This is a genomic window from Halomonas sp. KG2 (assembly GCA_030440445.1).
Lineage (GTDB): Bacteria > Pseudomonadota > Gammaproteobacteria > Pseudomonadales > Halomonadaceae > Vreelandella.
The window spans coordinates 629,968-687,638 of sequence record CP098528.1 but is presented as its reverse complement, the minus strand read 5'-3'; the positions used below and the strand labels follow the sequence as shown (position 1 = coordinate 687,638).

General features: G+C 53.8%; 54 protein-coding genes (2 of these 54 only partly in view). 35 read left to right on the top strand and 19 right to left on the bottom strand.

What is annotated here, in order from left to right:
• The 3 genes in view from NDQ72_03320 to NDQ72_03310 are tightly spaced (at most 39 nt apart) and all read left to right on the top strand, a layout consistent with a single transcriptional unit that may run on beyond the window.
• A protein-coding gene (locus NDQ72_03320) for a TrkH family potassium uptake protein (GenBank protein WKD28987.1) crosses the window boundary here: on the top strand, positions 1 to 286 show its 3' end. Its footprint begins 1,163 nt before the window's first position; 286 of the gene's 1,449 nt are visible here — the last part of the coding sequence; its start codon lies off the left edge, out of view; the stop codon is at positions 284 to 286.
• Between the two features lie 39 nt (positions 287 to 325).
• Complete coding sequence (locus NDQ72_03315; protein WKD28986.1) at positions 326 to 1,579, top strand: TraB/GumN family protein; 1,254 nt, start codon at positions 326 to 328, stop codon at positions 1,577 to 1,579.
• Positions 1,576 to 2,481 (top strand): DMT family transporter, encoded by a 906-nt coding sequence (locus NDQ72_03310; GenBank protein ID WKD28985.1) that lies wholly within the window; start codon positions 1,576 to 1,578, stop codon positions 2,479 to 2,481. The genes NDQ72_03315 and NDQ72_03310 overlap by 4 nt, the downstream gene beginning before the upstream one ends.
• On the opposite strand, the gene NDQ72_03305 is transcribed toward NDQ72_03310, so the two are convergent.
• Positions 2,478 to 3,239 (bottom strand): DTW domain-containing protein, encoded by a 762-nt coding sequence (locus NDQ72_03305; protein ID WKD28984.1) that lies wholly within the window; start codon positions 3,237 to 3,239, stop codon positions 2,478 to 2,480. The two genes, NDQ72_03310 and NDQ72_03305, sit on opposite strands and share 4 nt — an antisense overlap.
• A gap of 210 nt (positions 3,240 to 3,449) precedes the next feature.
• Between NDQ72_03305 and bioB the strand changes: the two genes are divergently transcribed.
• Genes bioB through bioA form a run of 6 tightly spaced genes read left to right on the top strand, consistent with a single transcriptional unit; the run spans position 3,450 to position 9,152 of the window.
• The gene (gene bioB, locus NDQ72_03300; GenBank protein WKD28983.1) at positions 3,450 to 4,526 is read left to right on the top strand and encodes a biotin synthase BioB; all 1,077 of its coding nucleotides are present in this window, start codon (positions 3,450 to 3,452) and stop codon (positions 4,524 to 4,526) included.
• A complete protein-coding gene (gene bioF / locus NDQ72_03295) occupies positions 4,513 to 5,667 on the top strand; it encodes an 8-amino-7-oxononanoate synthase (GenBank protein WKD28982.1) in 1,155 nt (384 codons plus the stop codon). The genes bioB and bioF overlap by 14 nt, the downstream gene beginning before the upstream one ends.
• Positions 5,655 to 6,392, top strand: a complete 738-nt coding sequence (locus NDQ72_03290) for an alpha/beta fold hydrolase (protein ID WKD28981.1) — start codon at positions 5,655 to 5,657, stop codon at positions 6,390 to 6,392. The genes bioF and NDQ72_03290 overlap by 13 nt, the downstream gene beginning before the upstream one ends.
• The gene (bioC, locus tag NDQ72_03285) at positions 6,383 to 7,162 is read left to right on the top strand and encodes a malonyl-ACP O-methyltransferase BioC (GenBank protein WKD28980.1); all 780 of its coding nucleotides are present in this window, start codon (positions 6,383 to 6,385) and stop codon (positions 7,160 to 7,162) included. The genes NDQ72_03290 and bioC overlap by 10 nt, the downstream gene beginning before the upstream one ends.
• A complete protein-coding gene (bioD, locus tag NDQ72_03280) occupies positions 7,159 to 7,884 on the top strand; it encodes a dethiobiotin synthase (GenBank protein WKD28979.1) in 726 nt (241 codons plus the stop codon). The genes bioC and bioD overlap by 4 nt, the downstream gene beginning before the upstream one ends.
• Positions 7,881 to 9,152, top strand: a complete 1,272-nt coding sequence (gene bioA, locus NDQ72_03275) for an adenosylmethionine--8-amino-7-oxononanoate transaminase (protein WKD28978.1) — start codon at positions 7,881 to 7,883, stop codon at positions 9,150 to 9,152. Before bioD ends, bioA begins: the two co-directional genes overlap by 4 nt.
• A 29-nt stretch (positions 9,153 to 9,181) precedes the next feature.
• On the opposite strand, the gene NDQ72_03270 is transcribed toward bioA, so the two are convergent.
• From NDQ72_03270 to NDQ72_03250, 5 genes are all read right to left on the bottom strand, one after another.
• Positions 9,182 to 9,895: an NAD-dependent deacylase gene (locus NDQ72_03270; protein ID WKD28977.1), complete on the bottom strand. Its 714-nt coding sequence runs from the start codon at positions 9,893 to 9,895 to the stop codon at positions 9,182 to 9,184.
• A 33-nt stretch (positions 9,896 to 9,928) separates the two neighbouring features.
• Positions 9,929 to 11,695 (bottom strand): bifunctional isocitrate dehydrogenase kinase/phosphatase, encoded by a 1,767-nt coding sequence (gene aceK / locus NDQ72_03265; GenBank protein WKD28976.1) that lies wholly within the window; start codon positions 11,693 to 11,695, stop codon positions 9,929 to 9,931.
• A 186-nt stretch (positions 11,696 to 11,881) separates the two neighbouring features.
• Positions 11,882 to 13,315 carry an ethanolamine permease gene (eat, locus tag NDQ72_03260; GenBank protein ID WKD28975.1) on the bottom strand — a complete coding sequence of 478 codons (1,434 nt, stop codon included), beginning with the start codon at positions 13,313 to 13,315 and terminating at the stop codon, positions 11,882 to 11,884.
• Positions 13,316 to 13,485: 170 nt separating this feature from the next.
• Positions 13,486 to 14,328: an ethanolamine ammonia-lyase subunit EutC gene (gene eutC, locus NDQ72_03255; protein ID WKD28974.1), complete on the bottom strand. Its 843-nt coding sequence runs from the start codon at positions 14,326 to 14,328 to the stop codon at positions 13,486 to 13,488.
• Positions 14,321 to 15,736, bottom strand: coding sequence for an ethanolamine ammonia-lyase subunit EutB (locus NDQ72_03250; protein WKD28973.1), 1,416 nt, complete (start codon positions 15,734 to 15,736; stop codon positions 14,321 to 14,323). Before NDQ72_03250 ends, eutC begins: the two co-directional genes overlap by 8 nt.
• Before the next feature lie 254 nt (positions 15,737 to 15,990).
• Between NDQ72_03250 and NDQ72_03245 the strand changes: the two genes are divergently transcribed.
• From NDQ72_03245 to zigA, 4 genes are all read left to right on the top strand, one after another.
• Positions 15,991 to 16,935, top strand: coding sequence for a helix-turn-helix domain-containing protein (locus NDQ72_03245; GenBank protein WKD28972.1), 945 nt, complete (start codon positions 15,991 to 15,993; stop codon positions 16,933 to 16,935).
• A gap of 53 nt (positions 16,936 to 16,988) precedes the next feature.
• Positions 16,989 to 17,603, top strand: coding sequence for a class I SAM-dependent methyltransferase (locus NDQ72_03240; GenBank protein WKD28971.1), 615 nt, complete (start codon positions 16,989 to 16,991; stop codon positions 17,601 to 17,603).
• A gap of 121 nt (positions 17,604 to 17,724) precedes the next feature.
• On the top strand, positions 17,725 to 18,000 hold the full coding sequence (locus NDQ72_03235; GenBank protein WKD28970.1) for a TIGR03643 family protein: 276 nt from the start codon (positions 17,725 to 17,727) through the stop codon (positions 17,998 to 18,000).
• A 126-nt stretch (positions 18,001 to 18,126) separates the two neighbouring features.
• Positions 18,127 to 19,353: a zinc metallochaperone GTPase ZigA gene (zigA, locus tag NDQ72_03230; GenBank protein WKD28969.1), complete on the top strand. Its 1,227-nt coding sequence runs from the start codon at positions 18,127 to 18,129 to the stop codon at positions 19,351 to 19,353.
• 4 nt (positions 19,354 to 19,357) lie between these two features.
• Here zigA and NDQ72_03225 read toward each other — a convergent pair whose 3' ends face one another.
• The 8 genes from NDQ72_03225 to NDQ72_03190 all read right to left on the bottom strand — a co-directional run bounded on the left by NDQ72_03225 (position 19,358) and on the right by NDQ72_03190 (position 28,428).
• Positions 19,358 to 21,367 carry a RecQ family ATP-dependent DNA helicase gene (locus NDQ72_03225; protein WKD28968.1) on the bottom strand — a complete coding sequence of 670 codons (2,010 nt, stop codon included), beginning with the start codon at positions 21,365 to 21,367 and terminating at the stop codon, positions 19,358 to 19,360.
• 79 nt (positions 21,368 to 21,446) lie between these two features.
• Complete coding sequence (gene sulP / locus NDQ72_03220; protein ID WKD28967.1) at positions 21,447 to 23,186, bottom strand: sulfate permease; 1,740 nt, start codon at positions 23,184 to 23,186, stop codon at positions 21,447 to 21,449.
• Positions 23,187 to 23,239: 53 nt separating this feature from the next.
• Positions 23,240 to 23,668 carry a TIGR01244 family sulfur transferase gene (locus NDQ72_03215; protein ID WKD28966.1) on the bottom strand — a complete coding sequence of 143 codons (429 nt, stop codon included), beginning with the start codon at positions 23,666 to 23,668 and terminating at the stop codon, positions 23,240 to 23,242.
• Positions 23,669 to 23,885: 217 nt separating this feature from the next.
• Positions 23,886 to 24,107: a DUF1653 domain-containing protein gene (locus NDQ72_03210; protein WKD28965.1), complete on the bottom strand. Its 222-nt coding sequence runs from the start codon at positions 24,105 to 24,107 to the stop codon at positions 23,886 to 23,888.
• Positions 24,104 to 24,928 (bottom strand): tRNA cyclic N6-threonylcarbamoyladenosine(37) synthase TcdA, encoded by an 825-nt coding sequence (gene tcdA, locus NDQ72_03205; GenBank protein WKD28964.1) that lies wholly within the window; start codon positions 24,926 to 24,928, stop codon positions 24,104 to 24,106. Before tcdA ends, NDQ72_03210 begins: the two co-directional genes overlap by 4 nt.
• A gap of 55 nt (positions 24,929 to 24,983) precedes the next feature.
• The gene (locus NDQ72_03200) at positions 24,984 to 25,754 is read right to left on the bottom strand and encodes a pseudouridine synthase (GenBank protein WKD28963.1); all 771 of its coding nucleotides are present in this window, start codon (positions 25,752 to 25,754) and stop codon (positions 24,984 to 24,986) included.
• A gap of 168 nt (positions 25,755 to 25,922) precedes the next feature.
• Positions 25,923 to 27,245, bottom strand: coding sequence for a surface lipoprotein assembly modifier (locus NDQ72_03195; GenBank protein WKD28962.1), 1,323 nt, complete (start codon positions 27,243 to 27,245; stop codon positions 25,923 to 25,925).
• A 94-nt stretch (positions 27,246 to 27,339) separates the two neighbouring features.
• A complete protein-coding gene (locus tag NDQ72_03190; GenBank protein ID WKD28961.1) occupies positions 27,340 to 28,428 on the bottom strand; it encodes a transferrin-binding protein-like solute binding protein in 1,089 nt (362 codons plus the stop codon).
• A gap of 354 nt (positions 28,429 to 28,782) precedes the next feature.
• Between NDQ72_03190 and NDQ72_03185 the strand changes: the two genes are divergently transcribed.
• The 8 genes from NDQ72_03185 to NDQ72_03150 all read left to right on the top strand — a co-directional run bounded on the left by NDQ72_03185 (position 28,783) and on the right by NDQ72_03150 (position 38,421).
• A complete protein-coding gene (locus NDQ72_03185; protein ID WKD28960.1) occupies positions 28,783 to 29,904 on the top strand; it encodes a helix-turn-helix transcriptional regulator in 1,122 nt (373 codons plus the stop codon).
• A complete protein-coding gene (locus NDQ72_03180; GenBank protein ID WKD28959.1) occupies positions 29,897 to 30,760 on the top strand; it encodes an alpha/beta hydrolase in 864 nt (287 codons plus the stop codon). Before NDQ72_03185 ends, NDQ72_03180 begins: the two co-directional genes overlap by 8 nt.
• A 168-nt stretch (positions 30,761 to 30,928) precedes the next feature.
• Positions 30,929 to 31,462, top strand: coding sequence for a superoxide dismutase [Cu-Zn] SodC (gene sodC / locus NDQ72_03175; GenBank protein ID WKD28958.1), 534 nt, complete (start codon positions 30,929 to 30,931; stop codon positions 31,460 to 31,462).
• Positions 31,463 to 31,676: 214 nt separating this feature from the next.
• Entirely contained in the window at positions 31,677 to 33,158 is a 1,482-nt protein-coding gene (locus tag NDQ72_03170; protein ID WKD28957.1) for a carbon starvation protein A, read from the top strand.
• A gap of 224 nt (positions 33,159 to 33,382) precedes the next feature.
• Positions 33,383 to 34,204 carry an ABC transporter ATP-binding protein gene (locus NDQ72_03165; GenBank protein ID WKD28956.1) on the top strand — a complete coding sequence of 274 codons (822 nt, stop codon included), beginning with the start codon at positions 33,383 to 33,385 and terminating at the stop codon, positions 34,202 to 34,204.
• The gene (locus NDQ72_03160) at positions 34,205 to 35,059 is read left to right on the top strand and encodes a dipeptide/oligopeptide/nickel ABC transporter ATP-binding protein (protein WKD28955.1); all 855 of its coding nucleotides are present in this window, start codon (positions 34,205 to 34,207) and stop codon (positions 35,057 to 35,059) included.
• Between the two features lie 67 nt (positions 35,060 to 35,126).
• Positions 35,127 to 36,644 (top strand): ABC transporter substrate-binding protein, encoded by a 1,518-nt coding sequence (locus NDQ72_03155; protein WKD28954.1) that lies wholly within the window; start codon positions 35,127 to 35,129, stop codon positions 36,642 to 36,644.
• Positions 36,645 to 36,657: 13 nt separating this feature from the next.
• Positions 36,658 to 38,421, top strand: coding sequence for an ABC transporter permease subunit (locus NDQ72_03150; protein WKD28953.1), 1,764 nt, complete (start codon positions 36,658 to 36,660; stop codon positions 38,419 to 38,421).
• A gap of 121 nt (positions 38,422 to 38,542) precedes the next feature.
• Here NDQ72_03150 and bfr read toward each other — a convergent pair whose 3' ends face one another.
• From bfr to lptF, 5 genes are all read right to left on the bottom strand, one after another.
• Positions 38,543 to 39,028, bottom strand: coding sequence for a bacterioferritin (gene bfr, locus NDQ72_03145; protein ID WKD28952.1), 486 nt, complete (start codon positions 39,026 to 39,028; stop codon positions 38,543 to 38,545).
• A 154-nt stretch (positions 39,029 to 39,182) separates the two neighbouring features.
• Positions 39,183 to 39,389 (bottom strand): (2Fe-2S)-binding protein, encoded by a 207-nt coding sequence (locus tag NDQ72_03140; protein WKD28951.1) that lies wholly within the window; start codon positions 39,387 to 39,389, stop codon positions 39,183 to 39,185.
• A 158-nt stretch (positions 39,390 to 39,547) separates the two neighbouring features.
• Positions 39,548 to 40,045, bottom strand: a complete 498-nt coding sequence (locus tag NDQ72_03135; GenBank protein WKD28950.1) for an RDD family protein — start codon at positions 40,043 to 40,045, stop codon at positions 39,548 to 39,550.
• Positions 40,046 to 40,070: 25 nt separating this feature from the next.
• Positions 40,071 to 41,135: an LPS export ABC transporter permease LptG gene (lptG, locus tag NDQ72_03130; GenBank protein ID WKD28949.1), complete on the bottom strand. Its 1,065-nt coding sequence runs from the start codon at positions 41,133 to 41,135 to the stop codon at positions 40,071 to 40,073.
• A gap of 15 nt (positions 41,136 to 41,150) precedes the next feature.
• Positions 41,151 to 42,230 carry an LPS export ABC transporter permease LptF gene (gene lptF, locus NDQ72_03125; protein WKD28948.1) on the bottom strand — a complete coding sequence of 360 codons (1,080 nt, stop codon included), beginning with the start codon at positions 42,228 to 42,230 and terminating at the stop codon, positions 41,151 to 41,153.
• A 163-nt stretch (positions 42,231 to 42,393) separates the two neighbouring features.
• On the opposite strand from lptF, the gene NDQ72_03120 reads away from it, so the two are divergent.
• The 14 genes from NDQ72_03120 to NDQ72_03055 form a co-directional block, all read left to right on the top strand.
• On the top strand, positions 42,394 to 43,914 hold the full coding sequence (locus NDQ72_03120) for a leucyl aminopeptidase (GenBank protein WKD28947.1): 1,521 nt from the start codon (positions 42,394 to 42,396) through the stop codon (positions 43,912 to 43,914).
• A gap of 152 nt (positions 43,915 to 44,066) precedes the next feature.
• A complete protein-coding gene (locus NDQ72_03115) occupies positions 44,067 to 45,188 on the top strand; it encodes a branched-chain amino acid aminotransferase (protein ID WKD28946.1) in 1,122 nt (373 codons plus the stop codon).
• 95 nt (positions 45,189 to 45,283) lie between these two features.
• Positions 45,284 to 45,715: a DNA polymerase III subunit chi gene (locus tag NDQ72_03110; GenBank protein ID WKD28945.1), complete on the top strand. Its 432-nt coding sequence runs from the start codon at positions 45,284 to 45,286 to the stop codon at positions 45,713 to 45,715.
• 63 nt (positions 45,716 to 45,778) lie between these two features.
• Positions 45,779 to 47,869 (top strand): type I restriction-modification system subunit M, encoded by a 2,091-nt coding sequence (locus tag NDQ72_03105; GenBank protein WKD28944.1) that lies wholly within the window; start codon positions 45,779 to 45,781, stop codon positions 47,867 to 47,869.
• A gap of 373 nt (positions 47,870 to 48,242) precedes the next feature.
• Positions 48,243 to 49,568: a restriction endonuclease subunit S gene (locus tag NDQ72_03100; GenBank protein WKD28943.1), complete on the top strand. Its 1,326-nt coding sequence runs from the start codon at positions 48,243 to 48,245 to the stop codon at positions 49,566 to 49,568.
• Positions 49,565 to 50,272, top strand: coding sequence for a DUF3800 domain-containing protein (locus NDQ72_03095; GenBank protein WKD28942.1), 708 nt, complete (start codon positions 49,565 to 49,567; stop codon positions 50,270 to 50,272). The genes NDQ72_03100 and NDQ72_03095 overlap by 4 nt, the downstream gene beginning before the upstream one ends.
• Positions 50,269 to 50,763, top strand: coding sequence for a hypothetical protein (locus NDQ72_03090; protein ID WKD28941.1), 495 nt, complete (start codon positions 50,269 to 50,271; stop codon positions 50,761 to 50,763). The genes NDQ72_03095 and NDQ72_03090 overlap by 4 nt, the downstream gene beginning before the upstream one ends.
• Positions 50,764 to 50,970: 207 nt before the next feature.
• Positions 50,971 to 51,282, top strand: coding sequence for a hypothetical protein (locus NDQ72_03085; GenBank protein ID WKD28940.1), 312 nt, complete (start codon positions 50,971 to 50,973; stop codon positions 51,280 to 51,282).
• A 3-nt stretch (positions 51,283 to 51,285) separates the two neighbouring features.
• On the top strand, positions 51,286 to 54,402 hold the full coding sequence (locus tag NDQ72_03080; protein WKD28939.1) for a type I restriction endonuclease subunit R: 3,117 nt from the start codon (positions 51,286 to 51,288) through the stop codon (positions 54,400 to 54,402).
• Positions 54,399 to 55,109: a M48 family metallopeptidase gene (locus NDQ72_03075; protein WKD28938.1), complete on the top strand. Its 711-nt coding sequence runs from the start codon at positions 54,399 to 54,401 to the stop codon at positions 55,107 to 55,109. The genes NDQ72_03080 and NDQ72_03075 overlap by 4 nt, the downstream gene beginning before the upstream one ends.
• A 10-nt stretch (positions 55,110 to 55,119) precedes the next feature.
• On the top strand, positions 55,120 to 55,503 hold the full coding sequence (locus tag NDQ72_03070) for a hypothetical protein (protein ID WKD28937.1): 384 nt from the start codon (positions 55,120 to 55,122) through the stop codon (positions 55,501 to 55,503).
• 83 nt (positions 55,504 to 55,586) lie between these two features.
• Complete coding sequence (locus NDQ72_03065; protein ID WKD28936.1) at positions 55,587 to 56,753, top strand: MFS transporter; 1,167 nt, start codon at positions 55,587 to 55,589, stop codon at positions 56,751 to 56,753.
• Between the two features lie 58 nt (positions 56,754 to 56,811).
• Positions 56,812 to 57,591 (top strand): SapC family protein, encoded by a 780-nt coding sequence (locus NDQ72_03060; GenBank protein ID WKD28935.1) that lies wholly within the window; start codon positions 56,812 to 56,814, stop codon positions 57,589 to 57,591.
• Between the two features lie 36 nt (positions 57,592 to 57,627).
• Positions 57,628 to 57,671 carry the beginning of a TolC family protein gene (locus tag NDQ72_03055; GenBank protein ID WKD28934.1) on the top strand. 1,411 nt of this gene lie beyond the right edge of the window, so the window shows 44 of its 1,455 coding nt (coding positions 1-44); it begins with the start codon at positions 57,628 to 57,630; the stop codon falls past the right edge of the window.

Genomic DNA, 57,671 nt, shown 5'->3' with positions numbered 1-57,671 from the left:
TCCCGACAGCATCGCCCAGGCGGTATGGGGCTTTTTCTCAGCCTACGTCATGCTATTTTTCTTGATGCTGGTGGGCGTTATGGCCACCGGTGTTGACCAAGTTACCGCTTGGTCAACTGTTGGCTCTGCACTAAATAATTTAGGCCCAGCATTGGGCGAAGCTAGCAGCCATTACGGCGACTTGCCCAGTCTAGCCAAGTGGATTTTGGTGCTAGCGATGCTGCTGGGCCGCTTGGAAATTTTCACGGTACTTGTGCTATTTACACCCGCCTTCTGGCGTCGTTAAACACGTATCAATGCTTTCTATTCAAATTGAGACACATTAATGATCCATGACGATACAACACCGCTGGCGCAAGAACCCAACGCGCAGCCTAAGACCAGCGGCCCGTTAAAAACCGTCACCGTTGGCGGCACCCGTTACACCCTGCTCGGCACCGCTCACGTCTCTGCCGAAAGTGCCGATGACGTTCGCCAATTAATCAACAGTGGCACTTTCGATGCCGTTGCCATTGAGCTATGCGACGCACGTCATCACAGCATGGATAACCCCGACGCCATGGGGGAACAGGATCTTTTTCAGGTATTTAAACAGGGCAAGGCAGGCATGGTAGCGGCAAGCCTGGCGCTTGGTGCGTTTCAGCAACGGATTGCTGAGCAGTCAGGTATTCAGCCTGGCGCTGAAATGCGTGCAGCAGTAGAAGAGTGCCGTACCCGCAAACTGCCTTTAATGTTGGTCGATCGTGACGTTGGCATTACATTAAAACGCATTTATCGCAATGTCCCCTGGTGGCAACGCTTCTCGCTATTTTCGGGACTCATTGGCAGCGTCATGTCGCGCCAGGATGTTTCCAAAGAGGACATCGAAAAGCTCAAAGAAGGCGATATGCTGGAAGCTACTTTCAGCGAATTTGCTGCCGAATCAGAAGCGCTCTATACCCCGCTTATTCGCGAACGCGACCGCTATATGGCACTGCGCTTAGCTGAAGAAGCGCCGCCTGGGCGCTACCAAAACGTGTTAGTGGTGCTGGGTGCTGGGCATTTAAAAGGCACCGGTGAACACCTGGAAGCACCGCTTCCCGAAAACCCTACCACAGAGCGTGAATCGCTGGAGGCAACGCCACCACCGTCTAAACTCTGGAAAGCAGCCCCTTGGTTGATTACCGCGCTGGTTATCACCGGTTTTGTGATCGGCTTTTCGCGCAATACTGAGCTTGGCTGGCAGTTGGTCATTGAGTGGTTTTTAATCAATGGCATTTTATCCGGCGGCGCAACGATAGCGGCACTTGCGCACCCTGTGACGGTGATTGCCACCTTCTTTGCCGCCCCACTGACCTCGCTTAACCCCACCATTGGTGCAGGCTTTGTCGCTGCGGGGGTCGAACTCTATATGCGCAAACCGAAGGTGCGCGACTTTTCGACACTACGCCATGATGTCACCGAGCTCAAAGGTTGGTGGAAAAATCGCGTCTCACGCACGCTGCTGGTGTTTATTTTGGCAACATTAGGCTCTGCGGTGGGTACCTGGGTAGCAGGCTTTAGGATTGCCGGTGCACTGTTCGGTAGCGGCACTGCGTGAGCACGATCAAGCAAGCGCCATGGCAAGCCGATGCATTGCTATTGCTGGTAACGGTGGTAGCCGCTGGCGGATGGATTTTTTCTAAAGAAGCGTTAGCGGGCATGCCGCCGTTACTGTTTATTGGTACGCGCTTTTTGCTGGCAGGGCTGATACTCCTACCCTTCGCCTGGCCTGCTCTAAGGCGCTTACCCGCGCGTAGGATAAGGCGCGGCGTACTGGTAGGCTTTTTGTTCAGCGCCGCGATAGCTTTCTGGATTATGGGGTTAAATTACTCTGACCACCTGGGTGAAAGCGCGTTTATCAACAGCTTGGGGATTTTGCTGGTACCCGTTGTAGCACGGTTGCTGTTTGGCGACCGTCCGCCACGCTCTACCTGGATTGCCCTGCCGGTAGCGCTACTGGGCTTTGCCCTCCTGTCGCTAAACGCAGGGTTCAAAGTAGAAGCGAGTCAACTGCTGATGGTCTGCGCGGCGCTCTGCTTCGCGCTATTGATCAACGTCAACACCCGCGTGGTGCGCAACGTGCCCGCGCTACCGCTCACCACACTACAGTTGCTCTCGGTGGGCAGCGTGCTGACCTGCTTATCCTTGGCCGTCGAGGATCAACCGCTCGCGCTTAGCCCCTCAATTCTGGGCTGGTTTATAGCCAGCGTGCTGCTAGCAAGCTCGCTGCGCTTCTTCCTGCAAATCAAAGCCCAGGGCATGACCACGCCTAGCCACGCGGCGGTTATCTTAATGCTTGAAGCGGTGTGGACTGCCCTATTCGCCGCCTGGTGGTTTGGCGAAACAATGACCCTGCTACAGCTGCTTGGCTGTAGCCTGATTTTTACCGCCCTATTGATTAACCGCTGGTACTGGGTACGTAAAGTGATGCTTCGCTGGCTACCAGGTGCTCAGCGCTAACCCTTTCGATCTAGTAACCGCTGCATGGCGGCGGTTGGTTCAGCAATTTTGCGATAGTAGCGGCTCTCGGCATAGCTATCGTTAAATACATCAAAGTAATCGTCGAGCACATCAGCGGCATTTTCATCACCACTTTGGCGCAGCAGCTCAATGGCAACCTCGGCCGTACACAGGTGCGCTTTTGAGGCGGGTTTGCGTAGCCGATAGCGTGTTTCCCGCTCAGTGCGCAGCGGCAGTACCGGCAGTGCATCCAGATAAGGGCTCTTGCGGAACATTCGCCGCGCTTGGCGCCAAGTGCCATCTAAAATCACAAAGACCGGAATACGCGCCTGCTGCTTCACAGCGTGCACCGCATTAATGTCCACCACACGGTCCGCGTAGTCGGGCTGGTCATCCGGGAAGATCACAAAAGGCGCGTAGCGTGGATCTTCAAGCAGCGCGGCTAACTCTTCGTCCGGCGCGGTGCGGTACCAGGTAAACACTCGAGTTTGTGTCAGCACATCACCAATTAACCGTCCCGTATTGGTCGGCTTGTAGTGTTCTATAGAGTGGGTCAACAGCCACACCTTGGCGGTGCTATCGGCCTTCACTTGGTAAGGGCATAGGCAGTTGAGTTCAGGAAGGTTGCACCCTTCACAGCGTGTGACAAAACTGCCCCGTGCTTTAAATTCACGCCGAGGTGGACGCGGATGCCCCGTAGCAGGGTCGTAGTCAGTCAATGAAGCAGACTCAGGGGGCTGTGACGTAGCGTCAGACATCCGCGCTCCAATTTATAAAGGGCGATTAATAAAGGGCGATTAACAAAAGACGGTTAACAAAGGGCGCCGAGTATAAAGCAGCCCGGCTACCATGACGAACCCCAGCTCTCTAAACTCATTCGTAGTAAACCAACACAACTCTAATAGTTGACACCAAAAGCGTAACGCCGCTAGAGTCTCGTCAACTTTCAAAAGAAAAAAGGTTTACCCGTGACCGCCACCGCTTTCAATGCCGCCGCCCCGCGCCACGACTGGACGCTGGAAGAGATTAATGCGCTGTTCGCGCTGCCCTTTAACGACCTGCTATTTAAAGCTCAGCAAGTTCACCGCGCCCACTTTGATGCTAACGCGGTGCAGGTCTCGACCCTGCTGTCGATTAAAACGGGAGCTTGCCCAGAAGACTGCAAATATTGCCCGCAGTCCGGTCACTACAATACCCAGCTCGAAAAAGAGAAGCTGCTGGAAATCGAAAAAGTCGTTGCTCAGGCCAAGGCTGCCAAAGAAGCCGGCGCTAGCCGTTTCTGTATGGGCGCGGCATGGCGCAGCCCGCGAGACAAAGATTTACTGCTGGTCGAAGAGATGGTTCGCCAAGTAAAAGCGCTGGGGCTGGAAACCTGTATGACGCTAGGCATGGTCGACGGTGATCAAGCCAGCCGTTTGGCGGCTGCCGGGTTGGATTACTACAACCATAACCTGGATACCTCCCCCGACTTTTACCCTGAAATCATCACCACCCGGACCTTCAGCGACCGCCTAGACACCCTGGCCACCGTGCGTGAAGCGGGCATGAAAGTATGCTCCGGCGGCATTCTAGGCATGGGCGAAGGCGCGCAAGACCGCAGCGCGCTGTTACAGCAGTTGGCCAAGTTATCACCGCACCCAGAGTCCGTGCCCATCAATATGCTGGTTAAGGTACCGGGCACACCGCTCGAGAACATCGAAGATCTAGACCCGCTTGAGTTTATCCGCGCCATCGCGGTGGCGCGGATTATGATGCCGCAAAGCCATGTGCGGCTTTCCGCTGGCCGCGAGCAGATGAGCGAGTCGACGCAAGCACTGGCCTTTTTGGCGGGGGCCAACTCGATCTTCTACGGCGACAAACTACTCACCACTGGCAATCCACAGGCAGACCGCGACCGCGCGCTATTTGCCAAATTAGGCCTGCACCCAGAACGCCGTGATACCTGCGAAGATGAAGTCACTCATACCGAGCGACTCACTCAACAAGCTCAGCAGCGCGCCCAGGCAGAGCGGGCAGCCGCACTGGCGGTAGATGCCAGTGTCTGACGCGTGGCAGCAGCGGCTAGCCAGCGCCCGCCAGCAGCGTGTTGATCAACAGCGCTGGCGGCACCGGCGGGTGAATACCCTTGGCACGCTGGACTTTGCTGGCAATGACTATCTCGGGCTGGCGAGTGATCCACGTGTGCAAACTGCCCAGGCAGAGGGCGCGCGCCGCTTTGGCGCAGGCGCGGGCGCGTCGCACTTGGTCAGCGGCCACTTGGAAGACCACGATGCACTGGAAGACGCCCTAGCCGAGTGGACAGGACGACAACGCGCGCTACTGTTTTCCACCGGCTATATGGCTAACCTTGGCGTGTTGCAAGCGCTCGCCGACTCAAATACTGCCATTTTTCAAGACCGTTTAAATCATGCCTCGCTGCTCGATGGGGCAACGCTAAGCGGTGCCCGCTCGCGACGCTTTCATCACCGTAATAGCGCTGATCTTGAACGCCTGTTAGCGCGCAGCTCCGCCGCCCATAAGCTGGTGGTCAGCGACGGCGTGTTCAGCATGGATGGCGACGTTGCTGATATTGCCACCCTTGCCCAGGTCAGCCAGCAACACAACGCCTGGCTAATGGTTGACGACGCGCACGGCCTGGGCGTGTTAGGCACTAATGGCAGCGGCTGTGTAGCAGGTTTCGACAGCCAAGCGGTGCCTATTTTGGTCGGCACCCTGGGTAAAGCACTGGGCACCGCTGGCGCGTTTGTGGCCGGTGACGCTGCGCTGATCGACCACCTCACCCAGTTCGCTCGCAGCTATATCTATACCACTGCCCAGCCCCCCAGCATTGCCGCAGCGACCCTGGAAGCGCTGACTATCGTGCAGCGCGAGCCTGAACACCGCCAGCGGCTTCAGCGCCATATTGACTATTTCCGCCAGCAGGTCCAAGCGCTAGGGCTACCCCTTGCCGACTCCCATACGCCGATTCAACCGCTGTTACTCGGTAACGAGCCTCGCACTATGGCCTGGGCGGCTAAACTCGCCCAACGGGGTATTCACGTCGGGGCGATTCGCCCGCCCACGGTACCTAATGGTGCCGCACGGCTGCGCATTACGCTGAGTGCCCGCCACACTCCAGGCGATATTGATCGGCTTATTGAAGGGCTGAGCGCCTGTCAGCGTGAGGAAGCAGTATGTCTCGCCTAGACGCCCCTCAACGTCTTGTGCTGCTATCGGGCTGGGGGATCGATCAGCGCATCTGGCAGCCGTTGGAGCACCACTGGCCCGCCCATACTGAGGTGCACACGGTGGATTGGCCGGGCTATGGCGACACCTCTGCCCTGGCTGAACCGGCCACCCTTGATACCCTTGCCAGCGCCATGGCCGACAAACTCCCCAGTAACGCTGTGTGGGTTGGCTGGTCACTGGGCGGACTACTAGCCAGCGCACTGCTCGATAAGCTGCCTGCGCCACGCGGCCTTGTGTTGATTGGCACGGGCGAGCAATTTTGTAGCGATGACGGCGTGAGCAAAGCCGAGCTTGCCAGCTTTCAGCGCGCCTTTAGCCGCGACCCCGACGCCACCTGGCGGCATTTCTTACGCTGGCAAACCCAAGGCGAACCTAACGCTCGCCACGCCCACCAGCAGCTACGTGCCATGTTGGGTGACACCCCCAGCGCTACTAACAGCACCCTATCCCAAGGGCTTCACTGGCTTGCCACCCTGGATAACACCCAGCGTTTGCAAGAGGCGCCCTGTCCGGTCATTCAGCTAGTGGGCGAGCACGATCCGTTAGTAGCTTCCAGCACCCGCGCTCAGGCAATCAACCTTGCCCACGCGGGGCACTGCCCGATGCTTTCCCAACCTGCTCAACTAGTCGCGACCATCGCTTCCCAGGCCGCACTGGTCGCCAAGGAGCACGTATGTACTTAACGGCAACGCCAGCGCCAAACTGGCAGGCAAAAGTCGCCCACGCTTTTTCTCGCGCGGCCCCCCGCTACGATGCGCTGGCCAGCGCTCAGCGCCAGATAGGGGAAACGCTCTGGTCATCGCTTCCGCCTAGTGCCGACAACATACTCGACCTTGGCTGTGGTACTGGCGTTTGGACACAACGACTAGCCACTCAATTTCCCCATGCCAATGTCACTGGGCTGGATATTGCCCCTGGCATGCTCGCTCACGCCCAAGCGCGCTATGGCCATCATATTCGTTGGCAGCAAGGCGATGCTGCTGCACTGCCTTTTGAGCGAGGCACCTTTGATCTGATATTTTCCAACCTTGCCATCCAGTGGTGCCGCGATATCGATGCGGTTATGCGCGAGCTTCAACGAGTGCTGTCCCCTGGCGGCCAAGTGCGCCTCACGACGCTCTTACCCGGCACGCTGGCAGAAGTCGCTTCTGCTTGGCAGCGCCCGGAGGCATTACTGCAGACGCCGAATGCCCAAGCACTTGAACGCGCCGTTGCCCTAAGCGGCTTAACGCTGGTTGATCGCATTACCGAATGGCGGCGGTTTTACTACCCCGACCTCACTGCCGTCATGGCTTCAATCAAGGGGGTAGGCGCCCAGGTGGCGCGGCCCAAGGCACGTCTTACCCGCCGAGACCTGGTCACCGCCCGCCAGCGTTTTGAAACGCTACGTGAACCCCAAGGGCTCCCCGTTAGCTACCACTGCATCACCCTGCACCTGGAAAAATCACCATGACCGTCTATTTCGTAACCGGCACCGATACCGATGCAGGTAAGACTTTGGCTACCAGCGCACTGCTGTGCGCTGCCAAACAGCAGCAGCTCAGCACGCTGGGGCTTAAGCCGATTGCCTCTGGCAGCCATATCACGGCGGATGGGCTGCGCAATAGTGACGCGTTGGCGCTACAAGAACAGAGCGCTCCCCCCGTCGATTACACCACCGTTAACCCGTGGGCGTTTGCGCCCGCTATTGCGCCACATCTGGCCGCCAGCGAGGCGGGGCGCGCTCTTAACGTCAACAGCGTAGTGGCCTCACTTACCGCCACCCTAAACGACATGCCGCGCGATTTAACACTCATTGAAGGCGCTGGCGGCTGGCGTGTGCCACTCAATGAGCACAACGACTTTTCCGATATACCGCGGATGATGCAGCTGCCAGTCATTCTGGTCGTGGGACTAAAACTTGGCTGTCTTAATCATGCGCGGCTTAGCGCGGAGGTGATCGCTGCCGATGGCCTAACCCTTGCGGGTTGGGTCGGCAGTGTAGTGGACCCTGAGTTCGCCTCTGACACAGTGCGCTTTGAGGCCAATATCGCTCTGCTTAAAAACACCCTTAACGCGCCATGTCTGGGCGTTATTCCTCATTTAGCCACCGCTGATGCCGTCCATGCGCGCCACGCGCTTTCACTATCTGCACTGCTCAACACCTCAGTTTTGAATCAGGAAGCCGCTCTATGAGTTCTCCCGTTTGGCACCCTTACGCCCATCTCAAAACCCAAGCGCCAGCACCCAAAGTGGTCGGCGGCAGCGGTAGCCATTTCACCCTGGAAAGCGGCGAGCAACTGCTCGACGCTACCTGCTCTTGGTGGTGCATGATTCATGGCTATGGACACCCGCGTTTAGTCGCGGCCATTCGTGAACAGGCAGGCGAGCTATGCCATGTCATGCTCGGTGGCCTCACCCATGATCCCGCCGACCAGCTTGCTCGGGAGCTAGTGCGCATCACCCCTGACGGACTTAATCACGTGTTCTACTCCGACAGTGGTTCAGTCGGGATGGAAGTGGCGATGAAAATGGCCCTGCAGTATCAGGTGCTCATCGGCCACCCCGAAAAGTGCAAGATGCTTTCGTTAATGAAGGCCTACCATGGCGACACCACCGGCTGTATGGCGGTATGCGACCCTGAAGAAGGCATGCATAGCCTGTTCGCCAGCCTGCTGCCCCAACACTACTTCGCCCCCGCGCCCACCGCACCGTTTAACGCCACACCGGAACAGGTAGCCGATGACTTAGCGGCGCTGCGCGACGTATTGGCGAGCCATCACCATGAGATTGCTGCCCTGCTGATGGAGCCGTTGTTACAGGCGGCAGGCGGGCTGAATATGACCTCGCCTGACTACCTGCGCGGTGCACGAGAGTTATGCGATGAGTTTGGCGTGTTGCTGATTTTTGATGAAGTGGCTACCGGTTTTGGCCGCACTGGCAAGCTGTTTGCCGCCAATCACGCTGACGTGACACCGGATATTATGGTGCTCTCTAAAGGACTAACCGGCGGCTATCTAGGCCATGCAGCAACCCTAGCCAACGACCGCGTTCACGATGCGTTTGTTGGCGACAGCGCCCACCATGCCTTTATGCACGGCCCGACATTTATGGGCAACCCGCTGGCCTGCCGCGTCGCGCTGGAAAGCCTGCGCGTGTTTGAAGAGGAGCACTACCTAGACAAGATTGCGGCACTCAGCCAACAGCTTAGCCGAGCGTTAATTGACGACTCCGCGCTGAACGCCCACCCAGCCGTGGCCGATGTGCGAGTGCTGGGTGCCACCGCAGTGATTGAAGCGCACTCCGCCGAGACGCTGAAAGGTGTCGGGCAGTTCGCCCGCGAGCGTGGGGTGTGGCTGCGCCCAATCGGCCGCTGGCTTTACACCATGCCCGCTTATATCGCTACCGACGCCGACATCACTCAGATTACCGACGTAATGAAGGCATGGTTTTTGAAGCGATAGCTCTTAAAGCAATAGTTATTAGAGAACATTCAAGGCAGCATCAAATTGCCCTGTTTGCGCCACTGGTTGACCAAGGCAGGAACGCCTTCACCTGCAGTGGTGTTAATCGCTAGAACGCCCGGCGGTGTTAAGGCATCCGCGTCGGGGTCGACCAGCGCACACGGGGTATCCAAGTCAATATACGATAGCAGCGATGCTGCGGGCATAACCGCCAAAGACGTGCCCACCACCAGCAAAAAATCCGCCTGGCTAACAAGTTCGCAAGCGTCTTCAAACAGCGGCACCGATTCACCGAACCACACCACGTCCGGGCGCAGTTGGCTGCCTTTGTCACAAATATCGCCCAGCGCAATACCGCCTTTCGGCAGTGGATAGCGTAACCGCACATCCACTGAAGAGCGCGCCTTCAAAATCTCACCATGCAGATGCAACACATCACGCGACCCCGCACGCTCATGCAGATCATCAATATTCTGCGTAACCACGCTGACTCTAAAGCCATCTTTTTCAAGCGCCGCCAAGGCTTTATGGGCAGCGTTGGGCTTGGCCTTACGAATTTGCTCCCGGCGCAGGTTATAAAACTCCAGCACCCGCTGAGGATCTCGCTGCCAGCCCGCAGGCGTAGCAACCTCTTCAACAGGGTGGTCTTCCCACAAGCCATCGCTGGTACGGAACGTTTTAATACCACTCTCGGCGCTAATCCCTGAACCGGTAAAAACCACTAGGTGCGGTGGTGCTGTCATGTTTTCCTCGACTAAATCACTGCTTACTGTTTCCTAATATACCAGTTGCCCTATAGTCCCCGCGAAGCGCTGCTTATTACGATATGGGTAAACATCAATCACTCGACCATCGACAATGGCCTGCTGTAGCTCCAACCAGTAATCGGGATCAAATAACTCCGGATGCTGTTGCATAAAAATCGCGCGCAGCTGCGGGTTGGCAAACATAAACGGGCCGAACTCCTCGGGGAAGATATCATTGGGGCCAACGTAAAAACTCTCTCCACCACCTCCCTGAAAGTCATTGCCATACGATTTAGGCATGTGCCGAAAGCGACACTCCGTGAGATAGCACACCTCGTCATAATCGTAAAAAATCACTCGGCCATGGCGGGTAACACCAAAGTTTTTTAACAGCATATCGCCCGGGAAGATGTTCGCTGCAGCCATCTGTTTAATGGCGTTACCATAGTCTTTGAGCACCATTACGCGCTCGTCCGCGCTGCACTGCTCCAGATAGATATTCAGCGGTGTCATCATGCGCTCGGTATAGCAGTGCTTGATTATTACCTTGTCATCTTTCAATGACACAGTAGACGGTGCTACTTCTAGCAAGTGCTCTAGACACTCTGGCGCAAAGTGATCCTGACGCACGATAAAATTCGAGAACTCCTGGGTATCAGCCATACGCCCAACACGGTCATGGCGTTTCACCAGGCGGTATTTCTCGCGCACTATCGCGTGTGTGACCTCTTTGGCCGGATCGAATTTATCTTTAATGATCTTAAACACGGTGCGAAAGCTAGGTAGCACAAACACCGCCATCACCATGCCACGCACGCCAGGTGCAATGACAAACTGGTCCTCACGCTTGGCCACTTGCAAGTTTAACGCACGGAAAAATTCGGTTTTGCCATGCTTAAAAAAGCCAATCGCGGCATACAGTTCGCCTTCAGGCTTATGGGGCATGAGCTGTTTTAAGTAGTGGACAAACTCCCCAGGCACCGGCACATCGACTTGGAAGTAGGCACGAGTAAACGAGAAAATAATCGAGACTTCATCGGTCTCGGTTAGCACGGTATCCAGGTGCAGGCAGGGATCGCCGCCCTGCTGCTCTCCAAACCCTTCACCATGTAGAATAGGTAATACCAGTGGCACCTGCTCACCGCCACCCAAAATGCGGCCGACTAAGTAGGCCCCTTTATTGCGGTAAAAGACGCTTTTCAATAGCTCTAATTGCGCGTCTTCTGACTGCAAAATAGTGGCGGGAAGCAGGGTTTCTAATAGGCCTGCAGCTAGTTCAATATCGCGCTCCAGATCAGCAAAGGCATTTTCAAACGGTGCCTCTTCAAGCGCCCAAGCAAGCGCCTGAGACCAATTACCGTTGACTGAATGCTGTCGACAAAGCTCAATTCCAGAATGATGCGCAGCATCTTCTCGGGAGCTGTATACAAACATCCAGTCATTGCGAATATGCCGGTGGTGGAAGATCGAGCAGAATAGCGAGTTAAAAAACGTCTCTGCCAACTCGTAATCCAACCGCTGACTAATCAGCTGCGCATAGTGCTCACGCGCCTCCCGCCAGGTCTCACAGTACGTAAGCGCCTCATGATCAAACGTACGCTGCAAACGTGTCAGCGTATCGCCCACTTTCTCTTCATAAAGGTTAATCCGCGCCGCTGAGGCTTGCTGGGCATCACGCCACGCCGCATCACGAAAACGCCGACTGGCGTCAAAGGTGATCTGCTTGAAGCGTGCTCGGTAGCCATCAAATCCATGCAGAATAGTGGCCGCTAAACGATACGCGGGAGAGTGCTTCATGGCGGTGCTCCTGACTATTTCCCCCAGCTTCGCGTAACGGAGCACTACATGCGAGAAGACCTTGGTGGGTAATCCGCATGTTTAAGAAAGCAGCTGGATGTTTTAGCACTCATCATAAAAAGCCTCTGGGCCATTGGGCACAGAGGCTTAAACTACCTAGTCAGCCTAGGCGATTAGGATCAAACATTACAGCTTGGCAGCAGCTGGCGCCGACTCGTCAATGTCTAGCTCTTCTGGGGCAGCAGTCACCAGCGCAAACTCCTCTTCAGCGGTTTTCGCCACCAGCTTATTCTTGCTGTAAAGGAAGTAGTACGCTGCACCAGCAATGAATAGAACAATGGTGTAATTAAACGCGCGGGGGTCGAAAGCATAGACACCGGTCAGCGCGACGAGGGAAAGAACTAATGCAACGCCAGAGGTCACCACGCCACCGGGTGTTTTATAAGGGCGCGGCAAGTCAGGCTGTTTCACTCGTAATAGAATGTGGCTGAGCGCCATCAATGCATAAGAGAGCGTCGCGCCGACAACGGCCATCCCTAGAATCAGATCACCCTCGCCGCTAAGTGAGACCAAAAAGCCAAATACACCAGGCACAATCAGCGCCAGATAAGGCACTTTACGTTCGCTGGTCAGTGACAGCGGTTTTGGTAAGTAGCCCGCCCGAGAAAGTGCAAACACCAAACGGCTGTAGCCATAGATAATCGAGAAAAATGACGCCACTAGCCCCGCAAGACCCAACACATTAACCAGCGTGGCAAGTGTTGGGTTGCCCGCAACGTTAAGCGCATCGACCAGCGGCACCCCACTTTGACCAATCATTTCAGCCCCTGCCGCGCCTGCCAGTAACACCACGACCAATAAGGCGGTAAATAGCAGGAACAGCATCGCAGCAATAATCCCTTTAGGCATATCCCGCGCGGGGTCTTTGGCTTCCTCTGCCGCTAGCGGCACGCCTTCAACCGCCAAAAATAGCCACATCCCAAACGGCAGCGCTGCCCAAATACCGTACCAACCATAGGGCATAAAGGTGCTCGCACCGGCTGCATCGGTGGGCGCAATATCAAACAGATTCGCTGAATCAAAATTGCCAATCAGCGCCACTGCCGTTGCCAAAATCGCAAACACCGCCAGCCCGCTAATCACCATCATCACTTTTAGCGCTTCACCTACGCCTGCTAAGTGAATGCCGATAAACACTGCGTAGAACAGCAGGTAAACCAACGGCCCATTAATGCCCAGCAGCGCTTCGACCGCCGAGCCGATAAAAATCACGATCGCAGCAGGCGCAAGCGCGTACTCAATCAACACCGCAAGCCCGGTTAAATAGCCACCGGCTGGCCCCATCGCTTGGCGGGCAAAGCTATAACCTCCACCTGCGGCTGGAATCGCTGCGGACATTTCCGCCAATGCTAATACGAGAGCAAGGTACATCAGCGCCATTAAGCAGGCGGCAATGGCAAAACCACCCCAACCCGCTTCAGCAATACCGAAGTTCCAGCCGGCAAAGTCACCGGAAATAACATAAGAAACCCCAAGCCCTGCTAGTAATAGCCAGCCCGCGGTACCTTTGCGCAGCTGGCGCTTGGCCAAATACGCTTGATCGACAGAAGGTTGTGTCATTGTCATGCCCTTTTCAGTGTGGAACGCAATCGTTGTCAGCGGCGTGCTGAGTCGGGGTGTTGGTTCCATATTGTTGTTAGGAGTGTTGTTAGGAGCGTTTTTATAAGTGTTGTTATTGATATGTCTTTATTGATGTCGTTAATGGGTTGCGCTTAGCGCGCAAGCGCTCACTAATCGGCCACCAGAAAGTTTTGAGTTGTCCCCCCTGTTGCACCGTCTAATACGTTGTCCTCGCTACGATCTTTCAGTTGCACGCCAGACAGTTTCCGCTGACGAGCTTCGGTTAATAGCAACAACAACCGCCGCGCGGCTTCTTCCGGTTTAAGCCCAGCTGGACGCACGTTTGAAATGCAGTTGCGGCGATCATCTTTTAAGCCCACTTCAGGCTCCCAGGTCATATACAGCCCGAGGCTATCAGGGGAGCTTAAGCCTGGGCGCTCACCAATCATCACCAGCACGGCATCGGCATTAAGCAGCGCGCCAACCTCATCACCAATCGCCACGCGGCCCTGCTCTACGATGGTTAATGGCGCGAGCTGCCACTCTCGCTGATCACTCTCAAAGGCGCGATACAGCGCAGTAAGAAACGGCGCACTGTTCTGCTGTACCGCCAGTGCGGAAAGTCCATCGACAATCACCACCGCTAAATCGAAGCGCTGGCCACGTTGCGCCGCTTGTTGCAGTTGCTCTCGCGAAGCGTCGTCAAGACGACGGCCATAATCCGGACGCTGCAGATACATGGCCCGGTCCACTGCGTGGCTATGCACATGAATCGGTGTCTGGTTCAGGCTCAGCGCTGTCGTTAGCTCATCGGCCAGCGCGTGACACTCAAGGGGGCAGTGAACGGCATCCTGGGCTTGGGCATGAGCCAGTTGAAACGCCAATAGCTGATGCGTGGGCAGACTAATGCCCGCTCGTCCAAGCCCAATGCGAGCATCGGTAAATGCCCTCAGCCGCTCCCATGGGTTAGCGATCACCATCGGTGGGGCTTTTTTCGATTCATTATCAGACATCGCGAGCAGCCTCCTTTGGTAAGTGGCGCAGGCTATTAGCGAAAGCGGCCGGGAGTTGATCATTTAACCGATAGGAAGAAACATCTTGGAAGATTTGCATCTTCGCCAGCCACTGCTCGAACTCCGGGGCGGCCTTCAACCCAAGCACGCGCCGTGCGTAAAGGGCATCGTGAAAGGACGTGGTTTGATAGTTGAGCATGATGTCGTCAGAGCCGGGGATGCCCATCACAAAGCTACAGCCCGCCACGCCTAACAGCGTTAGCAGGTTGTCCATATCATTTTGATCGGCTTCAGCGTGATTGGTGTAGCAAACATCACAGCCCATGGGCACGCCTAGCAACTTGCCGCAGAAGTGGTCTTCCAGCCCCGCTCGGGTGATTTCTTTGCCATCGTACAAATACTCAGGGCCGATAAATCCCACCACCGTATTCACCAGCAGCGGGTTAAACTTGCGCGCCACCGCATAGGCACGGGCTTCACAGGTTTGCTGGTCCAAACCATGATGAGCATCAGCGGAAAGCGAGCTGCCTTGCCCGGTTTCGAAATACATCACGTTGCGACCAACCGTACCGCGATTCAGCGTCTGAGCGGCCGCCTCGGCTTCTGCCAGCGTACTCAAATCAAAGCCAAAGCTGCGGTTGGTGGCTTCGGTACCACCAATGGATTGAAAAACAAGATCTACCGGTGCGCCCTGCTCAATCGCTTCGAGCGTGTTGGTCACATGCGTGAGCACGCAGGATTGGGTGGGTATTTCGTATTTCTGAATGACATCATCCATCAGGCGCATTAGCTTGATGCTTTGGGCGACATTATCAGTAGCAGGATTGATCCCAATGACCGCGTCGCCACTGCCATACAGCAAGCCATCCAGAATACTGGCGGCAATCCCGGTCACGTCATCGGTAGGATGGTTGGGCTGCAAACGCGTCGATAACCGCCCCGGCAAACCAATCGTATTGCGAAATGCAGTCGTCACATGGCACTTCTTGGCGACTAGCATCAAATCTTGATTGCGCATCAACTTGCTAACAGCGGCGGCCATTTCAGGGGTAATGCCAGGGCGAGCCGCGGCTAACACATCGCTGGTGGCATAGTCAGACAACAGCCAGTTACGAAAGTCACCCACGGTTAAATGCTTCAGCGGCGCAAACGCAGCAGCATCATGCTCATCGATGATTAAACGGGTAATTTCGTCTTGCTCATAGGGAACCAGCACATCATTCAAAAACGTGGTTAGCGGGAGCTCTGCCAGCACCATTTGCGCCACTACCCGCTCTTCTGCTGATTCGGCAATAACACCTGCCAAGCGGTCACCGGAGCGTGGCGGCGTAGCCTTGGCCATTAATTCCGCCAAGCCATTAAAGCGATAGCGGCGGCTTCCAACAGTTGTGTGATAGGTCTGCGCCATGGGACCTTCCTTTTTTATATTTAAAAGTGGCTTTTTCAAAAGCGACGATTTCTATAACTACGGTTTCTAAAACAATGGCGCCGAATGCGCGTTGAGGAACAGAATTTGCTTGTTTCCACAATAGCGCTATCACTTAATGGGGAGTATCGAGTTTTGGCAAACCTGTCATACTTATAAAAACATAATTAAATACAATAAATTAGAGCGAAGCATGCAACGTGACGGCACTTTAATCACGTTCACAGGAGTTTTTCATGACGCTGACAAGCCAAGACATTGCACCAAAAAAATGCATTCAAGAGGCGTTTGATGCCGACGAACATGCCCAAAACCTGACCCGCTGGCAGCAGCAATACGACCAACTAAGTCCTGGCCGCTTTTATGGGCGACTAGATGAAATTGAGTTACCCGCCATGCAGGTGTTTAAAGAACATACCGGGCAAGCGCTGCGACAAGACTGCCGGGTGTGGGCTGACTCTCTCTGGCTGGGCATCCCCACTCAAGCACCAGGGTCACGAATTAATGGGCAGGCGTTGGAAGAACATGAGGTGATGTGTCACCCCGGTGGTCGTGATTTTGAGCTGGTAACCCCCGAGGCGTTTGATATCTATGGACTAGTGATACGTATGCCGTTATTACAGGCTGCCGCCCAGCGACAGGGGGTGATACTTGATCATGAGTGGCAAGATTCACCCCGCCGCCGGGTAGCGCCTGAAACTCTGCATGCCGTGTCTTTTTTACTTGAACGCTTACTCTCAAATCAGCACGGCTCCATCGCTGAAAACGTTCATCAAGATATTTTGCTAACAGGCCTAATGGAAGTATTAAAAGCCAACCAAACAAGCCATGAATTGCCTCCCAGCTATGCTCATCGAAAAGCAGTGGTTGACCGAGTGAAGCGCTATGTTGATGAGCACCTGGAAGGTCCAGTCACCATGGAAACGTTATGCGAGCTAACTCATGTCAGTAGGCGTACGCTGCAATACAGTTTTACGTCTATCCTTGGTATTAGTCCGCTGCAATTTTTACGTTTAACGCGGCTGAATAGAGTACGTCGTGCTCTGCGCAGCGCAGAGCCTCACCAAACAGTGACGGAAATTGCCACTTACTGGGGCTTTTGGCATTTGGGGCAATTTGCTCATGACTATAAGCAACAGTTTGGCGAAAGCCCTTCGCAGACGTTAAACGCGATTCATTGAGCGTGCGCGGCATCCCTTTCGGGGCAAAGATCTTATATCGAGGTAGAGACCCTATGGTAAATACCACCGCCTGGAATCGCTTGCGCTATAGCATTTATGCACCAGTCTATGATTTGGTGGCGACTAAAGCGTTTCGCAAACCCCGCAGAAATGCGCTTAACCAAGTTGACTGGGAACCCGGCATGCGAGTGCTGCTGGTGGGTGCAGGCACCGGTTTAGACCTGCCTTATTTACCGCGCGAATTAGAAATCCATTTAACCGATCTGACCCCCGCAATGGTGACGCGAGCCCGTGAACGAGCGGAACATGCGCAACGTGACGTGGTATGTCGTGTGATGGATGCTGAAGCACTGGACTATCCAGATGCGCATTTTGACGTCGTTGTGATGCATCTTATTTTGGCGGTAATGCCCAACCCTGAACAAGGACTAGCCGAAGCGCACCGAGTACTGAAAAACGACGGGCAGCTATGTGTTATGGATAAATTTCAACCCGACACCCACATTGCCGGTCCAAGTCGGCGAGCACTGAACGTCATTACTTCATTGATCGCGACCGACATCACCCGCCAGGCAACGCCACTGCTTCAACAAGCAGGCTTCAACATCCGCCGCGACGAACCCGTATTGATGAATGGCCTTTTTCGCGCACTTCTAGCAATAAAGTAAACTGCCCTCACAACTGCACATCTCCTCAAAATACCAGTACAACTAAAATAACAACGTCCAATACTGGTACAATTAACAGCAACCCGTTACTTGCACGCTTCATCAACATGTAAGGTGACCAATGCCTAAAGCAGCTGTGAAACGCTTCCGTCGTTTACCCGAACAAGAGCAGTCCCGCGTGATTGAAATGGCTTGGGAAGATCGCACTCCGTTTGAAGCGATCGACACTCTGTTTGGCTTAGGCGAGCCGGACGTCATAGAGGTAATGCGCCACCAGCTTAAGCCAGCCTCGTTTCGACTGTGGCGTAAACGCGTTACAGGTCGCGCGACTAAACACACGGCTTTGCGATCGCCAGATGTTTTACGCGGCTACTGCCCAACGCAATATAAGCGTTAATCATCATTTGCTACGAAAAATCAGAGGATGCCATCTTCTAAAGGGTCTTTTTAACCGCCTATTTAATGTTATATTATCACATAACATGATACCGCTTATCAAAACCCGCTTAGAGGTACATTCACAATGACCGTGTTTTCTCCCCTGCCCGTCACCGTGCTTTCAGGATTTCTAGGTGCAGGTAAAACCACCGTACTCAATCATATTTTGGCTAACCGCGAAGGTCGTCGCGTTGCGGTGATTGTCAACGATATGAGCGAGGTCAATATCGACGGTGCATTAGTGCGTGGCGGCCCTGGCGAGTCCACGTTAGATGGCGAGGTAGCGCTGAACCGTTCTGAAGAGCGGTTAGTAGAAATGAGCAACGGCTGCATTTGCTGCACGCTGCGTGAAGATTTGCTAGAAGAAGTTAGCCAACTGGCCAGAGAAGGTAAATTTGATTACTTGGTGATTGAGTCCACAGGGATTTCCGAACCGCTACCGGTGGCGGAAACGTTCACCTTTGAAGATGAAAGCGGCCAGAGCCTTTCCCACGTTGCACGCCTTGATACGCTGGTCACTGTCGTCGATGGTGCCAACTTTCTTGAGCAGTACCGCGAAGCGCAGAGCCTCGCTGAAGCGGGTGAAAGCTTAGGTGACGACGACGAGCGTAACGTCGCTGACCTGCTGGTCGACCAGATCGAGTTTTGTGATGTATTACTGATCAGTAAAACGGATCTGATCAATAAAAAAGAGCTTGATGCACTAACGGCGATTCTGCGCTCACTAAACCCTGATGCAGAGCTGGTGCCCATCACTCAAGGTGGTGTGCCGCTAGACAAGGTGCTTGATACTGGCAAGTTCAATTTTGAGCGCGCCCAGCAAGCGCCTGGTTGGCTAAAAGAGATGCGTGGCGAGCATGTACCAGAAACCGAAGAGTACGGTATCGGTAGCTTTGCCTATCATGCTCGCCGCCCTTTCAACCCGCAGAAATTTCACGCTTTACTCAATGAACAGTGGTTTGGTAAAGGGCTGCTACGCTCGAAAGGCTTTTTCTGGCTTGCTACTCGGCCACGCTTCGCAGGCCAATGGAGCCAAGCAGGTGGTGTTGCTCATCACGGCCCAGCGGGCGTGTTCTGGAAAGCTATCCCCGAAGCTAACTGGCCGGAAGATCCTGAAACTCGCCAGTTCATTATGGAAAAGTGGCAGGAGCCATTTGGCGATATGCGCCAGGAGCTGGTGTTTATCGGCCAGAACTTGGACCAAGCCAAGATGCGTGACGCACTAGACGCCTGCCTGCTAAGCGAAGCTGAGCTATTACAAGGCATGGAAGCCTGGAAGCAGCTACCCGATCCGTTTCCCGCTTGGGAGTAATGCTTTAACTGCCGGCGCTAGCCAAACAGTGCTCTGCCCACTGCCTTACTTCAGGGTAAGCACGCTGCTCAAAGACCGCGAAGCCGTTAAGGCCGCGGGCTTTGAGTGGCGTAAAAATCGGCATGGTTAAACCACATAAGAAGTGTGCCAACCGCTGGGCATTGGGCGGCTGGCCGAACTGTGCGGTATGGCGTTCAATCAGCGGTGTGGCATAGCGGATGAACTCCTTTTCAGATAGCACGGGTAATGGCATCGCATCCGGCAGCCGAACCGGGTTGCCGTAGCATACCGAACAGTGACCACAACGGCCCTGCTCGGTATCAAGTGGTCCATCGAAGGTGGTATCCCCAAAATGCTCAGCTAACCGCCGAGTCAGGCAGCTTTGCGACTCAAACAGTGCCAGCATTGAATGCAGCCGATCAATTTCGATTCGCTCCCGCTGTAGGCACTCATTAAACAACTGGCTTGCCATCGCCGCGACCGAAAATTCCGGCTGACAAATTTCATACACATCGGTCATGCGTTTACCTTCCAGGGTCAGCCAGCCTTTATCCTGAAAGTATTCAAGCGCGGTAATGACGCGGGCACGGGAAGCATCAATTTGCTGTGCCTGCCCAGCCTGATGCAGCCGCTCAAAATCTACCGTCCCCCAGGTGCGAGCAATAGCAATATTGTCGATCAACAAGCGTACAAAGGCCGCCCGCTCTCCTTCAAAACGCCCCACCAAGGCAGTAGGCTCAATATGGTAGCGCAACCGATACTCGGCTAAGAACGCAAAGCGCGGCGCAATAATGCCGTGCATTTCTAGCCGCACTAGCAGCGTTTTAAGTGGCAGCAGGCGGATATTGGTATCTCGGGAAAGCGTATTGAGCAGCACTTCCCACTGGCGATCTGGCGCTTGACCGGCTGATGAGATTTCCTCCAGTAAACGCACAATACCCACGTACTCAGGCGTATCGCCATAAACGAAGTTCTCCAGCACCCGCAGACCATCGCGTCCGGCAATGGTTAAACAGGTGGAAGGCAGTCCATCGCGCCCTGCCCGACCAATTTCCTGGCTGTAATTCTCAATCGATTTAGGCAGATCGAAGTGCACAACGTTGCGGATATTGCCTTTATCAATCCCCATGCCAAAGGCAATGGTAGCAACTATGCAGGGCGATTCGCCGCTCATAAACTGGCGCTGAATGTCGTCGCGGCGGGCTGAGTCCAGTCCCGCATGGTACGCCTGGGCAGCAATCCCCTGGGCGGCCAGCGCACTTGCCAGCTGCTCGGCAGTTTGTTGCAAGGTGACGTAAATAATCGTAGGCGCTTCGTTGCCAGGCGGCATTTGTGGCATAAGCCAATCAATCAGCTGTTGCTGACGATTTTCCATCGCGGGCACCACCAGAAGCTCTAAGTTAGCGCGATAAAAGCCAGTGGTAATGACATTTACCGGTACGATTGAGAACTTTTCACGCATATCAGCGATAACCGCTGGCGTGGCCGTGGCAGTCAGTAGCAACACCTGGGGAATAGCAAAATCACGCTGATAATCGGGCAGTTTAAGGTAATCGGGGCGGAAGTTATGTCCCCACTCAGAGAGACAGTGTGCTTCATCAACCACTAGCAGTGATATCTGTACCTGACGTAGAAAGTGCCGAAAGCGCTCGTTCTTAAGCCGCTCCACCGACACCATGAGGATTTTCAGCTCACCGTTTTTGGCGCGCTCCATCACATCACGGGTCGTATCGCGGTCTTGGGTGGAATCAATACTGGCCGCTGCAACACCATGGCGCGTCAAGAAAGCGAGCTGATCCTGCATCAGTGCCAGCAGCGGCGATACCACCAGCGTCAGGTGTGGAAGATGAAGCGCAGGCAACTGATAACAGAGTGACTTCCCCGCCCCGGTAGCAAAAATCGCCGCCGTGGAGTGCCCCTCCAACACTCTGGACACCACCGCCTGCTGGCCGCCGCGAAAATCATCAAATCCGAATACTGCCTTCAGCGTCTGCTGCGGTGATAGCGAGGTCATGGCCGTTCCCTGGAGTGTCGTCAATACGTTAGGGCTAAGCTAACGCGTTCACGTTATTTTCTCCAATCAAGGGTGCCCATTAAGCGCAGGGTTGCGGCTTTTCATTCTGTGCGGGGAGAGCCAGCGCCTGCCAAGCCTCAAAGGTGGTAAAAAACACCTGCCCTGTTAACTCGCGGTAAAGCGCTGTGTTTGTTAAGTGATCCATCACAGGGCCTTTCACTTCCGCCAAGTGCAGCGTTGCGCCAGCATCTTTTAACCGTCCGTTAATCGCTTCTAAGCTTTCAAGCGCGGACGCATCAATCACATTCACCGCCTGGCAGGTCAATACAATGTGTTTTAACGAAGGGGACCGAGCAGCCAGCGCCATCACGGTATCTTCTAAGTAGCGAGCGTTAGCAAAGTAAAGGCTTTCATCAATGCGCAGCATGGCCACATGTTGATCGGTTTCGACCTCATGGCGCTTCACGTTGCGAAAATGCTCGGTGCCCGGCACCCGCCCTACTACGGCACTATGGGGCTGGCTGGTGCGATACAGGTGCAGCCCTAGTGACAGCACCACACCGCTGATAATGCCGACCTCGACACTGTGCAACAAGGTCAGAAGCAAGGTCGCCACCATTGCCACGCCGTCGCTGCGGGAGTATTGCCAAGTGCGCTTTACTGCGGGCAGATCAATCAATGTGCCCACGGCGACGATAATAGTAGCGGCCAATGTCGCCGTCGGCAGAAATGCCAGCAGACCCGTGAGCAACAGCGTAGAAAGCACAATACCTAAGGCGGTAAATGCCCCAGCCAACGGTGTTGCCGCCCCCGCTTCAAAGTTCACTACCGAGCGTGAAAACCCACCTGAAACCGGCGAACCACCACTGATGCCAGCGCCCAAATTGGCCATTCCAAGAGCGATGAGTTCTTGATTAGGATTGATACGCTGGCGGCGCTTAGCTGCCAGCGTTTGCGCCACGGATACCGATTCTACAAAGCCCACCAAACTGATCAATAAAGCGGCAGGCAACAGGCCAAGCCATAGCGACTGATCTAGGCTAGGCAGCGCAATGGCAGGCAAGCCGCTAGGCACAAAGCCGACCAGATCCACGCCGTACTGCCCCAAGTTAACGTGCCAAGCCAGCAGCGTAGTCACCATCACCGCTGAAATCGGTGCGGCTTTGACCATCAAACCAGAAGCACTGGCCGAGATACCTATCGCCATCAGCCAGGTATTCAAGCGCTTGCGGCAAACCAGCAGATAGCCCCACACCCCTAAGCCAATCATCAGCGTGATGAGATTGACCTGTTGCCACTGGTTGAACAGTGCGCCCAGCAGCTCGATGACATTATGCCCCGCAGCCTCAACACCTAGAATATGCTTGAGCTGACTAATGGCGATCAAAATTCCCGACGCAGTGATAAACCCAGAAATAACCGGATGGCTTAAGAAGTTGACCAAAAAGCCCAGCCGCAGTACGCCCATGGCAATCAATATCACTCCTGAAAGCGCCGCCAACACCAGTGCAGCGCCAATATATTCAGGGCTGCCTGGAGTAGCAAAGCTGCTTAAAGCCGACGCCGTCATTAACGCTGCCACGGCTACCGGCCCTACCGCCAAGCTGGCACTGGTACCAAAGATGGCGTAAAGCACCAGTGGTAGCATACTGGCATACAGGCCCATCTCTGGCGGCAACCCAGCCAGTAAGGCATAGGCCAACGCCTGGGGCACCAGCATTAGCGTGACGATAACGGCTGCCAGCGAATCTTTAAATAACAAAGCCCGGTTATAGCGCCGCAGCCAGCCAACCACAGGCACCCAACGCTCTATGTTCATGGGGAGTACTCGCTCTGGTAATAGCACTGACTAAGGCAAATCACACCGCACGCCTACGCCGTCTGATTTTCAAGCCCTTGGCGGTGCGCTTCCAAATCAAAACCAGCTGCTTTGGCAGCAGAAAATAGTTCCGCCAGATCGCATTTTTCGGTATGGCGCTTTGCGTAAGCCCAAAGATGGGTAGCACGCTTACCTGACCGACAAAACGCCAAAATAGGCCGAGGTAGCTGCTGCAGCGCCTGAGCAAAAGCAGCGACATCCGCTTGGCTATACTCGCCGGGGGTCACCGGAATGTGTACCCAATGAAGGCCAAGTTCTGCTGCTTTAAAGCGGTAAGCATCCTCTCCAGAAAACTCAGCGCTTTCACCAGGCTTGCAGTTACAGATCACCGTTTTAAAGCCCTGAGCTTTTACCTGCTCAAGCTCCTCGACCGTGAGCTGTGAAGTAATAGCAACGCCCTTCTCTAACGATTGTGTTTGCATGCATCTCTCCTAGAGTTTCTCGCTGCCGCTTTCAGCAGCAGCGCATGGCACAACCCCGCCAAAACAATTGTTATAAACATATCTCATTTTGGAATATAAGCAATAGCGCACGACAAAAACACCCGGGACTTTGTTGAGAAAAGACCCGGGTGGCGCATAAATATCGAAGGGAGAAACGTAGCGCTATTGAGTGGTGTCGCTGTTAGGGAACGCCGGATTAATTGAACGCTTTCTCTAGCGCAAAGCGCGGCTGTGGCTGGCCATCTTTGTTAACGCTTTCAGTGAACATTGTCAGCGGGCGCACCCACAGGCCGTAGTCGCCGTAAAGCGCACGGTAAACTACCAGCACCTCTTCATTTTCACTGTGCTGAGCGGTGCCCAGCACTTCGTAAAGGCTGCCTTTATAGTGGCGATATATACCGGGAACAGGCGCAGTCATTCACTTTCCTCTTGTTGGGTCGTTGAAGGCATGGGCTTAGCGGCTTTTTTAGCCAGCCGTTCGAGCACTTTTGAGGCAGCGACAAAACCAAACGTACCAGTGACAAAGGTGGCCGCGCCAAAGCCTGAGGCACAGTCTAAACGGGTCGCATCACCGTTACCGGGCTTTTGCAGACAGACTTCGCCGTCAGCGCCAGGGTACACCAGCTGTTCATCAGAATAGACACACTCAACGGAAAAGCGCCGCTTAGGATTACGCGAAAAACCATAATCACGGCGCAGCCGCGAGCGCACCTTGGAAAGCAGTGGATCGTGTTCAGTACGTGTTAAATCAGCCACCTGAATGCGGGTAGGATCCGTCTGACCGCCTGCAGCTCCCGTCACGGTAATCGGCAGTTTACGTCGTTTGCACCAAGCGATTAGCGCTGCCTTGGCGATCACGCTATCAATCGCGTCCACCACATGATCGGCATCATCGGGGATACGCTCGGCAAGGTTAGTGGGTGTGACAAACGAACTGTCGGCTACGACGTTTATCTCCGGGGCAATCAAGCGACAACGCTCGGCCAACACGTCCACCTTTGGCTGGCCAATAGTGCCGTCTAACGCATGGAGCTGACGATTGACGTTGGACACGCATACGTCATCCAAATCAATCAGTGTCAGCTTGCCAATGCCAGAACGCGCCAGCGCTTCTACCGTCCAACTGCCCACGCCACCCACACCCACTACCACAACATGGGCATGGCGAAACGCCGTGGCAGCACGCTGACCATACAAGCGGCGAATGCCGCCAAAGCGAAAGTCATAATCCGAAGACATTACAGGCTCTCTATTTACAACATGCTATTTGACAGCACGGTTCGATTCGTCACGACTACCGCTGAAGCGCAGCAGGCGTTGAGATGGTTGGGGTTCGCACGCTATCTAGCGGCAGATGCCCAGCCCAGCCGAATTGCTCAAACAGGCTTCTCATGGTCGCATCGAGTGCGCAGCTTAGTTGGATGCGCTTATCGGTTAAGGGGTGATCAAACGCTAAATAGGTGGCAGCCAACAGCAAACGGGGAGCATTCAACTGATCCGCGAAAAAGCGGTTGTGGACACTTTTGCCGTGCTTGGCATCACCAATAATGGGATAACCACGCCGAGAAAGATGGCGGCGGATCTGATGTCGACGCCCGGTCATAGGCCGCGCTTCCACTAGTGAATAGCGCGCCACTGGATAGCGGTCTACCTGCACAGGCAGTTCAACGCTATCCAGGCGACGAATATCGGTCATCGCGGGCATAGCAGGCATCTCGGCTTTGGGGCGCGTGCCATCTTCTTCCCGTAGTGGGTAATCAAGGCGCTCTTGCTCCGGCGACTTGCCCCTCACTACCGCCAGATAGCGCTTTTCTACCTGCCGTTCGCTAAAGCCTTCACTCAACACGGCTGCCGCTTCAGATGATAAACCAAACACCATCACGCCGGAGGTGGGTCTATCTAACCGGTGCACCGGATACACTCGTTTGCCAATTTGGTCACGCAGGCGTTGAAGCAAAAATTCTGTTTCTCCACGCGCCAGCGCCGAGCGGTGCACCAGCAACCCAGACGGCTTATGCACGGCAACAAGGTGCTCATCCTGATAAAGGATGTTCAATGGCAACATGGCACTCCCCGATAGCGGCAATTGAGATAACAAATCGCGGTGATTTGAAGCAGCGCGCTATTGTCGCGGCTTAACGGTTCAATGTCATCTGCGGAGTAGATACGCTGGGGAAGTGGGTGTTTTAAAAACCCTAACGATAGCCCTCATTAACAATGCGTATGTTAACGATCAATATAACTTCGATACACCTAACTGCACCTGATTACGGTCATAGCTATACAGATCAATGTTGCTACGCCGGGATGAGCGGATCAAGGTAAGCTCTGGTGTAAATCCTTTGAATACCCAGCGGCGGTTGGTCAAGCGTAATCTTGTACGCCATAAATTGTCGCGCCGCTCCACACCAAACGCCGGTGTCACGTCATCATAGCGAGCACGAAGATACTCAGGTTGGATCAGAGCCGTTAAGCCTCCGAATAACTCCCGGTAGTATCCGACACCACCGCGATAAACGGTATTGCTGAGCATATCCAGCTCCGTAGACTCTTTGGACAGACCCAGTACTCCCATCACGCCGCTAGATGGCGTCAGAGCATACTGCCAACTGCCCAGCCAACTGGTACGGGTGCCATCCAAACTGCTAACGTCATCGTGGCGAACCCACTGATGCTCTAACGAAGTATGCAGGCGTGTTCGAGAAGATGGATAGTAGGTCACTTCCTGCCGAAGACCAGCGCCATGATTATAGGGCTCATTGCCATACCAGCGATGAAAACCGGTTAACAACGTGCTGAGTTCAAGGTCGCCAAACTGAAATTTAGGACCGACATGCACATTGACAAAGGTATCGTCAAAGCTTCCCCCACGATAGTCGGTACGGTACAAGCTCCCCCCCAGCCGCAGTCGAGTGTTCTCGGCAATATGCGGTGTCCATTCCGCACTTGTATTAAGCAGCAGCCCTATGCCCGTCTGACGCTTTGCGTCCTCTGATAATTGGAAGGGTAGTCCGAAGATACTAATTTCCTCGATACTCGGTGCGGCATTGATATTAGTATCCGGGGCAAGCGCTACCGAAACATCCCAGTTGAATGTCTGGAGGTGGTGGATAGCAGCAAGGTAGCGATCAATATTGGCATTGACCTCGGTGGGCAGATTACCACTACGCGCGAAGCGGAACTGACGCCCTGCGTCGCGGTAGTCACCGCTCTCGAACAGCGCCCGCCCAAGTTCAAGACGAACACGCACCGCCTGTGGGTCTCGGATTAGAATCTCACGGAAATAATCGCTAGCACTCTCGAACTCCTGCTCCTCCATCGCCAACATGCCGAGCAGAAAGGCGATATCGTCGTTATCGGCAAAGTGCTCACGTGCTTCCAACAGCACCGCTTTGGCTTGCTCACTGTCACCCTGCTCCATCAGGCGTGTGGCGGCCACAGCGGCTAAGGGGATTTCACGATGAGTGTCGTTAGTTGGCGCGGGTGAATCGGCAAAGGCTGAACCGGAAAAGTACCCACAAGCCAGTACAATGGCGATAAATCGGCAAATAGGCATACATCAATCCTTGTATGGATGACGTGCAGTTGAACGCATTGTCAGCACGCTACTGGCTAAAATAGCCCCATCCGAATAGATGAGGCTGAACGGGCTAGTCTTTTTTGACACCGAAAGCACCAAAAGCTGCGCTTCCATTCGGGTCTTTAACTGACCAAACGGCAGCAGCCTCTGCCGCCCCCGGGCCATAGAAACGACCACGGAACTCACCCTCTGCGTCAGTGCTCAAACTGGCAGCATTACCGGGTGACGATATAACTTCGGTTATGCCAGCAAAGCGGTTGCCGCTATCATCAAGGCCACCAGCAAGATTGATGTTATTCCAGGGTTGCTGTATGGCACCATTTTCCGTATCCATGGCAGTCATATTGGTCAAACTACCGTTTAACGTTCTATCTGCGAAGTTAACACTCATATTTGCTTGACCAAATAAGTTACCAGGCTGCCCATTGTCTATAATGACTGTACCTCTAGCGGCCCCACTGTAACTTGCGGATCCTGTAGAGGGCATGTCATTGAGATGAGTGTCGTAGCCGGTGGCAAAGTAACTACCGTCAGAATCGCCACCGCTGTTGCGGATTACCCATTCGCCAAAAGCCGCGTAGTTCAAAGAACCGTTAAGGAATTGTTCCGACTCATGCTCTACGGAACGTATCCTAATATCATTATCGTCTCCATTATCGAAGATGTAATCTCCATTATCGAAGATGTAAGGAGCACGACTTTCCGTGAAATCCCTATTTTCGACGCCAGCAATTGGCGCATTCAAACGGATTCTTGACTCGCCATTTGGCCCATTAGGTAGGACTTCGATCATTGCTGCGTGATCTAGCACAGGCTGCTGGTTCATGGTGACACCACTGCTAGAGGGAGTTGCATTGGCTGTTACGCTGTCGAGACGAAACTCTTCCCCAACAGGTATCTCCTCGATAGGGTTAATAGTCTTGTAGGTGAAGTCCTGGCCGGGATCACTCGAACCTCCACCATCACCGGAGCCACCACCGCTATCACCTGAGCTACCGCCGCTATCACTTGAGCCACCACCGCCATCCGTCTGCCCTGGGTCACCTTGATCTATTGGCTGGCTGGAGCTACCGCCACTGGAACAGCCCGCCACTGCAACGATAGCCACGGCCAGGAGCGAGAGTTTCAGTACTGAGCCTTTGTTATCAATAGTTTCCATATTGATTTCCCCCTTAATTTATACGGCTTTTACTTTAGGCTCTGCTTATTAAGAAGCTTCTGGCTTTTTAATTCTGTTGATTTGAAATACGCTTGCTAAGCAATTGTTTGCTTAACGTAGCTGCTTCATATCGAGCCTAACTCGATTGAAGTTAAGCACGCGACAGCCATGCAAGAATCACTCAAATGGGTGAAGCATTTAAAAATATCGCGATGCCGCTCATCTATATTGCTTATCTTGAAATAGCTAAAAACCACCACCAGAGAATTAGCGTTGATGCCTAGGACCTGCTAGAAAAGTAAGGTATGGTTTGGTTTTGTAACTACAGATACTCATTAAACAGTGAGTACAATCGTGTATAACAAAGAAAAAAACCTATCTACGCTATTACATACGCTATATGACAACGTCACCTACCCAGAGGGTTGGGGCGAATTCCTGCAACAGCTTGCCAGCCATTTCAATTCGCCTTCGGCCGCATTGCGTATCACTGATCGTGAAAACCCTATCGTTTACCGATCCTTTGCTATTGGCTTAGAGCAGGGGCTTAATTATGAGCAGGAGGCCGTGGTTTTTGACCCCTTCCGCACATCACTGGCTAGCGGCCCACTAGGCAAAGTCCATACAAGCACCGACATAATATCTGATCGGGCATTTGAGCATTCTGAGCACTACCAGCTATTTTTCCGCCCAAACGGAAATTTTTATGCCATGGGCTGCCAGTTTGAACGCGATGGCTCATCTGCGATGCATATTGGCATACATCGACCACGTGCAAAGGGCATGTTTACTCGGCAGGAGCAAGAACAGCTAGAAGATTTGAGCGGACATTTACGCCGTGTAGCTCAACTAACCAAACTGACTAGCCAAGTACAGGAAGCATTAACACAAGCTCAGAATGCCTTTAATCACCTTCCTTTTGGGGTGTGGATGCTGGACGAAAACCTACGCTGCCACTGGTTAAACCGAGTTGCCGAAGATGTGCTTAGCACCCATTGCTTCGGTATAGAGCAGCGTAACGGCCGCTTAATTTTCAATGAAGAAAAGCTCGGTTCAGCCCTTGTTCAGGCATCACGTAGGCTGAACAAAGGAGAAAGTCGCTGTGAGAGCATTCAGCTAAATAGGGCGGGAGCTTCACTGGTACTTTTTTGTAATCAAGAAATAAATTCTTCCCTTTCCTGGAATGTTAGCCCTGCTGCCACCGTTATCGCTTTCTTGCTTGATCCACAAATGACCATCCCCCTAGACCATAGACGTCTAAAAAACCTTTACTCATTGAGCGTAGCGGAATTGCGTCTAGTAGATTTACTAATGCGCGGCCTAGATATTAATGAGGCTAGTGCTTATTTGAACGTAACGGTACACACCACTCGCTCTCAATTAAAATCAGTCATGCGAAAAACAGACGTCACGAGGCAGGCTGACTTAATACGCACATTACTGCTTAGTGTTGGAATAGTTAATCGATTTGAGTAGTTACGAGATGCAAACTTACCGTATCCCAAGGCCAGATGGACGTTTTTTGAGTGTTATGGATACAGGCTCAACAGATGCACCAGCCTGGTTCTACGGTCACGGCATTCCCGGTTCTAAAAAAGAAGTATTGATGGCAACTGCAAGAAATGAAACCGAGAGCATTCGGCTCATTGCCATAGATCGCCCAGGGTATGGTGGCTCCACTCAGATGAAAAGCTACCGTTTTGCTGACCACACAGACGACGTGCAGGCAGTGGCAGAGCAGCTTCAAATTAACAAATTCTCGCTACTAGGTTTTTCGGGAGGTGGCGTGTTCGCCATGGCGACCGCAATGGCTCTCAAAGAGAGAGTCGACAAAGTAATGCTGGTTGGGACGCCTGCTGTTCCGATACAGAACTCGCCCTACAAGCACGCAGGAAAGCTGACTGCCGAGACGTGGCACGCAGCTTTGACTGCCCCTCAGGATTTAATCACCCAGTTAGTAGACTTGACGGGCGACAGCGCATCACTGACCACCGCGTTAATGGACTCTCTCAGTGACCAAGAACGTCAATTCCTACAAGCTTCACAACTACGTAAAGCCTTTCAAAAAAATCTAGTGGCAGCAACACAGCAAGGTGCCTTGATAGCGGCTGATAGCATTGTTAGAGATATTCAACTAATGGCACGAGAGTGGCCTTTCAGCGTTGGAGACTTAGGGGCTCCTGTAGAGATTTTTCATGGTGAGCACGATGCATTAGTTCATCTTGAGCATGGACAAGCACTCGCATCGTTTATTTCTGGGTCTGTCCTAACTGCTTTACCTTATTCAGGCCATTACGACGCATTAATTAAAGCCTATGAAAGAAGCGTTTAGAGCTGATTTTTTTGCAAGCGTGTCTAACACCTCTGCCCTCAGCGCTTTCACACGACTCACCATGAAAAACTTGTTAATGAGCATTTAGCATCTTCTCCAATAGCCAGCTACCTTGAAATGGCAACTCGTCATACGAGCTTCCATGGATAAGGAAAGGAGAATTGCACTATGCGTTATTCACTACCGCTAACAGGTATTGCCGCGGGGTTATTGCTAGCAACTACCGCTCAGGCCAATGAAGCGCTCGACGTTGAAATGCATAAGGTCAACGCCGAAGGAATTGAACAGTCTATTGGGACTGTCGCTATTGAGCATACTGAGCACGGCGTGTTGCTTACGCCGTCGTTAACTGACCTGGAGCCCGGCGTATACGGTTTTCATGTCCATCAAAATGCCAGCTGCGAGCCTGCTGAAAACGATAGCGGCGAAATGACAGCAGCGCTGTCTGCAGGTGGTCATTACGATCCTGAAGAGGCCGGTACCCACCAAGGTCCCTACGGCGATGGCCATCTAGGTGATCTACCGGTTCTCACGGTGAATGAAGATGGCGAAGCCAATCTGCCGGTGCTGGCACCCCGCTTGAGTATGGAAGATATGCCGGGACGCAGCCTGATGATCCATGCGGGCGGCGATACGTATTCAGATGATCCCCACTTAGGCGGTGGCGGTGCGCGCATGGCCTGCGGCGTTGTGGAATCGTAACGTTTAAAACCCCATCACTATAACGACATACCGGGCAGCACAGCGCTGCCCTTTTTTGTGTTGATGATTGCTCTCGCTAGCACCATAGGCCACTAAAGTCTTAAAGCGATTTTCCTGATGAGTCGGTACATTCAGCCCGGCCAAATAAGCGTGCTAACAAGTAACTCACTAGCATGCACGACCATCTGAATTCCCCTGAGACTGAGTGCCCTAAATGATCACCTTCATTGTATCGATACTGCTTCTAGTCGTGGGCTACTTCACCTACGGCAAGTTTGTTGAGCGCGTGTTTGTTACTGACCGCAAGCGTCAAACACCGGCGTTTAGTATGCGTGACAATATTGACTATGTGCCGATGAACACCACGCGCAACTCGCTTATTCAACTGCTTAACATTGCCGGTGTCGGCCCGATTTTCGGCCCCATTTTAGGGGCGCTTTATGGTCCAGTGGCTTTTATATGGATTGTGGTTGGCTGCATCTTTGCAGGTGCCGTACATGACTACCTCACCGGTATGATCTCGATTCGCAATCACGGCGCTCATTTGCCTCAGTTGGCGGGTAAATTTCTCGGTAAAACCATGAAGCATGTGGTCAACGGCTTTGCTATTTTGCTGTTATTACTGGTGGGCACGGTTTTTGTAACCTCGCCCGCAGCGCTGCTTTCTAATATGACTTCACTCTCTTTAACGCTAATTATTCTAGCAATTTTTGCCTACTATCTGGTTGCTACGCTGCTACCGATTGATAAAGTCATTGGCCGTATCTACCCCTACTTTGGCGCTTTGCTGCTGTTCAGCGCCGCAGGCATCGGTATTGGTTTGGTTGTTACCGGCGCACCGATTCCAGAACTCTCTTTCCAGAATATGCATCCGGAAGGAGCTCCCATTTTCCCACTGCTGTTCTTAACGATCTCCTGCGGTGCTCTTTCAGGCTTCCATGCCACACAAACCCCCATCATTTCGCGTACGACGCAAAACGAAACCAATGGCCGTAAAATATTTTACGGCATGATGATTGCCGAAGGCGTGATTGCGATGATCTGGGCCGCCGCCGCCATGAGTTTATTCCAGGGCGAACAATCGCTGTCCGCAGTGTTAGCGGCTGGTGGCCCTGCAGCGGTGGTCAGCGAAGTATCTATTAGCATGCTTGGCGCGGTTGGTGGCACGCTGGCTGTTCTGGGGGTTATTGTGCTTCCGATTACCTCGGGCGATACCGCCTTCCGCAGCGCACGGATGATTATTGCTGATTATCTCAAGGTTGAGCAGAAACCGATTATTAAGCGTATTTTGATCGCCCTGCCACTGTTTGTTGCTTCTTACGCGCTTACCCACATGGACTTTACCCTGCTATGGCGCTACTTCTCCTGGGCCAACCAAACCACGGCAGTGATTGCACTGTGGGTCGGCACCATGTACCTAGTGCTATCACGTAAGCCTTATCTGATCACCTCGATTCCTGCTGTCTTTATGACCATGGCCACCTTTACCTATTTAGCCTACGCACCGATTGGTTTTGGTTTGCCACTGCAAACAAGCTGTATCGTCGCGGCGCTGGGAACGCTGGTATGTATCGCACTGTTTATGAAGCGTGTACGCCGCTTAAGCCGCGCTACCTTTGCTGTTGATGAACATGCTGATGCCTTCGGTACAGGCCAAGAGGGACAGACCCAAACACTATCGACTGCCACCAAGTAAGCTATTGTTTTACTGCCCCTGAAGAAAAAAAGCGCTGAGCTAATCAGCGCTTTTTTATGGGTATTGCTTAGCTTCATTTCGACCACTTTTAGACTCGCTGTTTTGACTCGTTGTTTTAACCACTGAAACACGCTTTTTAGACGCAGTATTAACGCATAGATTGATGCTCAACCAACCAATGTTATATCATAACTAAAATATCTTATTGAGCGGTTCAGCAAGCGATGGTTTCAGTGTGCAGCGACCCCGTGTTATCCGTGCGTGATCTGCGCATTAAAATCGGCCAGCAACAGGTTGTCGATGGGCTCTCGTTTGATGTTATGCCCGGCGAGCGAGTTTGCCTACTGGGTGCATCTGGCTCGGGAAAATCGTTCACGGCTAACGCTGTGCTCGGTTTGCTGCCCCCCAATGCGCAAGCTCAGGGAAGCATACGGATCCAAGACCAAGAAGCGATTGCGACACCAGCAACACAGCGGCCCAAAAACTCTCGGGTATCAATGGTGTTTCAGGATTCCCTTTCGGCGCTTAATCCCTTGGTTTCTATCAGTTCCCAGCTGCGGGAACCCTTTTTACGCCATCATGGTCTATCGCGCCAAGCCGCGACTGACGCCGCAGTGGCACTTCTCGCGTCACTGGACCTTCCAGCCCCTAAACAGTTAATCAAGCGCACCCCAGCAGAGCTTTCTGGCGGGCAGCGTCAGCGGGTCTGTATTGCCCTGGCCATGGCGTGCCAAACGTCGCTCATGGTTGCCGATGAGCCTACCACTGCGCTCGATGTCGTCACTCAATCCCAAGTGTTACGTGCCTTACGTCAACATACTGACAGCGCAGCATCTGCGCTGCTATTTATCACCCATGATCTACACGCGGCAGCGCAGCTATGCCAACGGGCGGTCATTATTAAACAAGGAAGGATGATCGAAAGCGGCGAGTTAGACACCCTAATCACCTCCCCGCAGCCCCCCTTCACCCAAGCGCTAGTAGCGGCGGCACATAATGTGCAACCGCCTGAAATAGTCCCAACTGACTATTTGAAGAGTGCCTAAATGCAGAGCCATCCACTTTTTAAGTGCCAGGAAGCCTTCCTCTCAGCAAACGGGCTCTATAAAAGCGTCTCTTTACCCCGCACTGTTTTTTGGCGGGCGGGTGAACGCAAACAAGTCATGAATAACATCAGCCTGACGCTTTATCCGGGTGAACGTGTCGGACTAGTCGGCTTGTCAGGGTCGGGAAAAACGACATTACTGCGCTCACTGTTAGCGATTGAAGCGCCCGATACTGGTTCGATTACTTGTCTGCATAAAACGGTACGTCCCGCCTCCACGGCCAAGCTTAGATGGTACCGTCGAGCTGTTCAGTATATTCCCCAAGACCCCGGCGCCTCCCTTGATCCTCGCATGAGTGTTCGAGCGCTAGTGGCCGAGCCATTAATAAGGCTGAACGTTGATTGCGCCCCGGGAGAACGTGCCAGAGAAGCGCTGGAGCAAGTCGGCTTGGATGCACGTTTTTTGGACCGTTTGCCTCATGAGCTTTCCGGCGGCCAGGCTCAACGGGTCGCCATTGCCCGTGCGATTGCTACGCGCCCACGCTTTTTGCTCGCCGATGAGCCACTGAGCGGCCTAGATCTACCGGTTCGCGCGCAGGTGATTAGCGTACTGAAAAAACTATGCGATGAAAGCGGCACAGGGCTACTGATGGTGTCCCATGATTTATCGGTGGTCACCCAATTGTGCCAACGCACGCTGGTCATGGATGACGGCAAAATAGTTGAAGACCGTTCAACGGCAGCGCTTTGGCGCGCCCCCCATCACCCGACTACGCGTTCGCTAATCAATGCCGTTGCGCAGCTACCTACTTGTGCGCATCCAAACTGCAATGCAGCTGAGTTAGAAGCACTTTAATAACGTATCTGTGACTTTTTTATTTTTTCTACCCGTTTTTCCTGCCCGTCACTTCAACTGGAGTTTTATGATGTTACCCCGTCCGCTGCGCCTTTCCCTGCCTATTGCCCTTGCCGCCCCGTTACTGCTGGCCGGTTGTTTTGATGAACAGCGTGACACCACATCTGCAGAGGCCGGTGAACGAATCAGCCTAGCGATGCTGCAGCCACCTCGCTCGGGATTAACGCCACTTTCCGATGATGCTTTCAAACTATCGCGCTGGAGCACGGCGGAAACACTCATTCGGTTGGATGCCAGCAGCGACCCACAGCCATTTCTGGCCACCGAGTGGGAGCAGCTCGACGGCCATACATGGCGGTTTGTGATTCGCGATGGGGTCAACTTTCATGATGGTACGACACTGACCGTTAGCGACGTAGTGAACGCTCTCACTGCAGCCACCCAGGCCGCTCCCAAGCCACGCATTTTAGATGGCGTGAACATGACCATCGAAGCCGATGGTGATAACGCGGTGATTGTGCGCACGAAAAACGAAGACCCACTGATCCCCAACCGCCTTTCAAGCCCCCAACTAGCGATTTTAGCCGCCAGCGCCTATGGCGAGGATGGCCGGGTTAATCCCATCAAAGCAGGTACCGGCCCGTTCGTATTAACAGAGATCAACGGCACGAGCAGCGCCCACCTGGATCGCTTTGATGGCTACTGGGGCGAACCCGCCAAAGTGGCCGGTATTGATGCCGATTATGTCCCCGATGGCACCGCCCGGGCGGCAGCTTTGAGAACCAGTGCAGCCGATGTGGTTGAAGCGATCCCGGTATCCCAGGTGGCGCTGCTTGACCCAGAGTTAGTCCACGAAGTGCCCATGCCACGCACCAATACGCTTTACCTAAATACCGAGTCAGGCCCAATGACCGACCCAGGCCTTCGCGCAGCCGTTCGTGAAGCAATAGACCGCTCCGCTATTGTGAATACCGTTTACGAAGGGCGCGCGGATATTGCCGAAGGGTTACTCGGCCCGGCACTAGCGTGGGCAAGCGACTATCGCACCCCGCTTGAAGATCGCACTGCTCCCAGCGAGCCAAACGGTACAGACATCACCCTGGCGACTTTTACTGACCGCGCCGAACTGCCCGAAGTGGCTGTACTGCTTGAACAGCAGCTGACCCGTGCGGGTTTTAACGTTAACCAAGAAGTGCGTGAGTACGCGCATATAGAAGCAGACGCCTTAGCCGGTGAGTTTGACGCCTTTATTCTTTCGCGTGCCACCGTCCTCGATTCAGGCGACCCGGTGGCCTATATGTTCAGCGACTTCGCTTGTGCGGGCTCTTTCAACATCGCCCAGCTGTGTGACCCCGCCGTCGATGAAGCGTTAGCCAATGCCGCCATGCTGCCCACAGGAGATGAGCGCCGCCAGGCAATTATCGAGGCGGAAGCAGCTATTTTACGCACCGATGCGGCTATTCCGATGCTCCACGAACGCGTTATTCAGGGCGAGTCGGCACGGATCTCTAACGCCGAGCGAGACCCCCGCGAGCGTGCGCTGATCACTGAGCAGACAACCATCGACGTCGCCAGTGACTCCTAAGGGTACGCCACGCATGACAACCGCAATACCGCTGCGCCTATGGCGCAGCTTGCGTATCACGCCCTTTATTCCGCTGCTCTCACGTTTGGTTACACTAGCCAGCGTGGTGGTGCTGGTGGGGCTACTGCCGTGGTTATCCGGCCGCGACCCTGCACTGAGCATTTTGCGGGCACGCTCTGCTGAGCAGGAAGCCACCCCCGAAGCTTTAGCAGCCATTCGTGCTCAGTTAGGCCTGGATCTTGGCCCCTTCGAAAAACTACAAAGCTGGCTGCTGGGTCTGCTGCATGGCGATGCAGGCAATTCCTGGGTCTCCGGCGCACCGGTGCTACCGGGCATGTTAAAGAGCGCCCAGGTATCACTGACGCTAATGACCTTTGGCATGCTGGTAGCGGTGGTTACCGCTACGCTGATCTGCATCCCTGTGGTGCGGCGTGGCTTGCGAGGTCAGGTCAGCCACTCTTCCGGTGCCATTGGTGCAGCTCTGACGGCTCTGCCTGAGTTTCTACTCGCCTCACTACTGCTAGTCGTGTTTGCGGCATGGCTAAACTGGCTACCGCCTTACGGCTGGCGAGGTTTAAGTTATGCCCTATTGCCCGCCTTTGCGCTGGGCCTTCCGGCAGGCGGTCTGTTGGGGCGCTTGTTTAGCGATGGCCTTGCAGCCACCTTCAGCGAGCGCTGGGTCGCTACCTGGAACGTAGCAGGCTTTTCACGCAGCCGAATTGTCATGGCCGCACTACGACGCACCTTACCCAGCCTGATGCCTCAGGTCGGCATGGTAATGGTGGGTCTGACGGGAGGAGCCATTGCCGTCGAACAGGTATTCTCTATTCCAGGCCTGGGTCGAGCAACGCTTGGCGCAGCATCGGCCCAGGACCTTCCCGCACTACAAACTGGCATTCTGATTCTGCTGATTATCGCCATTATATTAGGCAGCTTGGCCAATATTGGTCGCGTGCTGTTACTGGGCCGTGCTTTTCAGCTTGGGGCTCTGCCCGTGGCGCATAGCGAACAGAATATTCAGCGTAGGGCATGGGTTGTACCCACCATCGCGATATTGCTGCTCTTTGTGCTAATCGTAGCGGGGATGGGGCGTGACCCGTTTAGCTCCGCGTTTATGCGCTTAGAGTCACCAAGCTTTGCGTTACCATTAGGCGCCGACGGCACTGGGCGCGATATTTTGGCGCGAGTAGCTCACGGAGCGCTGTCCACCATGGGCATGGCAACAGTCGTCGTCTTCTTTTCGCTAGTAATAGGGCTACTGATTGGACTAGCCCCCAAGCTAGCCACGGGTCCTATTGAAATCACCAAGGCAACGCCCCCCACCATTGCGGGGTTGATTGTTGCGGGGCTAATAGGGCCAAGTGCTAGCGGCGCGATCATTGCGGTAACAGCCGTCGCTTGGGCTCCGCTTGCAGCGCACACAGCGGCACTGGTGGCGGAAGTGAAAGCCCAGCCCCACGTTCGCATTACGCCAATGCTAGGCGTGGGTCATTTACGCTTAATGGGCCGCTACATCTTACCGGCAGTGCTTGGCCCAGTGTTTCGCCACGCCATGCTGCGCTTACCTGGCGTGGCGCTGGCCTTGGCTGCACTTGGCTTTCTCGGTCTGGGGCCACGCCCACCTTCGCCAGAGTGGGGGTTAATCCTTGCCGAAGGTATGCCCTATATTGAGCGAGCGCCTTGGGCGGTGCTGATTCCCGCATTAGCACTGATTTTGCTATCGGTACTAGCGGTGTCACTTTCAAACCTAGTGGGCTTAAGCAAACTATCTCGCTAGCAGTATCCAAGCTCAAAAGTAGAAGACGTAAACAGCCAAAAAAACGGGCAGCCACATGGCTGCCCGTTTTGCAGATTGACGCTTTAATTGAACAATACCGCTTTAATTAAATTAACAAGCGTTACTCTTCGTCAGTCGCCAACTGCATATGTTTTTGTAGGTAATTTTGAATACCTACTTTATCGATCAGACCAAGCTGCGTTTCGATATGATCAATATGACTTTCTTCATCGGCAAGCAGGTCACGCAGTAGATCGCGCGTTACATAATCCTTAACGCTTTCACAGTAGGTAATTGCTTCGATGTAGTCCTTGCGGCCGTCGTGCTCGATTTTCAAATCACTTTCGAGCATTTCTTTTACATTTTCGCCGATATGTAGTTTGCCTAGATCCTGAAGATTAGGAATGCCTTCAAGGAACAAAATACGCTCGATTAGTTTATCGGCGTGTTGCATTTCTTCAATGGACTCATCGTATTCCCACTTAGCAAGCTCTTTAAAGCCCCAGTCTTTGTACATTTTGGCATGCAGAAAATACTGGTTGATGGCTACCAGTTCATTGCCGAGGGCGATATTGAGATGCTGAATAACCTTGGGATCACCTTTCATGACGTCACCTTTCTTAGTGTGCGATTACGCTAACTAGAGAGTATAGGCCATAAATAGGCTTACTCCCAACGATGCTGGGAGTATATAGGAAATGACTAAAAATTCAAAAGAATCATATAGTTGCTAACGATAAATCTAACAATAGTGATTCGCGTCACACAGCGTAAGCGAGACTCATATCCGGTTCGCAACGAGCCTCCTGAACCGCTTCACGGGTTAGCGATTTAGCAAAACAAGCGCATTTTCCGCACTGGGTTCCGCAACCCGTGGCCTCACGTACTTCTCGCCAACTACGCGCTCCATCGCTAACGTGCTGGCGAATCTGATGGTCGGTTACTCCCTTGCACACGCAAACGTACATGGCAACACCTCATAAAGATCATGAGATGAATGTAAATGATTCGCATACATCTTTTCAAGTAGAAATAGATGCTTTTTGGTAGCTATTCGTCTTAATAAAAATGAGCCATATGATAACGCCTTGTCATAGCAATATTTTTAGCAAAACAGGCGGTAAAATTATTTTTTCGGTAACACCACGGTTTGCGTATTAGAGGCGATATCTGGCCAGCTTCTGCGTTGCCGATCAAACAAAACCCACCAGTAACCAATGCCAAACGCGGCCAGGGAAAGCCAGGCTGTCACACAGCGAATTAGACTTTGCTTAAGTGTAATCGCATGGCCATCGGTGGTTTGCACCCGCAGCCGCCATGCCTGCATCCCTAACGTCATGCCGCCACGCCGCCACGAATAGACAAAGAATAGCGTGACAAAGAACAGCAACATCAGTCTAAGGCTCCAGATATCAAATTGAGTTGTGCCTATCTCGTCAGCCTGCTGCCCCAGCACAAAGCGAAAAAAAGCCAGATGAGCCACCGTCACAGCGAGCCAAATGGCTGTGACCAAAAATCCGTCGTACAGCATCGCGCCTAAACGACGGCTTAACCCAGCAGGCCAAACGCTATCTAATTGGGTAAAGCGCCGGGGGTTCGTCACCATGCTCGTCACTATGCTCATCCTCATTCACGTATCGCCGCCGCAACTAGCCGTTGCGGTGTAAGAAATAAATACCTACCGCCGCACAGGCAAGAGTTGGCACCAACACCGCCCACACAGGCGAAAAACCAAAGATGGTTGATGCTGGTGCCAGCAGGTCTTGTACATATTTAAAAATCAGACCGGTCACCACGCCATAAAACACTCGCGTACCTGCGGCCACCGTACGCAGCGGGCCAAACACAAAGGAAGCGGCGATTAATACCAGTGATCCCATCGTTAGCGGCATCAGCACCTTTTGCCAGAAATAGAGCAGTGGTTGGTCAGCTTGGAGGTTTTGGCTTTGCAAAAAGTTGGCGTAGGCCCACAGCTCGCTGGGCGCTTGGCTCTCGACATCACGCAGCAAACGTTCCAATTGGGTGGGCGTTAACGCAGTATCCCAACCTGTATGTTGCTGATACTCCGACTCTGTATGATCATCAAAAATGCGCGTAGTGGTAACGCCTTCCAGCTGCCATGCACCCTCTTCCCAATGCGCGCGATTCGCATGGGTAGCCTCAATTAGCCGACGCTCATCAAAACGATAGCGTGTTAAATCCAGCACCACGTTATCCGCACGAATAGCGCCAAAGCGATACACGCTTTCTCCTTCAAACTGCCAACCACTCCGGCTAGTTAGCAGCGTCCCTTCCCCCTGGCGCTGCTCTAAACGCCATGCCTCGGCAAACTGCTCCGTACGGGGAGATACAAACTCGGCGACCAGCAGCACCACCACGACCACTAATAGCACCGGCTTCATGACCCCCCAGACAATCCGCGCAAGCGATCGGCCAGCGGCACGCATCACCGTGAACTCGTTGCTGGATGCCATGCTCCCCATGCCAATCAGCGCACCAATCAACACCGCCACCGGAGCGTATTGATAAAATCGCCAAGGCAGACGCATGCCCAGATAAATCAACACGTCTAACGCGGTATAGTTACCTTGGGTGTCGCCTAAATCACCGATATAGGCGATGGTGATATCCAAGCCAAGCAGGACAAACTGGACGACAATGATGGCCGCCAACACATTGCGGGCAATATAACGATCAAGACGATCAGCAAGCATGAATTAGCCCCTTCATTAGCGCATTCCTTTACGTTGCGAGTGCCATAGCAGCAGGCAGCCAAGCGCCAAAAACAGCCCGTGTACCGGCCAAACCCCCAGCGCAACTTCCAGCGCGCCCTTACCGACCGCATCCACCGCGGCCAATAGCAGGCTTAAATAAGCGACGTAAAGAAAAACGGCAGGCAGTAGTTTGGCAAACCGTCCCTGACGTGGGTTTACTCTGGAAAGCGGCTGAGCTAGTAATGCCAAAACAAACACCATTAACGGCAACCCCGCTCGCCACTGAAATTGCGCTTGGGCACGAGGACTGGGGTCGTTCCATAGTTCAGTCGTGGTCGCGTACTCTAAGGCATCCAGCTCTTGTCGATTTCGACTCAAGCCCAGGCGCAATGTGTAGCGCTCAAACGTTAACCGCTCGGCAGCCTGTTTACCTGGCGTTACGCCATAGCGCTCGCCATCCTCCAGCACGAGAAAACGGCTGCCGGTTTCCATACTGGTTTCTTGATAACCAGAACCAGCCCGGGTCACGTAGCTATGAGTCTTTTCCGCCCCAGCCACGGGCTGCTCATGAACCAGCACTTCCTGCATTTCAGTGCCATCGCTGCTGAAATCGCTGATGTAAGCGGTACGTCCTCCACCAAAATCCTGGAAACGCCCGGGTGCCAGTACTGACACATCCAATCGACTGCGCTGCTCTTCAAGCGTGGCCTCAGTTTGTAACGCGCCCGCCGGTGTTAGCCACAAACTACACAGCCCCACCAGCATCGCCACGACCGAAGCAGGCAGCAGCGTTACTCGCAACAGCCGCATAGGGCTCATACCACAAGCCACCATCACGGTAATTTCACTGTTCATATAAAGCTGACCATAGGCCAGCAATATTCCCAGGAAAAAAGATAGCGGTAGAATCAGTTCCATGAATCCTGGCAGGTGAAAAACCATCAGGCTGCCTAAGATAGTGACTGGAATGTCACCCTCTGCCGCATCAGAGAAATAGCGAATAAAACGGCTACCCATGATGACCAGTAGCAAAATCCCAGCCACCGCTGACATCGTCAGTAATACTTCGCGAGTTAAGTACCGAAATAAAATCAACGCACTCTCCGGCTAGTAGCGCAGGTTGCAATGCAATGCGCCCATGGCTTGGGTACACTAATCTAACTGCTATCAAAAACCTGTTATTAAAAACCGATTATCAAAAACCCAAGTAACGGGGCATTATCCCGAAACACTCGATGCTTGTCTTGTTGGAGACGTCATGGAATTTTCCGTTCAGACCGCGAACCCAGCCAAAGCCGAAACGGCTTGCCTCGTTTTGCCTGTCTTTAAAGGTAGCAACCTATTGCCCGCCGTTGCCAAATTAGACGATGCGAGCGAGCGGCTAATTGGCCAGTTGCTTGACCGTGGCGACTTTGATGCCTCGCTGGGCAATGTGCAGCTTGTCCCCTTTGCGCCTGGCCTGGGCGCCGAACGTTTATTGCTTGTTGGCCTGGGCGAACGTGCCAAATGCCAGGAAGCAGCGTTTATCAAAGCCTTAGACGCCGCCATGGCAGCGTTAACCAAACTGCCAATTGATGAAGCTAGCGCTACGTTTACAGACGTTCCTCTAGAGGATCGCGACACTGCTTGGAAAGCTCGTAAAACACTCGAAGCGGCGGAGCGCGCTGTTTATCGCTTTGACCAGTTCAAATCATCACCCGCAAAAGCTCCCAGCCTGACCAAGCTGAACCTGATTGTCAGCGATGCCGACGAAGCACCGATGGCCAAACAAGGGGCTTCACTGGGCACCGCCATTGGCCAAGGTATCAACGTCACCCGCACCTTAGGTAACTTGCCGGGTAATGTCTGCACACCTCGTTATCTTGCCGAGCAAGCCGAGCAGTTAGGCCGTGATTCCCAAGGCGCCCTTGAGGTTGACATCTTAGATGAAGAGGCGCTGGAAGCGCTGGGCGCTGGTTCACTGCTGTCTGTTGGGCGCGGTAGTCAAGAGCCGACACGCCTGATCGTGATGAAATACCAGGGTGCGGAAAACCCTGGAGAAGCGCCCCATGTGCTCGTGGGCAAAGGCATTACCTTCGATACCGGTGGTATTTCGTTGAAGCCCGGCGAAGGCATGGATGAAATGAAGTTCGACATGGGCGGTGCGGCGAGCGTATTCGGCACCGTAAAAGCAGTGCTCGCCATAAAACCCAAGCTAAATGTGGTGTTTATTGTTGCCGCTGCTGAAAACATGCCTGACGGTGCGGCCACCAAACCCGGCGACATTATCACAACCCTGAAAGGATTGACGGTTGAAGTGCTCAACACCGATGCCGAAGGCCGCTTGGTGCTGTGCGATGCGCTTACCTACGCAGAGCGCTTTACCCCGGCCAGCGTGGTTGATATTGCCACCCTCACTGGCGCGGTCATTATCGGCCTAGGCCATCACGCAACGGGGCTGCTTTCCAACGATGACGATCTGGCACTTGACCTGTTGGACGCTGGCGAAGCGGCTTGGGATCGTGCTTGGCATCTGCCGCTATGGGATGAATATCAGGAACAGCTAGATTCCAACTTCGCCGACTTGGCCAATATTGGTGGCCGCCCGGCAGGCACCATTACGGCAGCGTGTTTCCTGTCGCGCTTTGCCGATCACTTCCCCTGGGCACATCTGGATATCGCTGGCACCGCCTGGCACTCCGGCAAGCAAAAAGGCGCTACCGGCCGCCCGGTTGGGCTACTAACCCAGTACTTGCTTGATCGTGAGGCCGATGCACAAGTAGAAAATAGCGACGGTTAACACCACAATCAGGCGATCAACGGTTGCCATTCGTTGACGTAAACGTTACATCTAAGGGCATTAGCGTGCGTGCTGTTTTCAGGACGCACGCTACACCATATAAACACTAACTCTTGCCCTTCGGGGCCAGGCTATAGCGGAGAGAATACGCCGTGCCCACAGCTTCAGACACCCAACTTGAATCACATTTTGAAATACTGCCGTCCAACCAACCGATGGCCGATGAGATTCGTAACAGCATTCTGCAAAACCCAGGTTTTGGTAAGTATTTCACTGACCACATGGCCCATGTCCGCTGGACAGTCGACGCCGACTGGCACGGCCACCAAGTACGCCCTTATGGTCCATTAACCCTCGACCCAGCGGCCTCGGTGTTGCACTACGGTCAGGAAATTTTCGAAGGAGTTAAAGCTTACCGTCATGCTGATGGCTCCATCTGGACGTTCCGCCCAGAGAAAAACGCCGAGCGTTTCCGCCGTAGCGCTCGGCGTTTGGCACTTCCGGAGCTTTCCGATGAAGATTTCATCGGTTCGCTGAAAGCGCTGCTGGCCCAAGACCATGCCTGGGTTCCCACACCTTCCAGCGATACCGACGAGTGCAGCCTCTATCTGCGTCCGTTTATGATTGCTTCGGAAGCTTTCTTAGGCGTACGTGCGGCTCACGAAGTAGATTACTACGTGATTGCCTCCCCTGCCGCGGCCTACTTCAAAGGTGGCCTTAAGCCAGTTTCCATTTGGCTCTCTTCCCACTACAAGCGCGCAGCTCCTGGCGGTACCGGCTTTGCCAAGTGTGGCGGTAACTACGCGGCATCGTTGGCAGCGCAACAAGAAGCCACGGCCAACGGTTGCGGCCAGGTCGCGTTTTTGGATGCTGCCGAAAACAAGTGGCTCGAAGAGCTGGGCGGTATGAACCTGTTCTTCGTCTATAAGGATGGGCGTCTGGTAACTCCTCGACTAACCGATACCATTTTGGAAGGCGTTACCCGCAACTCTGTGCTTACTCTGGCAAAAGAGGCTGGTTTAACACCGGAAGAGCGCGCCATCAGCATTGACGAATGGCGCGAAGGTGCAGCATCTGGCGAGATTACCGAAGTGTTCGCCTGCGGCACAGCCGCGGTCATTACCCCGATTGGCGAATTGGTCACCGAAAACGAACGTATTCGCTTACAGGGCGATGGCAGCAACGACATTGCCATGCGCCTGCGCAAAAAACTGCTCGACATACAGTATGGCCACAGCGAAGACAAACACGGCTGGCTCACCCGGTTGGTATAAAACAGTCGGATTAAATCGGCTGGTATGACCCAGAGCTTCGTCGCCGCACAACGGAGGCGAAGCTTTTAAGCGTGTTAACACCGCTGGAGCCTTTGATGGCACGTATCGATTTTTATATTCTTCCTGACACGACCCTGGAAGCGCGCCTCCAGTTTGCTTGCAAGCTAGCAGAAACCATCCACCGCAAAGGCTATCGGTTGCACCTGCACTGCGAAGATAAAGCCCTGGCCGAACAGGCCGACGAGGCCCTTTGGCAGTTCCGTGAAGATGCCTACCTACCCCACGCGTTGGAAGACAGCGACATGGCCGCCAGCGTGCCGATAACGCTTGGCTGGCAGCAACTTCCGGTGCCAACGCAAGAAACCGCACTACTGAACTTGCACCCTGACATTCCCGACGGCGTGGAACGCTACGCCCGCATTGCCGAAATTATCAACCAGCACCAGCAGGTACTGGTCGCCAAACGCGCCTGCTGGCAGCGCTATAAAGAAATGGGCCATGAAGTGGTGCCGCACAAGTTGCGGTAATGGCTGAGATAGTTGGTAAAAAAGTACGATCAAAATCAAAATCAGGTTGAGCAAGTAACCCATATGGCCATCAAGAAATCCGAACTTTACTCCTCCCTCTGGGCCTCCTGCGATGAGCTGCGCGGGGGAATGGACGCGTCCCAGTACAAGGACTACGTCCTGTTTATGCTGTTTATCAAGTACATTTCGGATAAGTACGCCGATTCGGACGACTTTGCCCCGCCGGTAGTCATCCCCAAGGGCGCCAGCTTCAAGGATATGATTCAACTCAAGGGCAAGAGCGACATTGGCGACAAGATCAACACCCAGATCATTCAGCCTTTGATCGAGAACAACTCCCGGCTGGCGCGCAGCGACTTCCCGGATTTCAACGACCCTAACAAGCTGGGCGAAGGCCAGGCGATGATCGATCGCCTCACCAACCTGATTGGCATTTTCCAGAAACCAGAATTGGATTTTGCCAAAAACCGCGCCGAACACGATGATATTCTTGGCGATGCCTACGAATACCTGATGCGCCACTTTGCCAGTGAAAGCGGTAAGAGCAAGGGCCAGTTCTACACCCCCTCGGAAGTGAGCCGGGTCATCTCCCAGGTGATCGGCATTTCCCCGAAAACCGCCGTGGCTGCCACCACCGCTTATGATCCAACATGCGGGTCGGGCTCGCTATTGCTCAAGGTCGCTGCAGAAGCGGGCAAATACATTACCCTGGAAGGGCAGGAAAAGGATGTGACCACCGCCGGTCTCGCCCGCATGAACATGATCCTGCATAACTTTCCCAGCGCCAACATTCTGCAGGGCGATACGTTAGCTAACCCAAAATTCAAGAGTGACACCGGACAAGACCTGCGCACCTACGATTATGTCGTGGCCAATCCGCCCTTTTCCGACAAGGCTTGGAGTACCGGCTTAACGCCGGATGACGACGAGTTTCAGCGCTTCAACTGGGGCGTACCGCCTGCCAAGCAAGGCGACTACGCCTACTTGCTGCACATCATCCGCTCCATGAACAGCACCGGTAAGGGCGCGGTGATTTTGCCCCACGGTGTACTCTTCCGGGGCAACGCCGAGGCCGTCATCCGCAAGCAACTGGTGCGCTCCGGCATTCTCAAAGGCATCATCGGCTTGCCCGCCAACCTCTTCTACGGCACCGGCATCCCCGCCTGCATCCTGGTGCTGGACAAGGACAATGCCCAGGGAAGGAAAGGCATCTTTATGATTGATGCCTCAAAAGGCTTTATCAAAGACGGCAATAAAAACCGCCTACGCGAGCAGGACATCCACCGCATGGTGGACTCTTTCAAAAAGCAGGTAGATGTGTCGCGCTATGCCCGCATGGTCCCCTTTGATGAAATCGCCGACCTCAAAAACGATTTCAACCTCAATCTTCCGCGCTACATTGATACCAGCGAGCCAGAAGATCAGCATGACATTCACTCCCACCTAAACGGCGGCATTCCTTTACGGGATATCGACGGCGACCCGCACGCCATTCCACCGGTGCAAGGTTTGGCTGCCTACTGGCAGGTATTTCCGCAGTTGCGCCAAACCCTATTTCGGCCCAACCGCCGTCCAGGCTACGCCGACCCGGCAATAGATGCTAAGGCCATCAAACCCGCCATTCTGGACCACCAAGAGTTCGCCGCCTTTCGCCAAGAGGTAATCGGCCTATTCAACGGCTGGCGTGAGCGTAATACGCCGCGCCTGAGAGCTTTCGGCGTAGACGGCCAACCCAAGGCGCTTATCACCGAAGTGGGCGAAGATCTGCTCGACAGTTTCCGCCACGCGCCGTTGTTGGATCCTTACGATATTTACCAGCATCTGATGGACTATTGGTACGAGACACTGCAAGACGATGCCTACGAAATCGCCGCCGACGGCTGGGTGGCCAAAACACGACGCATCAAGGAAGAGATCACCAGCGGCAAGAAAAAAGCCAGCTCAAAGATAAAGGCTGGACGTGCGATCTACTGCCCAAGCCTTACATCGTCGCGCACTACTTCGCCGACCAACAGGCCGAGCTCGATGCGTTGCAAACCGAGCTGGACACCCTCGCCAGCCAGATTACCGAGCTGGAAGAAGAGCACGGCGGCGAAGACGGCGCTTTTGCCGAGCTGGATAAAATCAACAAGGGCGAAGTCACCAAGCGCCTGAAAGAGATCAAGAAAGACCCCGACTACGCTGATGAGGCCACTGTCCTCAAGCAGTGGAGCGAACTGGAAAAGCGCCAAAGCGAACTAAAAAAGCGAATCAAGGAACAAGACGCCGAACTAGACCAGCTCGCCCATGACAAATACCCAGAACTCACCGAAGCCGAAATCAAAACCCTAGTCGTCGACCACAAATGGCTCACCGCTCTTGAAGCCACCGTGCAGGGCGAGCTGGAACGCGTCTCCCAAACTCTCACCAGCCGCGTGCGCCAATTATCAGAACGCTACGCCACGCCCCTGCCGCAACTCACCCAGCGGGTGGAAGTGCTTTCAGCCAAGGTGGATGAGCATCTGAAAAAGATGGGAGTCGAGTGGGCATGAGCAGCGAAGCAATGGAAGTGCAAGAAGCATCACCGAAGTATGGCTTCACGGCAGCCAAGCCTGCGTTGCCTGTTGGGTATAAGCAGACTGAGGTTGGGGTTATTCCGGAGGATTGGGAGACCTCCTCAGTAGGTTACGAATTCACCATTCAGCTCGGTAAAATGCTTGACTCGGAGCGAAATACTGGAGTGAGAAAGCCATATCTTGGCAACCGTGCTGTGCAATGGGATCAGATTGACATTAGCGATCTTGCAACTGTCCCGATGTCTCAAGGTGATCTTAAAAAATTTCGTCTCAAAAAGGGCGATATTCTAGTTTGTGAAGGCGGAGAAGTAGGAAGAGCCGCGATTTGGAATAGTCCTTTAAGCGAATGCTACTATCAAAAGGCGCTTCACAGGCTTAGGCCACTTAAAGGATTTAACAGTAAGCTTATGGTTGCCATCCTTCGTCGTTGGGCTGACAAGGGTGTATTGAAAAACTATGTAACCCAAACGAGTATCGCTCATCTTCCGCGTGACAAGTTTCTAACTATTCCTATTCCGGTTCCGCCGAGAGAAGAACAACGCGCCATCGCCACCGCTCTAAGCAACGTAGACGCCCTGCTGGAAGAACTGGACCGCCTGATCGCCAAAAAGCGCGATATCAAACAAGCCATCATGCAACAACTCCTCACCGGCCAAACCCGCCTACCGGGGTTTGAGGAGGAGTGGGAGACAGTGCGAGCTGGTGATATAGGGCGGTTTCGAGGAGGTAGCGGATTCCCGACAAGATTCCAAGGAGTCTCTTCTGGCGCATACCCCTTTTTCAAAGTTTCAGATATGAACAATGAAGGCAACAGTACTTTTATGGAGTCAGCTAATCATTGCATCTCTGAGCCGGTGCGCAAGCAGATTGGCGCCGTCGTGTTTCCATCTGGAGCGATTGTCTTTGCCAAAGTTGGTGCGGCAGTTTTTTTAGAACGCAAAAAGATACTAACCAAGCCTAGCTGCATAGATAACAACATGGCAGGGTATATTGTAAATACTGAAAGAGTGGATGTGCGATTTATCTATTATGCATTACTCCGTAAAGCTCTTGGTGATTTGGTCTCGACAACAGCATTGCCCTCGCTAAATGGCTCCGCACTTTCAGCTATGGAGTTCCATCTTCCTCAGTTAGAAGAACAGATAGCCATCGCGAGAGCTCTTTCAGATATTGATGCCGAACTGCAAATGCAGGAGCAACGCCGAGCTAAAACTGCCGCTCTCAAACAAGCAATGATGCAGGAGCTTCTAACAGGAAGAACAAGACTAACAACACAGGGAGAGGAAGGTGCGGAATGAATGAACGCGTCCATATCTATTGCGACGAATCCTGCCATTTGGAGAACGACCACCACTCGGCAATGGTGCTAGGAGCAGTTTCCTGCCCTGCGGCCAAACGCAAACAAATCGGCAGAGTCATTAAAGCGTTAAAAAAACATCACAGCATTCTGCCTACTCGGGAAATTAAATGGACTCACGTATCTCCGTCCACGCTCGGATTTTATAGAGACCTGATCTCTCTGTTTTTCGATGAGCCAGCGCTAGGCTTTCGAGGAGTAGTGGTTCCAGATAAGCAGAAACTTGAACATGCTAAGTTCGATCAAAATCACGATGATTTTTATTACAAAATGTGGTGGTTGCTGCTGACAAGAATGATCAACGACCAGCATGTCTTCCGGATATTCGTGGACATCAAGGATATACATAGCAACGTTAAATTAAAAAAAGTACACGACGTGCTATGTAACGCCCATTATGACTTTAATAATCAGCGAATTGAGAGCATTGAGGCGGTACGCTCTCACGATGTACTGTTGGTTCAGATGGCGGATGTTTTGGCAGGCGTAATTTCCCATCATGCTCGTGGTATTGAGTGCAGCCAAGCAAAACAATCGTTAATCCAGCATGTTAAAGATCGAAGCGGTTTATCACTGACACAATCCACACCACCTGGCGCTCGTAAATTCAATCTGTTTGTTTGGCGTGCCCAGGAGGCTGCATGAGCGAGCCACCCGCACTCTTGCTGATCGAAGGGGATTGGCAATCGTACGAGGAAGCGATTTACGAGGCCTTTCTGGAAAGCTTTGTCAGGCCTGATGTGACTTTTCGAGGATGCAATGTATCTGCTCCCTATCGACCCGAGAGCCGAGGCAAGCACTTCAGCTTCTGGCACGTAATTTCTGAGGCACCCCATCCTGGCAATCGAAACGAGGAAGAGAGAGTACCAGACCTCCGGCGCTGCGAAAGAATCCGATGGATTACTTGGGCCATTCAGGGCGCTGATGCTGAGCAAGACGGTATCAGTTGGTGGGAAAACCAACGTGGACGGGACACCCATGTGGTCATTTGGGCAGAGGAGTGGGATTTCGCGGTGATTCTCGGCAAGCGACGAGATTACTATGTACTGAAAACCGCCTACTCTAACCTTAGATCAAGCCGCATCAGTGCTTTCGAGAAAGAGCGAGATGCTTTTTGGCGCAATCAAAAAGACTGAAGCCCCGCAACATTTCTGCTGCAGGGCTTCGTATGCTCCTTCCGCATCAGGCGGATGAGTGACTGTGAGAATAAGAGCGATATGGCAAATTGTCAAGTCGGCTTTTAAAGGTGGCAAGGGGCTCAAACCGCATCAAAATCAACAAAAAAGCATATAAAACAAAGAATTATTTACACCCTGCGAACGAAAAAGTTCAGCGCGGTGATCTTGCGGCCGGAAGCAGAGTGGCCCGGGAAAGTGACCGACCAAGTCACTCCACCAGTCACTCCACCAGTCACTCCACCAGTGGAGAGGTTGCTGGGACTGTTGGCAGAAGAAGGTGAACTCTCGAATGCTAGCCTCAGGGAACACCTAAAACTCAAGGATCGTACTCATGTGCGCAAGCACTATATCGATCCGGCTCTGGAGCAGGGGTTAATTGAGTATACGATCCCAGACAAACCTAATAGCCGCCTACAAAAATACCGCCTAACGGCCGCTGGCCAAGCATGGCTTCAACAACAAAACAACAAGGGATAATTCATGGCTGTAAACCCTCGCCCAGAACGTGAAACCCAGCACCGCGTAGTAACGCTGTTTACTCAGTCTGAGAAAGACGGTGGGCTAGGCTATCAATACCTGGGTGACTGGAGCAAACGGGGGAATAACCGCGCTATAGAGCCCGCGCTGCTGCGCGCCAGCCTGCAGGCGCGAGGTTACTCGGACGCCCATATCGCACAGGCCCTACAAAAGCTGGAAGCCGCCGCCGATGTTACTGGGGTGGGGCTCTACCAGGCCAATATGCGCACCTACAGCCTGCTGCGCTACCCGGTAAAAGTGCTTCTTTCACCTGGTAAGCCCCATGAAGATGTGCACTTGATCGACTGGGAGCACCCCGAAAACAACGATTTCGCGCTGGCCGAGGAAGTCACCCTCAAGGGCGGACATGAGCGGCGGCCTGATATTGTGCTTTACCTTAACGGTTTGGCGGTGGCAGTCATTGAACTCAAGCGCAGCTCGGTAGAGGCCGCTGACGGCGTTCGTCAGTTGATAACCAACCAAGAGCCGCTGTTCAACGAGGCGTTTTTCAGCACCTCGCAGTTGCTGTTGGCGGGCAGCGATTCCCAGGGCCTGCGTTATGGCACTACCGGCACCCCGGAGCAGTTCTTTGTTCAATGGAAGAACGAGGAGCGCTCAGAGGAAATTAGCCCAGGTACACTGCTGGATCTGCCACTGGCGCAACTCTGCTGCAAGGAGCGGTTGCTGGATGTAATGCGTAACTTCGTGATCTTCGATGCCGGGCAGAAAAAGGTACCGCGCCCGCACCAGTACTTCGGGATCAAGGCAGCACAGGTCCGGGTAGCCAAGCGCGAAGGCGGCGTGATCTGGCACACCCAGGGCAGAGGTAAGAGCATCCTAATGGTGCTACTGGCCAAATGGCTACTGGAGCATGATCCAGAGGGGCGCATTCTGGTGGTGACCGACCGGGATGAGTTGGATCAGCAGATTGTCGGCGTCATGCGCAACGCTGGCGTGGTGGGCGAAGACGCGCCCTCCCCACGCATAAACTCCCGCGCCCAGTTTGTCGAAAAGTTGAGCGCCAGCACGCCCCGCCTACTGTGCGCCCTGGTGCATAAGTTTGACCCATCTGACTTTAAAGGCGAGCCACCGCAGGTTCAGGGGCGCTTTTATGTGTTCGTGGACGAGTGCCACCGCACCCAAGGTGGCCACCTGAACAAACAGATGAAGCGCTGGCTGGCGGATGCCATTTTTATCGGCTTTACCGGTACGCCCCTGCTGCGCAAAGACAAACAGACTACCCGCGAGGTGTTCGGCACTTACATTCATACCTATAAGTTTCCCGAGGCGGTAGCCGATAAAGTCGTTTTGGATTTGAAATATGAAGCTCGGGATGTGCCCCAGCGACTAACTTCACAAGAAGCCGTGGATGCTTGGTTTGAGCACGCCACCAAGAACCTGAATAACTATCAAAAGGCAATCTTGCGCAACAAGTGGGCGACGTTGGAACACCTGATGAGTGCTAAGGAGCGTAAGGAACGCATCATTGCCAATATCATTGAGGATTTTAGCCGCAAGCCGCGCCTAAACAACCACCGAGGCACTGCCATGCTGGTGGCAGCCTCGATCTATGATGCCTGCCATTATTTTCGACTATTTCACAACACGTATTTTGGCAAATACTGCGGAATCATCACGTCCTTCGATCCCAACCACAACGCCATCTCTCGCGAATCGGAACACAGTGGTGAGCGCTATAAGTTTGATACCTACAAGCAGTATGTCTTGAAAGATGGCCAGTCCACCCAGCAATACGAAAATGAATTGAAACGCCGCTTCAAGGAAGAACCGGCCAATTGCAAACTGTTGATCGTGGTAAGCAAACTACTCACCGGCTTTGACGCACCCACCTGCACCTATATTTACCTGGATAACGAACTGCACGATCACAACCTGTTCCAAGCTATCTGCCGCACGAATCGTCTGGATGGCGACGACAAGGACTATGGCCATATTGTCGATTTCAAGCAGCTGTTCGGTGATGTGCAGAACGCCATCGCGGTCTATAGCTCGGACGAGCTGGATCTTGATGACGGCGGTGCGGCTGAGAACAATATCGAACTGAAAGATTGGCTGAAAGAAGGACGTGAGACACTGGACACTGCCCGCGAGGCACTCCACTACCTCTGCGACCCGGTACCGCCCCCCAAAGATATCGAACAGCATATCCACTATTTCTGTGGAGAGGCCTACAACCCCGAGGCGCTAGACAACACGGAGACGCTGCGGATTTCATTTTACAAGGCAGTCACCAGCTGTGTGCGCGCTTTTGCCAACATCAGCCAGCACATGAACGAAGCGGGCTATTCCGAGAGCGACATACAGCGGCTGAACGACGAAGTGGCGTTCTACAGCGAAGTGCGCGACGCCATTAAACGCCATTCCGGTGAAGAGCTGGATATCAAGCCCTTTGAAGCGGACATGCGCCACCTCATCAACACCTATATTCAGGCTGATCCTGCAAGCAATATGGGCGCGGTGGATTCCTACTCGCTGGTGGAGCTGATTGTAAACACTGGTATTCATGATGCGATTGCCCAGAAGCTCAATGCCAAAGGTAAGCTTTCGAACAATGCGGTGGCAGAAGGCATCATCAACAATGTGCGCAAAACCATTATCCGCGAACAGTTGACCGACCCACGCTTTTACGAAGAAATGTCGACGCTGCTAAACGACTTAATCGCAGAGTGGCGTTCTGAGACGGCGTCTTACAAGGAGTTTCTGGAGCGTGCCGAAGAACTCGCCAAAAAAATGAGCGCAGGACAAGCGTCAAATGAGCTGCCAAGCGTACTGAAAGATAAGCCTGAAGCCGTGGTACTGTTCAGAAACTTGCCCCATCTGGCACCTGAATCGGTCGATGATAAGGAACTGGCCGAAAAGCCGCCGCAATACATAGACCCCTGGGCTCAGCTGGCGCTTCGCCTTGATGCCACCATGCGTGAGCAAGTGCCCGCACACTGGAAGGGCGATGAGGTTAAGGAGCGACAAGTGCTTAACGTGCTCTACCCGCTGCTTAATCGCAACAGCGACGCTACCGAAGCGGTGTTTGACCTGATCAAAAATATGAACGGCTACGCATGATCGAAACTATCGAACTCGGCGATATCCACATAGCCGTTACCCGCAAGGCGGTGCGCAATGTTCACCTATCCGTTCATCCACCGGAAGGCCGGGTGACGTTAGTGGCGCCTGACAACACACGTCTTGAGGTGGCCCGCGCCTATGCGATTTCAAAACTGGGCTGGATTCGCAGTCAGCAGTCCAAGCTCCAGCTGCAGGATAGGGAAACGCCCCGAAAATTTATTAAGCGAGAGAGTCACTATCTCTGGGGCCGCCGTTATTTGTTGAACGTCGAAGAGAAAGAAGCCCGCCCCAACATCAAGCTCGACCACAAACGTATCACGCTAAGGGTTCGGCCCGATAGCAGCCCCGAAAAACGCGCTCAAGTCATGCATGAGTGGCACAAACGCCTGCTCCACGAGGCAGTACCGCCACTGATCCTGCGATGGGAATCGAAGTTGGGAGTCACCGTCAACCGCTACTATCTTCAGCGCATGAAAACCAAATGGGGTAGCTGTAACCACCGAGCGGGCAACATCCGAATAAATACCGAGCTGGTAAAAAAGCCCAGAGACCTACTGGAATATATCATCGTCCACGAAATGGCCCACCTGATTGAGCCGACTCACAATGAGCGCTTTATCTCTCTACTGGATCAACATTACCCCGTTTGGCGCGAGGCTCGAGATGAACTGAATGCCCTACCTTTGGCAGCAGAGGTCTGGTGAAATGCGCCACATGAAGCCAGTCACCGCATTGTTGCTAGCGATACTCGCCACCACCGCCCTGCTGACATTGTTTACCCTGAATAAAGAAGATCCTCAGGGGGTTAACGGACTAAGCGAGCAGGATCAGTATGCGCTGGAAATCGGGCGTAAGGTGATCAGCATTCAAGCAGCACTGGAACAGCCGGAGCAGCCAGCCTCGGTCGAGGCCGTCAAAGTGCTGGCGCTGGATTCAAGACACTATGTCATGGTCAGGGGCTGGCTTTTACAGGAGTTGCTGTCCGCTGAAAGTTGGAAAGACACCTCCACTTACCACACATCAGAAGACTACAAGAACAAGGTAGTCAGCCGCATCCGCGCGCTACAAAAAATGGTGGCCGCCATTGATTTGGAATAATGCTACTCATCGAAAACCTTGTGCCCCGCTCACTTTGATCAGCAACACTTTACCGCGCTACCCACTCCCATGGAGACGTGAACGTGCTTAGCCGTCACCCGCTTGCCACGATTGTCATTGCCCAGCTGTTTGGAACATCGCTCTGGTTCAGTGTTAACGGCGTTGGGCTGGCGCTTCAACAGGCCGTTGGCTTGAGTGAAAGCGACTTGGGGCTGCTCACCATTGCGGTACAAGCAGGCTTTATTACCGGCACGCTGTTGATTGCTACCACCGGCCTTGCCGACCGCGTCCGTGCCAGCCACTTGTTCGCTATCTCTGCGGTAGCAGGCGCGCTGATTAATGCCGCGTTTATTGGCGTGGCCGAGAGCGTCAGCTTAGCGGTAGTAGCACGCTTTTTGGTCGGGCTGTGTCTCGCCGGTATTTATCCGCTCGGTATGAAGTTGGTGGTGAGCTGGACCCCCAACAACGCAGGCGCGGCGTTGGGCTGGTTGGTCGGTATGCTGACACTGGGCATTGCCTCGCCCCACTTGCTGCGCGGGCTAACGCTGCACTTGCCATGGCAATGGCCGCTGTTGCTGGCCTCTGCCCTGGCACTGCTGGCCGCACTGATGATTGTTAAACTAGGCGTGGGGCCGCACCTGCCCGCCAAAGCCAGCGGCGGACGCCCCTGGGCAGGGCTGGCTGCCTTCAAGCAAAAACACTTCCGCGCTGCGGCACTGGGCTACTTTGGTCACTGCTGGGAGCTATACGCCCTGTGGGCGCTGGTACCTTTTTTAGTTGCTAGAGAGTTGGAACGCCTAAGCGCAGCGCCTAGCCTTCAGCCATGGCTAAGTTTTACGGTGATTGCGTTGGGCTTACCTGGCTGCGTTTGGGCTGGCCGCTGGAGCCGCCGAGTGGGCAGTGCGCGAGTGGCCGTTGTGGCGCTAGCGACCTCCGGCACGCTTTGTTTGCTCTATCCACTCTTAGGTGGCACTTCACCCTGGCTACTGCTCACCCTGTTAGGGACTTGGGGGATTAGCGTGATTGCCGACTCGGCGCAGTTTTCCGCGCTGGCGTCAGCCGCCGCCCCACCTGAGCGTCTCGGCGCTGCGCTAGCCATGATGAATGCCATTGGCTTTGGCCTAACGATTCCGTCTATTGCCCTAGTCACTGCCCTATGGGCCAGCCAAGGTCCCTGGGTGATCTGGTGGCTGCTGCCTGGCCCAGTGCTTGGATTAATCGCCATGCGTGGGCTCTCTTCAAGTAAATGATTAGCGCGTGTTCTTGGTATGGTGGCCGCCTTGTTATCACCACCACAAAGGTTTTCCTATGGCCCACGCTGCCCACTGGGTGCCGCTTGACGTTAAGCGCCACGGCGGTTTGATGTGGCAACGTTTTACTGCCTACCATTTTGCTCAGCACATTACCCAGGCAAGCCTAGCAGAAGCCGAGTTACGCCATGCGGCCGCTAGTTTTCCAGTTGGGTTCACCCAAACAGCATCAGGTTGGCAGGCCGTCGCACTACTGGGGCTGCGCGATGAACAAAATCTCATCGTCGATAGCCAAGGGGGCTGGCGCGCGGCGTATGTGCCCGCCGCCCTGCGAAGCCACCCCTTCGGGCTGCATGCTGAATATCCTGAAAAGCTATGCATCGACCAGCATTCGCCTTTTGTGGTGGCGCGCCTGGATGCCGAGCCTTTCTTTAACCAACACGGCGAGCTAGCCAGCTTCCCCCAACAAGTACTGGCTTTTCTCCAGCAGCGGGAAGCGGGTTGTAAGCGAGTTGCACAGCAGCTTGATGCATTGGCCAATGCCAAGCTGCTCACGCCTTGGCAGCCAGAAGGCTATCAAGGCAGCGCGCCGCTATATCAAATTGATGAGCCCGCTTGGAAGGCGCTATCCGCTGAACAAATGGGGCTTTTCTGGCAATTGGGTGCGGTCCCTTTAGTGTACGCTCAGCTCATATCCCAACAGCAGCTTGGCGTTCTTCGCAGTCTTCTCCAGCGGCCAACAACACCGCCGCCAGAAGCAAACGCTTCCCGTCCCCTTTCCGAGTGGCAAGAAGCGTTCAGCAGCGAAGAACGCTATCAATGGCCGGATCCCTCTTAACTGGGTGCCAAGCACCAACGTTATTCAGGAACGTGAATGTCTTTTAATGTTGATACGCGGCCACGCAAACGGCTATTACT

Coding starts and splice junctions, on each gene's coding strand:
- NDQ72_03315 (WKD28986.1), top strand. CDS start 326: ATGATCCATGACGATACAACACCGCTGGCGCAAGAACCCAACGCGCAG.
- NDQ72_03305 (WKD28984.1), bottom strand. CDS start 3,239: ATGTCTGACGCTACGTCACAGCCCCCTGAGTCTGCTTCATTGACTGAC.
- bioF (WKD28982.1), top strand. CDS start 4,513: ATGCCAGTGTCTGACGCGTGGCAGCAGCGGCTAGCCAGCGCCCGCCAG.
- NDQ72_03290 (WKD28981.1), top strand. CDS start 5,655: ATGTCTCGCCTAGACGCCCCTCAACGTCTTGTGCTGCTATCGGGCTGG.
- bioC (WKD28980.1), top strand. CDS start 6,383: ATGTACTTAACGGCAACGCCAGCGCCAAACTGGCAGGCAAAAGTCGCC.
- bioD (WKD28979.1), top strand. CDS start 7,159: ATGACCGTCTATTTCGTAACCGGCACCGATACCGATGCAGGTAAGACT.
- bioA (WKD28978.1), top strand. CDS start 7,881: ATGAGTTCTCCCGTTTGGCACCCTTACGCCCATCTCAAAACCCAAGCG.
- NDQ72_03270 (WKD28977.1), bottom strand. CDS start 9,895: ATGACAGCACCACCGCACCTAGTGGTTTTTACCGGTTCAGGGATTAGC.
- aceK (WKD28976.1), bottom strand. CDS start 11,695: ATGAAGCACTCTCCCGCGTATCGTTTAGCGGCCACTATTCTGCATGGA.
- eat (WKD28975.1), bottom strand. CDS start 13,315: ATGACACAACCTTCTGTCGATCAAGCGTATTTGGCCAAGCGCCAGCTG.
- eutC (WKD28974.1), bottom strand. CDS start 14,328: ATGTCTGATAATGAATCGAAAAAAGCCCCACCGATGGTGATCGCTAAC.
- NDQ72_03250 (WKD28973.1), bottom strand. CDS start 15,736: ATGGCGCAGACCTATCACACAACTGTTGGAAGCCGCCGCTATCGCTTT.
- NDQ72_03245 (WKD28972.1), top strand. CDS start 15,991: ATGACGCTGACAAGCCAAGACATTGCACCAAAAAAATGCATTCAAGAG.
- NDQ72_03240 (WKD28971.1), top strand. CDS start 16,989: ATGGTAAATACCACCGCCTGGAATCGCTTGCGCTATAGCATTTATGCA.
- NDQ72_03235 (WKD28970.1), top strand. CDS start 17,725: ATGCCTAAAGCAGCTGTGAAACGCTTCCGTCGTTTACCCGAACAAGAG.
- zigA (WKD28969.1), top strand. CDS start 18,127: ATGACCGTGTTTTCTCCCCTGCCCGTCACCGTGCTTTCAGGATTTCTA.
- NDQ72_03225 (WKD28968.1), bottom strand. CDS start 21,367: ATGACCTCGCTATCACCGCAGCAGACGCTGAAGGCAGTATTCGGATTT.
- sulP (WKD28967.1), bottom strand. CDS start 23,186: ATGAACATAGAGCGTTGGGTGCCTGTGGTTGGCTGGCTGCGGCGCTAT.
- NDQ72_03215 (WKD28966.1), bottom strand. CDS start 23,668: ATGCAAACACAATCGTTAGAGAAGGGCGTTGCTATTACTTCACAGCTC.
- NDQ72_03210 (WKD28965.1), bottom strand. CDS start 24,107: ATGACTGCGCCTGTTCCCGGTATATATCGCCACTATAAAGGCAGCCTT.
- tcdA (WKD28964.1), bottom strand. CDS start 24,928: ATGTCTTCGGATTATGACTTTCGCTTTGGCGGCATTCGCCGCTTGTAT.
- NDQ72_03200 (WKD28963.1), bottom strand. CDS start 25,754: ATGTTGCCATTGAACATCCTTTATCAGGATGAGCACCTTGTTGCCGTG.
- NDQ72_03195 (WKD28962.1), bottom strand. CDS start 27,245: ATGCCTATTTGCCGATTTATCGCCATTGTACTGGCTTGTGGGTACTTT.
- NDQ72_03190 (WKD28961.1), bottom strand. CDS start 28,428: ATGGAAACTATTGATAACAAAGGCTCAGTACTGAAACTCTCGCTCCTG.
- sodC (WKD28958.1), top strand. CDS start 30,929: ATGCGTTATTCACTACCGCTAACAGGTATTGCCGCGGGGTTATTGCTA.
- NDQ72_03170 (WKD28957.1), top strand. CDS start 31,677: ATGATCACCTTCATTGTATCGATACTGCTTCTAGTCGTGGGCTACTTC.
- NDQ72_03165 (WKD28956.1), top strand. CDS start 33,383: ATGGTTTCAGTGTGCAGCGACCCCGTGTTATCCGTGCGTGATCTGCGC.
- NDQ72_03160 (WKD28955.1), top strand. CDS start 34,205: ATGCAGAGCCATCCACTTTTTAAGTGCCAGGAAGCCTTCCTCTCAGCA.
- NDQ72_03155 (WKD28954.1), top strand. CDS start 35,127: ATGATGTTACCCCGTCCGCTGCGCCTTTCCCTGCCTATTGCCCTTGCC.
- NDQ72_03150 (WKD28953.1), top strand. CDS start 36,658: ATGACAACCGCAATACCGCTGCGCCTATGGCGCAGCTTGCGTATCACG.
- bfr (WKD28952.1), bottom strand. CDS start 39,028: ATGAAAGGTGATCCCAAGGTTATTCAGCATCTCAATATCGCCCTCGGC.
- NDQ72_03140 (WKD28951.1), bottom strand. CDS start 39,389: ATGTACGTTTGCGTGTGCAAGGGAGTAACCGACCATCAGATTCGCCAG.
- NDQ72_03135 (WKD28950.1), bottom strand. CDS start 40,045: ATGAGCATAGTGACGAGCATGGTGACGAACCCCCGGCGCTTTACCCAA.
- lptG (WKD28949.1), bottom strand. CDS start 41,135: ATGCTTGCTGATCGTCTTGATCGTTATATTGCCCGCAATGTGTTGGCG.
- NDQ72_03120 (WKD28947.1), top strand. CDS start 42,394: ATGGAATTTTCCGTTCAGACCGCGAACCCAGCCAAAGCCGAAACGGCT.
- NDQ72_03110 (WKD28945.1), top strand. CDS start 45,284: ATGGCACGTATCGATTTTTATATTCTTCCTGACACGACCCTGGAAGCG.
- NDQ72_03105 (WKD28944.1), top strand. CDS start 45,779: ATGGCCATCAAGAAATCCGAACTTTACTCCTCCCTCTGGGCCTCCTGC.
- NDQ72_03100 (WKD28943.1), top strand. CDS start 48,243: ATGAGCAGCGAAGCAATGGAAGTGCAAGAAGCATCACCGAAGTATGGC.
- NDQ72_03095 (WKD28942.1), top strand. CDS start 49,565: ATGAATGAACGCGTCCATATCTATTGCGACGAATCCTGCCATTTGGAG.
- NDQ72_03090 (WKD28941.1), top strand. CDS start 50,269: ATGAGCGAGCCACCCGCACTCTTGCTGATCGAAGGGGATTGGCAATCG.
- NDQ72_03080 (WKD28939.1), top strand. CDS start 51,286: ATGGCTGTAAACCCTCGCCCAGAACGTGAAACCCAGCACCGCGTAGTA.
- NDQ72_03075 (WKD28938.1), top strand. CDS start 54,399: ATGATCGAAACTATCGAACTCGGCGATATCCACATAGCCGTTACCCGC.
- NDQ72_03070 (WKD28937.1), top strand. CDS start 55,120: ATGAAGCCAGTCACCGCATTGTTGCTAGCGATACTCGCCACCACCGCC.
- NDQ72_03060 (WKD28935.1), top strand. CDS start 56,812: ATGGCCCACGCTGCCCACTGGGTGCCGCTTGACGTTAAGCGCCACGGC.